The sequence below is a fragment of the Streptomyces sp. E11-3 genome (genome assembly GCF_046540415.1).
Lineage (GTDB): Bacteria > Actinomycetota > Actinomycetes > Streptomycetales > Streptomycetaceae > Streptomyces.
In genome coordinates this window covers 1,890,976-1,946,415 of record NZ_JAZGRL010000001.1, presented here as the reverse complement: position 1 = coordinate 1,946,415, position 55,440 = coordinate 1,890,976, and the positions used below count along the sequence as shown (strand labels likewise).

Sequence of the window (55,440 nt, the reverse complement as noted above, 5' to 3'; positions counted from 1 at the left end):
CTGGGCGGGGTCCGTCGGCCAGGCAGGGGGCGCGGGCTGCGGGTTCTGCGGCTGCGCCGGGGGCATCGCCGGGGCCTGGACGGGCTCCGCGGGCTGCTGCGCGGGCGCGGGCCACTGCGGCGCCGGGGTCGGGGCCTGCGGCTGGGCAGCGGACGCGGGCTGGAAGGCAGGCGGCAGCGGCGGAAGCCCACCACCCTGCAGCCCGCCCTGTGGCGCGGCACCAGGCGCCCAGGGCTGGCCACCGGGCACGGCGTCCTGCACGGAGTTGTCCGGGACCTCGTCCTGCACATCGTCCTGGGCCTCGTCCGGAACCGCGTCCCGCACCTCGTGCGCAACATCCTCCGGAACCGAGCCCTCCGGCACCGAATCCTCCGGAACCGAGTCCTCGGGCACGGATGCCTCGGGCGCGGAGTCCTGGGACACGGAGTCGCTGCCCCCACCGTTCCCGCCCGCCGCTACGTCGGCCACTGAAGCCGCATCGGACCCTGACATGGAGTCGGCGTCGGCGTCGGCGTCGGAGTCGGAATCGGAATCGGAATCGGGGTCGGCCGTCTCCGTGACCCCGGTCGCAACCTCCGAATCCCCAGATGAATCCTCGGACTCGTCCCCCGTGAGAGGAGCCGAAGGAACAGAACCCGACGGCTCGCCGTCGACCCCATCGCCCGTGCCACCGGCGTCCGCAGTCGCAGTCGCAGTCGCAGTCGCAGCCTCGGCCTCGGCTCGCTCCGCGATCTCACGCTTCAGCGCGCCTGCGGAGAACCGCATCGTGGCACCGCTCTCCAAATCACCATTGCCCGAGCCCTCAGAGCCCTCAGCCCCACCCTGCGCAACCGCAGGCGGCGCAGGAGCGACAGGCGGCGCAGGATCCGCCGGCGGCGCAGGCGCCACCGGCGGCGACCAGTTCGGCTCGAATCCACTCCCCGCAGGCAACCCCGGCACCTCCACCGGATTCCCGGCAGGCGGCGGCGGAGGAGGAGTCGCCCCGGCCGCCGAAGCCCCCGAGGTGTCACCCGACCCCGCCGCGTTCTGCGTGTACCAGGCAGGCGGCGTGTAGTCGATGGTGAACTCACCCGTCATCTCGGGCTCCGCGTCGGACTGATCGTCGACGGGCGTACCCCAGCCGCCGCGAATCTCGTCCCGATCGCTGTTCACTAATGCCTCCTGGTGTGGTCCAGCACCCTCAGTGCCGTGGTGGCGGCGGTCATTCACTGCCCGCCCATCGTCCGATCCCGGCTCTCCCCCCGGGACGCGCGCAGCCCGCACGCAGGTTCTGGCGCCGTTCCCGGACCCAGCCTAATCATCAGCACCACCACTACGGCAGGCCCGCCCATCCGTAGCCGACTGTCCCGTACGTCACGCCCCTCCCGGAAGTGACATCCGAAACACTCAACGCGCTGACCAAACCAGTCAATCCGCACCAAAGGCCCACCCGTCGGCGTGACACCGTACGAGGCCCCCACACGCCCCGCGTGGTGAGTGAGTCCCCAGGACCTTCACTCACCACACACCGGACCGTCACCACCTACCGCAGGTCGAACTCCCCGTCCCGCGCCCCCAGGACAAACGCCCGCCACTCCGCCTCGGTGTAGCGCAGTACGGTCCCGGGGTCCATCGACGACCGCATCGCCACCGCCCCACCCGGCAGATACGCGATCTCCACCCGCTCCTCGGCCTCCTCGGTCCCGGGCGGGCTCAGCCACTCCACATCCGAGATGTCCAGGGCGTACAGCTCGTCCTTCTCCTGCTGGGTCCCCATGTCGACGTCCTTTCACGTGCGTTCGCGCTTGTGGCAGCCATCGCCGCCAGAAGCCATGGTGCCCTGAACGAGCCCGCCGCGAAGCCGATACGAGTCCGATGCGACTCCGACGCGACTCCGATCCGAAATCCGATGCGACTCCGATGCGACTCCGATCCGAAATCCGATCCGAGTCCGACGTGAAGCAACGGGGCGCACCCCGCACTCAGTCCATCCGCCGAGCCACACCCAGCAGCCCGGACTCCGCGTCCGTCCCCACCGTCATCACCCACTGCCGCTCCCGCCCGGCGCACCACAGCGTGACCCCGTCCGCCAGCGTGGGCAGCGCCTCGACCTCCGCCCGCGACAGCCCCAGGATCTTGCCGATCTGCTCGGCCTCGCCCGGCGAGACCCGCTGGATTCCCACCAGCGACGAGCTACGCAGCAACCTGGGCGCCACCGGGCTCATATACGGCAGCAGCGTCAGCACGGACTGCCACGGCGACGACACCACCCGCCCACGCGGCGGCCGCATCCCGCAGTCCCGTACCACCAGCACCGGACTGCCGACCGTCGCCCCCGTCGGCGGCACCCGGCCCACGTCGTGCAGCGTGATGCACTCCAGGCCCGCGCCCGCAGCCTGCGCCAGGGTGGTCCACGCCTGCGCGCGACCCGTCTCGACGGCGACCCGCGCCCCCGTCCCCGCCGTACGCAGGGCCACCACCTGGGCCGTCCACAGGCCACCGATCAGCAGCACCTCGTACGGCACCGGACGGTGGAACCCCACTATCTGGGGGCGGCCCTCGGCGTCGTCACCGATCACCACGCCGTCGTCCCCGACGGGCAGTGACAGCGCGCCGAGAGCGTCCGTGGGCACGGTGTGCCCCGCGTGCCGAGGGCCGAGAAGTCCGCGGAACCGGCCGGCAGGTGAGATCGAGGTGCTCATCGCGCACCTCCCAGGGGCAGCGTCGCAAGCACTCCCGGCTGTTGCTCACGGTCAAGTCGTACGAGGCTCACCTTCGCGGAGCGTGCGGCGCTCTCCAGCGCCCGTCGCACGCCGACGAGGTCGTTGTCGGAGCCACCGGTGATGCGTACGTGGCCGCCGACATTGATCGACTCGTGGTGCGAGCCGCGCCGCACGGTGAGGCTGAAGGTGGTGGCGTATGCGGGGATCGAGGTCAGCAGGGACACCAGTTGGGGCAGCGGAGTCGCCGCGCGCCCCAACTCGGGCCAGCGGCCCACCGCGTAGGTGGTGTGCCAACGGTCGTCGCAGCGCCACACGCGCGCGGTCTCCTGGGTCCGGCGCTGCGGCGGGGCGTCCGGCCTGGCCGCACGGGCGGCGCGCATGGGGCTGGCGCAGGCCGACGTCGCCACCGCGGAGTTGAGTTCCTCCTGGTCGAGTACGACGGCCCGGAACCCGGCACCGGAGACGCGGCTCGCCACATGGTCGGCCGCGCGCACCAGGCAGCGCTGCGCCCCCTCGACACCGCCACCGCGCGCCTGGACGGCCTCCGAGCACAGCTCCGGGTTCAGCTTCAGGGCAACCCAGGTCATCCGCAGGGCGGGCGCCCCGGTCCGCTCCTGCAAGGGGGTGTACGAAAGGCGGGCCACGGACTGCTGAGGCAGATGCGGGGCGGGCGCGGACCGCACCTGCTGCACCAACTGCGCGGACTCAAGGGCGATGTCGTCCACTTCGAGAGCGTCCGCCAGGAGACTCAGCGGCAGCGCACGCGCGCCGAACGCGGGCCGCAGCGCCTCACTGCCCGCCTCGACCCGCACCACAGCGGTGAGGAAGCTACCGTCGCCCAGCATGCCGACGGTGCGACGTCGCTTGCGGTCGACAAAGGTGTACGGCTTGAGCCCCGGCGCGCACTCGGCGACCGGCGCCAGGGTCGGGTCGGTGTCCGGCGCTGCGGGTGCGGTGATGCGCTTGCGCGTACGCAGCCTCAGGACGGTCGAGAGCCAGTCCTGGAGGGCGTGACCGCGGCGGCGGATCACCGCGAGGAGCATCAGCACGCCGGCCACGACACAGGCCGGGACGAGCCAGAAGTCGCCGAGAGCGAGTCCGACGGCGACCAGCGCCAGCGCGGACTCCACGAGAACCAACTGCCGCAGCTGCACTGGCCCGATGCGGCTGGTACGTGCGAGGGGGCGCAGCGTCGTCGTCGCGGGGACGCCCTGGGCGGTGCGCGCATCCGGGGCGTTGCTGCGTTGCCGTCGGGAAGTCTCAGGCGCTCGACCGGTGGTCCGCCCGTTTCGCGCACGCGTCGCCGTACTCATCGCCGCGTTGCCCCCTCGTGTCCGCAATAAACCAAATTCTCATGGGCGTTGACCGGGCGATCACCCTACCTGAGCAGTAAGAGGGCAAGCGCCAACAGGCATAGTAGGGGCGGCCCGAAGGCAGGCGGTCCCGACGAGTGTGGGAACCTGGTCGCCCGGCGGGGAGAGGGACAGCGGACAGATGGCATCACGACGGGACGAACTGAACGCCTACACCTTCGCGAAGCGGAGGCTGATTGCGCAGTTCGTACAGCCGAATGCGACGGGTTCGGAGGAGGGCGCGCCGCGCCCGCTGCGCGCGGTGCTTCCCGGGGCCATCGTGGGTGTGGTGATCCTCGCGGTCTTCGGCGCGTGGGGCATGTTCAAGCCGGTCGCTCCCAAGGACTGGAACAAGCCCGGCGAGAACGTGATCATCGCCAGCAAGTCCACGACGCGGTACGTCGTACTGACCACCGGAAAGAAGACGCAGCTGCATCCGGTGCTGAACATGTCGTCGGCCAAGCTCCTGCTCAACCCCGACAAGGGCAAAGTCATCAACGTTGACGAGTCGGTCCTCGACAACGGCAAGATCCCGCACGGCGCCACACTCGGGATCCCGTACGCCCCCGACCGTCTGCCTGACCCGAAGGAGGCCGGCAAGGCCAAGCGGTGGGCGGTGTGCGAACGTCCGGGCGAGGGCGGCCGGGCGATCCAGAAGGCCGCCTTCGTCCTCGCCGAGCGCGAGGCGGAGAAGACCGAGGGAACCAACCGCCTCCGAGGCGGCGAACTCCTCTACGTAGAAGGCCCCGACAAGACCCGCTATGTGGTCGACGCCAAGGGCACGGCGTACCGCGTGGACGTGGAGGACGAAGACAAGGGAGAACTGCTCCTGCGCCAGCTGGTCGGCCAGGACCGTGCGGCCCAACGCGTCTCCGAAGCCTGGCTGGACACCCTTCACCAAGGTGACACCATCTCCTTCCCGACCGTGCCGGGACAGGTCGGCACCGCCGCCGGCGCCCCCGGGCTCCCGGCCGGAGTGAACAAGATCGGCATGGTTCTGTCCGCGACGGACGGCACCAAGAAGCAGCGGTACGTCGTCCTGCGGGGACGGGTCGCCCCGGTCTCGGACTTCACGGCCAAGCTGCTGCTCAACAGCCGCCAGCTCGTCAGCCTCGGCCAGAACGGACAGGAGACCCCCGTCAGCGCGGGCGCCTTCCAGCCCGGCCGGGAATTCGGCCAGTCCAAGAAGTGGCCGACCGCCGAGCCCAAGCCGGTCAACGAGGCAAGCACGGCCAGCGGCAGCAGGAACACCGTGTGCAACGTCCTGCACAAGGTGAACGCCGGCAACGGGAGGACCACACTGAGCACCTGGGCGGGCACCGACTTCCCCGCCACGCTCCCGACCGGCTCCAGCAGCGCCTACGTCACCCCCGGATCCGGCCAGCTCTTCCGGCAGTTCAAGGGCTCCAGGACCGACACCGGCTTCCTCTTCCTCGTCACCGACACCGGTCTGCGCTACGCGATGCAGTCGAACGGCGACAGCGCCACCGACGACTCCGGCATCGGCTCCTCTGGCTCCGCGGAGGAGAAGCGGGCGCGCCAGGCGGAGGCGCAGCAGGCCCAGAACCGGCTCGGCTACAAGAACGTGGACCCGCTGCCCATTCCGGCCCAGTGGTCGACCTTCCTCCCGACAGGCCCCCGGCTCTCCACCGGCGCCGCGAGTCAGCCCCAGGGCTCGTGAGGCCGGTACGACGATGAAGACCTACGGACGCCGACGCCCGCTGATCGTCTCGGCCGCCGCGACGCTCACCATGATCGGTCTGCCACTGTCGCCCGCGGCGGCGGAGGACAGCACGCAGTGCACCTTCCCCAACAAGAAGTACGAGGGCCGCCCCTGGTCCCTGCAGCGCGTCCTGCTCGACGAGTTGTGGCAGCAGTCCACCGGCGAAGGCGTACGCGTCGCGGTCATCGACACCGGCGTCGACGTGAAGAACCCGCAGCTGACGAAGGCCGTGGACACCAAGAGCGGCATCAATCTCATCCCGAAGAACATCAAGGACGACAACGGCGACAAGATCGAGCGCGGCAAGGAGAACGGCACCACGGACACGGTGGGCCACGGCACCAAGGTCGCGGGCATCATCGCGGCCCGCCCGGCCAAGGGCACGGGATTCGTCGGCCTCGCACCCGACGCCACGGTCATCCCCGTCCAGCAGAACGACGCCGAGGGCCACGGCACGGCCGAGACACTCGCCGCGGCGATCAAGCACGCCATCGACGAGCGGGCCGACGTCATCAACATCTCGCAGGACACCGCGAACGCCGTGGAGCCCGCCCCCGTACTGAAGCAGGCCATCGACAATGCGCTGGCGCGAGAGATCGTGGTCGTGGCCTCCGCGGGCAACGACGGCCTCGGCGGCAAGGACAAGAAGACCTACCCGGCGTCCTACGAAGGTGTCCTGGCCGTCGCCGCGTCGGACCGCAACAACGAACGCGCCGCCTTCTCGCAGTCGGGCGACTTCGTCGGTGTGGCCGCCCCAGGCGTCGACATGGTCTCCACCGTGCCGGGCGGCGGCCACTGCGCCGACAACGGCACCAGCTTCTCCGCCCCTTACGTCGCGGGCCTGGCCGCCCTCATCAGGGCCAAGCACGACGACTGGACGCAGCAGCAGATCGTCGCCCAGATCCAGCAGACCGCCGAACGCTCCATCGCCGGCCACGACCGCCTCGTGGGCTGGGGAGTGGTCGACCCGGTCCGGGCCCTCACCGAGGACGACCGGCCCATCGAGAAGCCGGTCGCCCACGAGGGAGTAACCCGCGTGAAAGCACCCACCCCGGCCAAGCTGCACCCGGGCGAGACACCGGAGCAGCGCGACGCCCGCCTGGCGACGTACGCGATGGTCGGCGGGGGAGCGGTGGTCGCGGCGGTGGCCGGCTCGGCGGTGGCACTTCGGGACTCCCGGCGCAGGAGACGGCGGATCGCACGGGAGGCCGCGGGTTGATTGCAGCCGCACAGAAACCAGGCTCGCCGAACCGTAGAAGTCTTGTGAAGTCTCGCGAAGTCTCGTAACGAATAAGGCATTTGGGGCTGTCATAGCTGTTGACTAGAGTGACGTGCGGTGCGATCGGTGCGATCGGTGGTCGGCGAGCCACCACCACGATCGCAATGTGCGGCAGCTGAAGTAAACGGGGAGGAATGGGCATCGTGCTCGAGATAGTCGGTGGCGGGGGCAGCTGTGGCGAGTGACCTCGAGCGTGGCGTAAGCGCGCTGAAGAAGTTCCGGCGGCACGTCGACGCCGTGCTGGCCGACCTGGAGGGCGGCGAGGGGGGAACCTCCAAGGTCGCCATGGAGCGGGTGACGCGTACGTCGTTCGGCGTCGGCATCCCGTTCGGAGAGGCGGAGGGCTTCTACAAGGAGTACAACCGCGTCCACAAGTCACTGGTGTCGCTGTCGAAGTCGCTGGGCGACCAGATCGAACTGCTGACCATCGGGGTCCACGCGGCCGATGTCGGTTACGACAACGTGGACGATGCGGAGCGCCGTCGCTTCCACGCGATCCGGGCACGTTTGGACATGGAGCGGGACGCGTCCGAGGACCCGGACCAGACCCCTGGTCCCGCGCAGCCTCGCCAGGACGCCAAGAGCGGTACGAAGGACCTGGGGTGATGACCGATGAGCGACAAGAAGAAGCCTGAGCCGACGCTGACTCCGCAGGAGCAGGCGCAGCAGAAGGACGAAGCCCAGATCAACGGGCAGTTCGCAGCAACCGACATGCTGGAACGAGCGAACGACCTCTTCGAGGCCATCGGCTTCGGCCCCAGAGGCAGCGTCTTCGGAGCGACCGCGTTCGACGGCCGGAAACTCAACGAGATGCTCGACTTCCTGGAGAGCGCGAACCCGGCCGACCTCGAGCACGCCGGCGAGACGCTCGAGAAGGCGACGACCGCCATCAACAAGGCCGCCAAGGACCTCAACGACTTCGTCAAGCAGACCGACTGGTCGGGCGAGGGCGCCACAGAGTTCCAGCGGTACGGGGCCGATGTCGTCAGCTACGCCTGGCGCATCGGCAAAATGGCCAACGCGGTCGGCGCCCAGATGAAGGTGGCCAGCACAGGCCTCACCTCGGTACGCAACGCCAGGCCGCCGCGCGACGGGCGCTTGATCCAGAAACGCCCCGACGACTTCGAAATCCCGGAGCGGACGGACAGCAACCCCGACTACCAGAAGGCCCTGCAGGTCGAGAAGGACCGCCAGGAGACCATCAACCAGATGAACCGCCTGGCGTCGTTCTACGCGGTCTCGCAGCAGACGCTGGCGTCGCAGGAGGCGCCGCGGCCGCCTAGGGCTTATGGGGCGGCGGTGCCGGAGCCGACAGGGCGGATTGTTAACCCCGTAGGGAATTCCGACTCTGGTGCGTCTCGAGAGGATCTGTCACAGTCCTCCGTCGCGCGCACCGAAGCGGGTGAGACGGGCGTCGGCGAGATGCCACCCCGGACTGGGGCGCTCGGCAAGGCGGAGCCGGTTCCGGCCTCCACCTCCATGGAGATCGACACCGTGACGACGCTTCCGCCCACCACGCCCACTGCCACGCCGCCTTCTCCCACGACGGGAACACCTCCCACGAACCAGGGTCCGGTTCCCCCCATGTCGCAGAACTACGCTCCCCCGGTGTCCAAGGCAACGCCCCGAGTCGGGCGGGCTGGCGATCCCCGAAGGAGTGCTACTTCCGGCACCAGGCCGCCCATGGAACGCTCCGGCAAGGCCGGTGAAGCCGCGACTCGACGGGCCGCCGGAACTCCGGGAAAGAATGGAGCTCCTCCAGGGCGAGCCCCGTCGACGGCCAACGGGCGCCCCGTTACAGGTGGACGTCCTCCCGCCATGGGCACGCCGACCAACAACACGACGCGTCCAGGCGTCGGCGGAGCCAAGGGCCAGCCGCCTGTTGTCGGTCGGCCCACTGGTACGGGACAGCCCACTGGTGGCGCCAAGGGCCAGTCACCTGTTGTCGGTCGGCCTACCGGTACGGGACAGCCTGCCGGAGGGCGCAACGCAGGCCCCACAGGGACTCGTGGCGGTCGGAGCGATGGAATCGTGGGCGGGAGGCCGCAGCGGGTCACCGGCGGGACCACGGGGTCGCGCCTACCGCGGGGAACAGTCATCGGTGGCGAGAGCCCGGGCGCGGGGCGGCCCAGCCCTCGGCAGGTTGGCCGGGGCACCCCCAGCACGAGCGGAGTCGTCGGGACACCGCGTGCGCCTGGCACTCGTGCCGGTACCGGTGCGAGGCCTACTGGAGGCACGGCTCCAGTAGGCGGTCGTGGAAACCAGCGTCAGCGAGGTGACGAGAATCAGGACCGCGAGGGCTCAACTCGCCCGGACTACCTGACGGAAGACGAAGAGACGTGGACCAACCGCCGGCGTGGGCCTGTGCCGCCGGTGATCGAGTAAGCGCTGGGGAAGGTTCAGAGTCAGGATGGCGGCGGGAATGATTGAGGCACGAAGGTCTCGGCGACGATTGATCAGCACTGTGACGGCGGTTGCGGCGCTGGCAGCGGGTTTCTCGGGGACCGCCCCAGCAGTTGCTGCTGACGCGCAGTCACAGCAGTGGTACCTGGATGCCATGAACGCTGAGGAGATCTGGAAGACCTCAACGGGTCAGGGGATCAAGGTCGCTGTCATCGACTCTGGGGTGAACCCAAACACCTCGTCCCTCAAGGGCCAGGTCCTGAAGGGGGCGGATGTCGCAGAAGCCGAGGGTGACGAGACCGACGACTACAGGGGGCACGGGACGACGATGGCCGAACTCATCGTTGGTACCGGGGCAGGCGGCGGACTGAAGGGGCTGGCACCCGCAGCCAAGGTCATTCCGTTTCGGGTCAGCGATACCGAGCTGCAGAACAACGAGAAAGTGAACGCTTTCGACATGCGGGAGGCGATCAAGGCCGCAGCTGACAGCGACGCCCGGATCATCAATATCTCCATGGCGAGCGATTTCTACAGCACCGAGACCCGTAAAGCTGTCAAGTATGCGCAGAGGAAGGGGAAACTCCTTTTCGCAGGCACGGGCAACGACGCTGTGAAGGCTAACAAGCCGCAGTATCCAGCGAGTTATCCCGAGGCGATTGCTGTGGCAGCTTCAGATCGTAGCGGAAAGGTGGCTGACTACTCCCGTCATGGCGACTTCGTAGACATCGCCGCGCCCGGCAGTGACATTCCAGGATGGTGCGACGAGACCTTCAAGGAGTACTGCAAGGGCAGCGGCACGAGTAATGCCACAGCCCTCGCCTCCGCCTCCGCCGCCCTCATCTGGTCCGCCCACCCCGACTGGACCGCGAACCAGGTCCTCCGCGTCATGATCGAGTCGGCCGGCCGCGGCAAGGACTGGAAAAAGGGCACGGTCAGCAACTACCTCGGCCACGGCATCGTCCGGCCCGGCGCCCACATCAACCGCGGCCTGGGCAAGCCCGGCGACCCGAACATCAGCCCGCTCACCAACAAGCGGACCGACGGCAGGTCGTCCGACCCATCCGCATCCGCCCCCGCCTCACCGAAGCCCTCCGCACCAGCTTCGTCACAAGCCCCCGCAGACAAGGCCGGCTCGGACACCGTCGCGGCAGACTCCAGTTCAGGTTCCTCGGACGGCAGTGGCCCGCCCGGATGGATGCTCGCCGCCATCGCCGCCGTCGCGGTGATCGGAGGCGGCGCCTTCGCCGTCGCACGGAAGCGCCGCAGCGCCTGACCGGACCGCCGGGCTCCGGGAGCCCTTTCAAACCACAACCCAGCCCGCCACAACAGTAATTCAGAGGGGAAACGCAACATGGCACAAGGACAGCGGCTTTCAGATCAGCAAGTAGTCAAGCTTGAGAAGGAAATCCTCGCGAAGTTCAACTCGATCAAGGGCCAGCTCACGCAGATCCAGGGCACGATCGACAGCCTCGAGGGCCAGTGGAAGGGCATTGGCGCCGGGGCATTCAACAGCAAGCAGTCCGAAATCAACACCTCGATGGTGCGTCTCGGCAACATCCTCGCAAAGTTCCTCGATGGCATGAACACATCGCGGAAGATCAAGGATGGCACGGAGGACGAGATCCGAGCTGCCGTGCAGAGCATCAACGTCGATCTCGGTGTCGGCACCAACGCCGCCCCGAAGTCGGGCATCAGCAGCCTCTAGAACCACTGGGCGAACCCGATCCCGGCAGGTCCAAGAGCCGGATGAAAATAACACGTGAGAAGAGGAAATCATGAGCACGAACTCAGCAGACGAACTCGTCGTCAAGTACGACGGCCTCGACGTGGCGGCGACGACGCTCGGTAATCAGGCCAAGAAGCTCGAGCAGGACCTGCGTGACATCAGGACGGCCATGATGAGCGTCGCCGCCGGCTGGGAGGGCGAGGCGCACTCCACCTACGTCACGGAACAGCAGAAGTGGGACAAGGAAGCTAACGACATCCACACGGCCCTCAAGCAGATCGGCCAGGTCGTCGCAAACGCAGGCGGCGAGTACATGGGCGGCGACAAGAGGGCAGCCAGTTACTTCCTCTAGGCACTGAACGCCGTACGCAGACACAAGGGGTGGGCACGCGCGAGGGGTGCCCACCCTGTTCTTCGTGAACCGCGCCAGTCGCTAGGCTGCTCGGATGCGTGATCGGGGAAGCGGTGGTGGCGGTGGTGGCGGTGGTGGCGGTGGTGACGGGAGTGCCGAAGGGCGCGGGAGCGGGTCCGCGGACCGTTCCACCGAGCGGGGTGGCTGGTTCCGCCGGCTGAGGAGGCACTGGCTGCTCGTCTCGGGGGTGGCCGTGGTGGTGCTGGCGGCCGGGGTGACGATCCCCCTGGCGGTCGCCGACTCCAGTGATGACGAGCCCTGTTGGCAACTGCCCGCCGAGGCACGAGCCCTCGCCGACGATCCCGCGGCCGCGACCAAGGCCCTCGACCCGGGCGACGACCTCGCCCGCCTCGGGTCCGCGAGGAAGCTGCTGGCGCACGAGAAGGTGTGCGGCGACGGCGCCCGCCTCCTGGGTCGCATCGTGGACGCGGCCACCCGTTCCGCGGGCCCCGGGAAGCCGCACACCTTGGCGCAAGCGCGCAGCGCCTATGCCGTTGCCGCCGCGCTCGACCATGTCGAACTCCCCGCGGGCCTGGCGCCGGGCGTGGCCCGGATGGTGGCCGAGTATGTGGTGGACGCGGCGCGGTACCACCGCTACAACCGCCATGCGTCCGGCCCCGCTGAGCCCTCCGACCAGGCCAGGGCCGACCGGAACGGCTGGGTCTGGCTCGGCCGCTTCCTCGCCCCCCGCGAAGCGCACGCCACTTTTGAGTACGCCGACGGCATCATGGACACGGACGCTGACATCGAGCACCTGGTCGCCGAACTCGCCATGGACCCCGAGGCGTTCGCGATCCTCTACGACGCCGAACGCGCCTACTTCGCCCACTACCTGGAGCGGCTGACCGACCAGGGCGGCGACCCGGCCTTCCGTCCCTCAGGCCGTGACACCACCTCGACCGCGACAACCTGGCCCGACAACGACCTCCAGGACGTGGCAGACCGTGTCGGTGACCTCATGAAGTACCGCGCCCGCTACGCCAGGGATGGCACGATCGCCGATCTCGCCGCCTTCGACGCGACCGTACGGGAACACACGCGCGGCACCTTCCGCCCCGCATCCCAGCAGCTGGACACCCGTCCACCCATGGGCGGCATCGCGGACCGGCCGGTCGCCGGGCCGGTACGCGGCGACCTCATGGACGGACGGCACCAGCTGTTCTCGGTGCTGGACCGCTGGGCGAAGGAGCGGAACGTGCCGGCGCGCCGCGCGGATGCGATGCGGCAACTGCTGGACGACGCGTACGTCCGCGCGCTGTGGCTGAGGACCTGACGCCGACGCCCAAGCCGTGCGGCGTCAGAAGGAGAGTCGCAGGCCGGAGCAGCCCCGCCGACGCGTCTGATCCTGTGCGAACTCCTTGAGCATCCGCCGCTTCATGGTTTCGCCAACTCCCGGAATGTCATCGGAAGCAGCGAGAGCGAAATGGGCCGCCTCGCCGCCGCAGCGGGCGCTGGCTGTCATGGAACGCCTCTCGCCCTTGTCCCTGCCGGCGGTGAGGCGGTTGCTCCAGTCGCCGTACAAGGCGACGAAGTACATGCCCTTCCCTCCCGCCCCGGACTCCTCCTCGCGCCCGACGGACAGGTCGCAGTACCCCATGGGCGCAGCGTCGTTGGTGCCCACCGTGACCCGCCAGTCCCTGCTCTTGGACAGCCCGGCCCTGGTCACCCACCCGCATCCGGTGTCCCTCGCCTTCGACAGCGACACCGGCGCCGGGCGGTCATCGGAGTCCTGGGGGTCGACCGGCACGGGCTCCCCCTTCGGGGCCTTGAGGGGCTTCGCGCCACAACCGAGCGTTTTGGAAGCGGAGTTGGCGAGCGAAACGGCCGTCCGGTACACGGCTCCCGGCACCCCGTAGTTGGCGTCCCGTCCCGTCCGCGTATGCACGAGCAGCTTGCGCTGCCTGCCGTCGGCGTCCTTGCCGAGATCCGGGCACGGCAGCAGTAGCTGGATGGTGCCGAACTTGTCGATGAACCCGGGCAGCCCGTCAGGCACCGGAGCCTGCGGCGAGAATTCCTCATTCGAGACGGCCGTCATGAACTCCCGGTCCTGGTCGTCCCGCCGGGTGAAGGCCTGCATCACCACGAGCCGCTCGTCGTGCACCTCGTCGCCCTCCATGGTGAGGCTGCAGGAGTAGGACCCCAGGCCGTCGATCTGCTGGGACTCCTCAGCCTTCAGATGCGAGTCCTCCGGCGAGAGCTGCTCTACCGCGTCTCGGGGCAGCGCCCCACCACAGGCGTTCCGCGCCAGGACCCAGTCCCGCACAGAGGGCTCGGCGACCTTCCCACCCACGCCCAGGACCACCGCGACCACCAACGACACCTTCACCCAGCGCCGCATCGTTTCCGCCCCCGTAGCACCGACCACCGACAACAACTGAGGGCCCCTTGCCCCACATACGCCCAGGACCCTACTCGTGGCCGTCCAGCTCCTTGCGCGCGGCCATGCACTCCAGCTTCCGCGAGCGCAACGCAGCCGCCGCTCCCGACAGTTCGGATACGAGCAGTTCAGCTACGGGCACGGCGTCACGGAGCCCGCGCTCGCAGAGCGCACCCTTGACTGGGCCTCGTGCCAGCCTGGCGTGGTACGCCCCGCCAGGAAGACTCAGCGACGTCGAGCGGTTGTCGACGGACGGCGGTACGGACGGCGGCGTCGCCTCTGTATCCGCAGCCGTGAACGAGGCGATCGATGCGCTCGAAAGGATCAGCGAGCGGCAGTCCCGGGGCCGCCCCTTGGCCTCACAACTCGCACCACAGGTCGATATCCGGGTGGACTCGCTCACGCAGACAGCTTGAGTGTGAGTAGGCCCATTGCCGCACCTCACCGCCCCGCGCCGGGTCCACCGCACCAAGTCTGAGCTCGGTCGCCCCCTGGTCCTGATCAAGATCGATGATCAGGCAACAGAAGCAACAGGTGGGGTTCGAGCTCAACGATGCACTCCCTGGCGGCCGAGACAACGGCGCTGAACACACCGTCTCGCAGACCATACGTCGAACAGACGCCCCGATAGCAGGACAGCCCCTGGCTGCACCGCGACCGCTACTGATGCACTCTGCGGACCCCCTCTCGTCTACGAATCGCGACCGACCTGCGGAGAGGCGGCCGGGATCTTGGAAGGGAGGTCGCACTCAGCCGTCTTGTGCGCGAAACGCGCCGACCCCACGGCCAGGTCGACCAAACGCTGCTCCACCTTGGCCTTCTCCGATCCTTCGTGACCCCTCAGGTGGACCACAACGCTCAGGCTGTAGCTGCCTCCCACGACACTCCCCGGGGCCGAGCAGGGCACGAGCAGCGCTGCTTTGCCTCCTTCGACGACCCCCATGGCCCCTGCTTCGAAGGAGGTGGCTCGAGAGGCGAGGTCTTCCCCGATAGCCTCCGCCGCCCAGCTCTGAGACGGCTTGGCGACCATCATCTGTGTCCGCGCACTCAGCAGAACGCTGCCTTCGCCCCAGACGAGGCAGTCGGCGGTGAAGCTCGAACCTCCCTGCGCGACCGTCTCGCCGTCGGTCCTGTCGTCGAAGGAATACTCCGTTTTGTCTGGAAGGACGTCTTTCAGGGCTGGGACGGATTCCCCCTTGTCCCCCAGTGATTCGCATACCTCCTTCGAGCTGATATCCCCGCTGCGTTCGAATGGGGGGAACCCGCTGAGGTAAGCAAAGACTGCGGCCGCCCCCGCGATCGTGGTGATCGCGACGAGGAGAGTCAGCTTCTTCGGCACGCCGTTCACAGAGTCACCCTTCCTTGTCCAACGCCTTGGGAACTCCCTGACCGTCGCAGTAGTCCGCGACATTGGTCTTGGCGTTGTTGAAGCCCTGCTCGGCGGCGGTGGCGGCTGAGGAGACGATGTGGGGGGAAGGGTTCTTGGCGCTTTCGCCCGCCTTCTGTGCCGCTGCCTCGACAAGGGTGTACGTCGACTCGCGGGTGTCGTTGATCTCCTTGCCGTTGCGATAGATCACCTCGTCCGAGCTGTCCTTCATCGCACCGTCTGTCAGAGCCCCGATGATCTCGCCAGTGGCCGTGCCGGCGAGGCCACCCGCCACGACCCCGCCCGGACCGGAGAACGGTGCCGTCGCCAGCCCGACGCCGATGCCGACACCACTGCTGACCCAGGTACTCGTCGTCGTGATGGCATCGTTGAACTCCTGGTCCTTGGCGCCGCCTTCGACCTCGTTCGCGTAGGCTCGACCGGCGCCGATCGTCCCCTCGATCTCCCCGGCGACCCTGGAGACGTCCTCGATGGTCTTCTTGAGGTTCTCGTCCTCGCTGTAGTTCTTGTCTGCCAGATACGCGTCGGGATTCGCGAAGTGGTACTCCATCAGGGACGTGGTGTAGCTGTGCTGACCGGTATTGACGGCGGCGTAGCCGTCCGGGTTCTGGCCCACCGTGTACAGGTAGCGCGTGATGTCCTGTTCGCTGAGAGTGGCCGCCGTCCCGGCGACGGGGAAGAGATTCTCCTCGTTCTCCTTGCCCGGGTGCAGCCCTCGGTTGATGTCCGGCATGTACTCGGCAGCGATCTGACCGAGACTGTCGGACATATAGCCGTGATCGGTGAGTCGCTTGGGGTTCTCGGAGACAGACTGGAAGATGCTCTCGACGAGTTCGGCCTGCCCGTCGTTGTGGGCTGGTGTGTCGAGCGTCGGCATCTCTCCGGCCGGGTGCCCGGTTGTCGCCGCCTCCAGGGCCATCGCCAGGTTGTTGCGCCCTGTGATGCTGTCCTCGCCTTTGTTGTCGATCTCCTTCGGCCAGTCGCGTTCCTCGAAGAGGTATTGGAAGTTGCTGAGCCCGACCTTGCCGTTCTTGCCGTTGCCGTCGGTGTCCCGTTCGAAGTCGTGGTCCTCGTCCTTGGTGACGAAGTCGGCGTTGAAGAAGTCGGTGGCCGCGCCGGGACTGTTGGCGAGCGCCTTCATGAAGCCGGTCATCGGGTCGGAGCCCGAGTCGGTCCCGGTGCGATTGAGGTACGGGTCCATGCCCATGTGCTGCCAGGCCATCGGCGTGTGACCGCCGTTGTCGGTCAGCTTCTTCTCGGTCTCAATCAGCTTGCTTCCGTAGTCCGTCAGGAAACGGTCGTCGTAGTCGCCCCAGCGCATCAGGTTGCTCATGACCTGGAAGCCCATAGTCCTGCTGTTCTTGGAGACGGGCTCGTCGCCGATATTGACCATGTCGTACTTCCACCCGGACATCCCGGGCGTGTCCGCCTGACTGGCCGTGGCGAGCGTCAGGCTCAGGTGCTTCTGGAGGTCGTCGTACTGGTCGACGCGCTCGGAGCCGACCTTGTACGCGGCATGGGGATTGTTGATGCCTTCCCAGAAGTTGAGCGTCCCCTTCGCGCCCAGGGTCGTGGCGAAATGCTCTGCGAAGATCTCGTCGCCCGAGTACTTCTCCAGGCCCGACTTCAGGGTGTCGAAGTCCTTCGGCGTCATGTCCTCGGGCTTCTTCTTCGCCACGGCAGCGAGCCGCTCGGCCTCCTTGACGGCGTTGTCTGCCGCGTCACGGTCCTTGTACTTGGCGTCCGAGAAACCGTAGTCCGTGAGGTCCACCAGCGCCTTGAGCGACGTAGACGCGGAACTGTCTATCTCGGTTGCCTTGTCCAGGATCCCCTGGAGCTCGCCGGCCAGGGCGTCGACATCCTTCTGGCCATTGGGAGCCTTCTCGTCAGGGTTCTCACGTACGACGAAGCCACCGTCCTTCGCGGAGACCGTCAAGTTCTTGCCCCGCCCACGGTCGATGGCCTCCTTGAGTAGGCGCTGCTGTGTCTTCAGCTCGTCCCGGGTGTCGCGCATGATGTTGCGAATCGACGTCGCCTGGGTGACGGCATCGCCGAACTCGCCGGCGGTCTTGCCGATGAACTCACGTGACACAGTGGCGTTGTAGCCGGCCCAGTTGGCCTTCTTGGCCTGCCCATGGAGGCCGTCCTTGGCGTCCTGCTTCAGTTCCTTCAGTTTGGTCAGCATGCTCGTCCAGTCGCTGACCGTGTCGTCGAGTAGTTTGAAGTTGGCCGAGTGCAGGGCTTCGAAATCCATCAGGAGTCAGTCCTTGTCCTTCTCGTCCTTCGGCCCGTAGATCTTGTTCTTCTCGCCCGACTTCGCCCAGTCCTCGTCGAATCCCGCGTCGAGTGTGTGGATGCTGCTCACGTGCCGCTGGATGAAGACCTCATTGCCGGCGTGGGCGTTCTTGGTGAAATCCATGTGGTTGGAGATCAGCGCGCACGCGTCCATGACCGAACCCAGCTGCCTGTCCCACCGGTTCGACACATGCTGCAGCGCCTTGCCGAGGGCGAACCCCTGCGAGTCCAGATCGGTCGCCGCAGAGTCCGTGCTCGTGACGCGTGCCTCCTTCCACAGCCGGTTGTACAGCTTGAAGGCGTGGTCCCCGATCTTCGCCAGATCCCGCTGATGCACCTCGAGATCACCTTGCGGACCGCCCGCGTTGGGTCTGTCCTCGGGAGGTAGCCCGTTCAGCTGCATCCGGGCCGACTCCCTCTCGGCCGCCGCGGCTTTCAACTGCTCCCACTCGTCCCAAGCCATCCGCTGGGCTCCTTCCCCCGTGTACCGATGGACGGTTGCATTCCGCATCAACCTATTGACGTGCTACGACTACGGGCAAGGGCTGTCTGTGACGTTGGTGTCGACGTCGTGCACCGAGTTGTTCACAGCATGCGCCGGACTGACCGGACAGCGGCTTCGCCCGCCCCATCAGGCAGGACGGACGACGCAGCCGACGGCTCGTGCGCTTCCGGGTTGTCGAAGTGGCGAGCCCGGAAGCGTCACCACAGCCCGCGCGGCTCGGCGCACAGGCCGACGGCGACAAACGCCACCGCGAATGTCGCCGCGAACACCGCCCCGCCGATCGTCAGGACTCGTCCGTCGGCATGCGGCCCGTCTGCACCAACGGATTGCCCCGCTGCCGTGAAACGAAGATGCCCCGGCCCGCCGGCATAGGCCGCATCCGTACGCCGCCGAGGACATCGCCCTCCTGCGGATCACCGGAGAGCAGTACGCCCTGCGCGCCGAGTTCCATCATTCGCTGCATGAAGGGTTCGTACGAGGTGCGGCTCGCCCCCGCGCTGTGGCGGGCGATGATGAAGCGGACGCCCACGTCACGTGCGAAGGGCAGGTGCTCGGCCAGCGGGGCCAGCGGGTTCCCGCTCGACGTGGAGACCAGGTCGTAGTCGTCGACCACCACATAGACCTGCGGCCCCTGCCACCAGCTCCGGTCGCGCAGCTGCTGGGCCGTGACATCCGCGGACGGCGTCCGGCGCTGCATCAGGTCCGCGAGCGCGTCCACGTGATGCGTCATGTTGTTGGACATGGGGACGTACTCGGTCAGGTGGCTGGCCGGCGTCACATCCAGGAGCGCACGCCGGTTGTCGATCACGAAGAGCTTGGCGGAGTTCCCGTCGTACCGCTCCGTCACCTGCTTGATCAGAAGCCGCAGCAGGTTCGACTTGCCCGACTCGCTCTCACCGAAGACCAGGAAGAACGGATCGCGGTCGAAGTTGACGAAGACCGGTTCCAGGGCGTTCTCGTCGATGGCGAACGCCACGCCGCGCTGGGGTTCCGCGTGGCCGGCCGGAAGGCTGTGGGCCGGCAGCTCGCGCGGGAGCAGCCGTACGGCCGGAGCGGCGGGCGCGGTCCAGTGACGGGAGACTTCCTTCGCCATCGCGGCCGTGGCCTCGGACAGGTCGCTGTCGGCGTTGACCCCGTCGATACGTGGCACAGCCCCCATGAAGTGCAGCTTCTCCGGAACCAGACCGCGGCCGGGCACACCGCTGGGGACGTTGACGGCGACCTTGCGGTCCACCTCCGAGTCCATCGTGTCGCCCAGCCTCAGCTCCAGCCTGTTCATCAGGTGGTCCTTGATGTTGGACCGGACCTCCATGGAGCGCGACGCCGCGAGGATCACATGGATGCCGTAGCCGAGTCCGCGTGCGGCGATGTCCAGCACCGCGGGCTCGAGCCCCTCGTAGTCGTTACGGAAGTTCCCCCAGCCGTCGATCACCAGGAAGACGTCGCCCCACGGCTGGTCCGTGACCGAGATGTCGCCGCGCTGCCGCATCCTGCGGTAGGTGGCGATGGAGTCGATACCGGCGCTGCGGAAGTACTCCTCACGGCGGGTCAGGATGCCGTAGACCTCGGCCACGGTGCGTCGCACCCGCTCGGGGTCGAGACGGGACGCGACACCGCCGACATGCGGCAGGCCGGACACCGACGACAGACTGCCACCGCCGAAGTCGAGCCCGTAGAACTGCACCTCCTGCGGTGTGTGGGTCAACGCGAAGGCGGAGACGATGGTCCGCAGCAGCGTGGACTTGCCCGACTGCGGGCCGCCGATGATCTGCATATGCCCCGCGGCCCCGGAGAAGTCCCGGTAGAGGGTCTCGCGACGTTGCTCGTACGGCTTGTCCACGACGCCGAGCGGGACGACCAGCCGACCGGCACCCTCGTATCCGGACTGTGTCAGGCCGCGGCCCTCGACCCCGGTGAGACCGGGCAGCAGTTCGTCCAGCGACGGCGGGTTGTCGAGCGGCGGCAGCCACACCTGATGCGCCTCGGCGCCGCGCCCTTCCAGCCGCCGTACGATCACATCGAGGACGGTGTCCGCCAGGGCGTCGTCCTCGGCTGTGCGGGGCTCCGGGACGCCAGTTTGCGCGGCCGGCTCGAAGTACCGGACAGGGACAGGCGACGCGGTGAACGTGACCGGCCGGCGGTCCACCGGCAGGGGCCCACCGGGAGTTACGGCCTGCTGACTGGTGCGGTAGACCCCGGACACGTACGCCGCCTTGAAGCGGACCATCTCGTCGGTGCCGAACTTGAGCAGCCCCGACCCGGGGACGTTCGGCAGTGAGTATGCGTCCGGGACACCGAGCGCCGCACGGGACTCGGCCGCGGAGAACGTCCGCAGACCGACCCGATAGGACAGGTACGTCTCCAGACCGCGCAGCCGGCCCTCCTCCAGGCGCTGCGAAGCCAGCAGGAGATGCACACCCAGAGAACGTCCGATCCGGCCGATCTGCACGAACATCTCGATGAAGTCCGGCATCGCGGTGAGGAGTTCGCTGAACTCGTCGATCACGAGAACGAGTGACGGGATCGGCTGCAGCGGTGCGCCCGCTGCCCGGGCCTTCTCGTAGTCGTGGATGTTCGCGTAGTTGCCGGCGTCGCGCAGCATCTCCTGGCGGCGGTTGAGCTCGCCCCGGATGGAGTCGCCCATGCGGTCGACGAGGGTGAGGTCGTCGGCGAGGTTGGTGATCACGGCCGCGACGTGCGGCATCTGGGACATGCCCGCGAAGGTGGCGCCGCCCTTGAAGTCCGCGAGGACGAAGTTCAGCGTCTCGGACGAGTGGGTGACGGCAAGACCGAGTACGAGCGTACGCAGCAGCTCGGACTTGCCGGAACCCGTGGCGCCGACACACAGACCGTGCGGGCCCATGCCCTCCTGCGCCGCTTCCTTCAGGTCCAGCATCACGGGGCTGCCGTCCTCGCCGACACCGATCGGCACCCGCAGCCGCTCGGACTGCGAACGCGGCCGCCAGGTGCGGCTGACGTCGACCGACGCGGCGTCGCCGAGGTTCAGCAGATCGGTGAACTCGAGGTTGGCCAGCAGCGGTTCGTCGTCGTCCGCCCCCGCCCCCACACGCAGCGGGGCGAGTTGCCGGGCGAGTGCCTCCGCGGCCTCGAGACTCAGCTGGTCGGGGGTTCCGTCGTACACCAGGTCGTGGCCGGACTCCAGCTGCAGGGAGTCCGGGTGGACGATGACGGACAGACCGCCGCGGGCCCCCGTGAGCTCGCCGGGGACGACCTCGATGATCGTCACGCCCTGAAGGCCCTCGGGAGTGGCCAGCGCCGATGGCTCGGGCACTGACCGGCCGTCGAGTACGACCACGATGTGCGGCTGGTCCAGGAGGGGGTGGTTGCCGCCCTGGAAGCGCGGACGTCCTTCCAGACGGGTGGCGAGCATGTCCTGCAGGTCGTGTGCGTCGGTGGTGATCAGACGCCGGGTGCCCGCGCCGTCGCCCTCGCCGGGGGCCTGGACGTGCGGCAGCCACTTCGCCCATTCCCACTGCGGCGCGGCAGCGGAGTCGGCCGCCACCGCGATGACCAGGTCCTCGGGGGAGTGGAGTGCGGCGAGCGAGCCCACCAGCGCCCGAGCGGCCGAGCGCACGGAGTCCGGATCCCCGCTGACCGTCAAGTGGTAGAAGGCGCGCAGGGACACGGCCATCGGAAGGCCGTCGAGGGTGCTGTGCGCGTTGAGGAACTGCTGCATCGCGCCCGCGGTGAGCGGTTCGAGGTCGTCGACCGGAGCGGTGTCGGGGGCGATGAGGGGCGTGGCGAGCTGCTGACTGCCCAGACCGATGCGTACCTGGCCGAAGTCGCCGTCGCCGGTGCGGCGCTCCCAGACCCGGCTCCCTTCGGCGACGAGCGCCCACAACTGCTCGGGGGACGGGTGCAGATAGAACTGCGCATCACGCTGGCGGTGCGCCGTCTTCAGCACCGTGCGCCGCGTCTGCGCCAGATACTTGAGGTAGTCACGCCGCAGATCCGCGAGTTGGCCCTGGGTTCCGCGCCGGTAGCGGACGAGCATGGCGACGCCCATGGCGACCGTCGACGCGATCATCACCATGCCCATGATCCGCATGATCGGGTTCGGGGTCATAAAGAAGAAGACGACCGAACCGCCCATGCCGAGCATCGGCAGCAGCTGCATCAGGGCGCCTTCCTGCTGCCCGCGGGGCAGTTCCGGCGGCGGTTGCAGCTGCACCTGCTCGTCGGGCACTTGGGACGGCAGGGCCCGCGGTGGGCGCTTGACGACGATCTGACTCACAGCTCACCAATTCCCTAGCCGGACGGAAATGTTCCGCTCCGCGCGCCCCCGTGGCGACGGGCTCCATCCGCGGGGAGGGATCCTACTTGCGCGACGAGTCGGAGCCGGGCGGTAGGGTGACGCGACGTGTTCGCGTGGCCGTCAAGCGGCCGTGAACTACCGCAAAGAAGCGGTGATTCGGAATGTCAGGCTTGCCAGCCAGGATCACCACGAGGGGAAGCAGCAGGTGAGTATGTCGGCCCCAGCCACGGCCACCGGAGGCGGTCAAACGGCTCCCGCGACTGTGTCCAACGGCAGCACCGGCTTCTGCCGGGTCACGGTCGTGGCACCGGACGGCCGCGTCGACGTCGCCCTGCCCGAGGACATCGCCGTCGCCGACCTGTATCCGGAGATCCTCCGTCTGTCGGGTCAGACGCCGACGCCGGGTGCCCCCGTCGGGTACCACCTCGTGCGGCGCGACGGCACCGTGCTCGACGGCGGCCGGTCCCTCGCCGCCCAGCGCATCCTCGACGGTGAACTGCTCTCGCTGCGGCCCTTCGCCGAGTCTCTGCCGCCCGCGGTCTTCGACGACGTCTCCGACGCCGTGGCCTCCGCCGTCGCCCGCGACCGCACCCTGTGGAGCGACGACCTGATGCGCGGCGCCGGCCTCTTCGGCGGCTCGGCGCTCCTGGTCCTGCTCGCCTTCGTCCTGTGGAGCGCCGCCCCCGGACACGACATGCACGGCCTGCCCGGCATCCTGGCCGCGGTCACCGGCGTACTGCTGCTCGCACTCGCCGGGGTGCGTTCGCGCGTGTACGACGACCGCGGCTCGGCCGTCGCCTTCGGCCTCGGAGCCCTCGCGAACGTCGCCGTGGCCGGGGCCGGCCTGCTCGCGCCCGCCGCGGGACAGGGCAACGGACGGCTGCAGTTCCTGCTCGCCTGCGCCGCCGTCCTGGTGGCCTCGGTGGTCCTGGTGATCGTGACGCCCAGTGGCGACGGTCCCTTCGTCGCCTTCGTCCTCGCGTCGACGATCGGCCTGCTCGTCACCTTCGTCGCGATCCTCACCGGAATCGGTCCCGTCCAGAGCGCCGCCGCGTGCGTGCCGCTCGCCGTGGGTGTCCTGGCCTTCCTGCCCGGTCTCTCGGCGCGCTTCGCCCGGCTGCCCATCGGGTTCGAACCGCCCCGTACGACGGTCGGTGCCTACGGCGACGCGGACGACGCCACCCCGCCCGGCCCGGTCGACGCCGCCCGTATCGCCGCCCAGGCACGCCGCGGCCACGAGCTGCTGGTCGGCCTGGTCGGCGGCTGCGCTCTGGTGACCGCCGCCGCGGCCGCCGTCCTGGGTTTCTCCGACAACGTGTGGGGACAACTGCTCGCACTCGCCACCGGTGTCGCGATGCTGATGCGCGCCCATCTCTTCCGCTACACCGCGCAGGTCGGCGTCGCACTCGCCGCGGGTCTCGGCGCCCTGCTGCTGCTCGGCCTCGGCCTGGCCCTGAACCCGCCCGCGGAGTTGTGGAGCGAGGCCGCGAAGGGGGATGGCGCGGGCCTGGACATCCGCATGATCTGGCTGACCGCCGCGATCGCCGCCATGGCCGCGACCCTCACCGCGATCGGACTCATCGTGCCGCGCAAGGGCGTCACCCCGTTCTGGGGCCGCCTCCTCGAGGTCGGCGAGACCTTCGTCCTGCTGACGCTGCTCCCGCTGTGCCTCGCCGTCTTCGACGTCTACCACTCGATCCGCGCACTGACGTCCTGAGGTAAGCCGTCCTGAGGCGGGCTGGTACTCTGTGTAACACCCGTCTGTGTACGCGCCCCAAATCGTGAGCGACGACCCCCATCGTCACTCATATGGAGCAGCGCCCGACGGTCCCCCGCCTCCGAGTCACGGAAGCTCTCTGAGAAGTAGACCAGGAGCACTCGGCGGCACCACGAGACAAACGAGGAGTTCGCGTGTCGCTCGACACCGCCACGAAGAAGCAGATCATGGCCGAGTTCGCCACCAAGGAAGGTGACACCGGCTCCCCCGAGGTCCAGGTGGCGATGCTCTCGCGTCGTATCTCCGACCTGACCGAGCACCTGAAGACCCACAAGCACGACCACCACTCCCGCCGTGGTCTGCTGATCCTGGTCGGCCAGCGTCGCCGCCTTCTGCAGTACCTGGCCAAGAAGGACATCCAGCGCTTCCGTACGCTGGTCGAGCGCCTCGGCATCCGCCGCGGTGCGGCGGGCGCCAAGTAAGACATGCCGAAGGGAGCGGTTCCCACCTAAAGGGGGCCGCTCCCTTTGCTGTACGTGCACAGTCGCACCGGGGCTTTGTAGTCTGGTCGCACGGCACTGTGTGAGACGTACGACACGTACGACTCGACAACGCAATACCGAACGAGGAGAAGCGTCCCTCGCCGCCGCCGGTCCTCGGTAGTGGCCCCCGGGACACTCACCCCGGGTGCTTCGATCGAAGACCGGCCCGACCACAAGGTGCACGCTTCTCCGCCACCGTCCCCCCGCCACACGGGCAGGAGGACGAAAGACGAGAAGACACGGAGAAAACGCTAGTGGAGAACGAGACCCACTACGCCGAGGCCGTTATCGACAACGGAACCTTCGGCACCCGCACCATCCGCTTCGAGACGGGCCGCCTGGCCAAGCAGGCCGCCGGCTCCGCCGTGGCGTACCTGGACGACGACACCATGGTGCTGTCGGCCACCAGCGCCTCCAAGAGGCCCAAGGACCAGCTCGACTTCTTCCCCCTCACGGTGGACGTCGAGGAGCGGATGTACGCGGCCGGCAAGATCCCCGGCTCCTTCTTCCGCCGGGAAGGCCGCCCCTCCGAGGACGCCGTCCTCACCTGCCGCCTGATCGACCGCCCGCTGCGTCCTTCCTTCAAGAAGGGCCTGCGCAACGAGATCCAGATCGTCGAGACGATCATGGCGCTCAACCCCGACCACCTGTACGACGTGGTCGCGATCAACGCCGCCTCCTGCTCCACGCAGCTGGCCGGCCTGCCCTTCTCCGGCCCGATCGGCGGCACCCGTGTCGCCCTGATCAAGGGCCAGTGGGTCGCCTTCCCGACGCACACCGAGCTCGAGGACGCCGTCTTCGACATGGTCGTCGCGGGTCGCGTCCTGGAGGACGGCGACGTCGCGATCATGATGGTCGAGGCCGAGGCCACCGAGAAGACCATCCAGCTCGTCACGGACGGCGCCACCGCCCCCACCGAGGAGGTCGTCGCCGCCGGTCTCGAGGCCGCGAAGCCCTTCATCAAGGCGCTCTGCAAGGCCCAGTCCGAGCTCGCCGCCAAGGCCGCCAAGCCGGTCGGCGAGTTCCCGGTCTTCCTCGACTACCAGGACGACGTCCTTCAGGCGCTGACCGCGGCCGTGTCCTCCGAGCTCTCGCAGGCGCTCACCATCGCCGGCAAGCAGGAGCGCGAGACCGAGCTGGACCGCGTCAAGGAGATCGCCGCCGAGAAGCTGCTCCCGCAGTTCGAGGGCCGCGAGAAGGAGATCTCCGGTGCCTACCGCGCGCTGACCAAGAAGCTGGTCCGCGAGCGCATCATCAAGGACAAGGTCCGCATCGACGGCCGTGGCGTCACGGACATCCGTACGCTCGCCGCCGAGGTCGAGGCCATCCCGCGGGTGCACGGTTCGGCGCTGTTCGAGCGTGGCGAGACCCAGATCCTGGGCGTCACCACCCTGAACATGCTCCGCATGGAGCAGCAGCTGGACACCCTCTCCCCGGTGACCCGCAAGCGCTACATGCACAACTACAACTTCCCGCCGTACTCCGTCGGTGAGACCGGCCGCGTCGGTTCGCCGAAGCGCCGCGAGATCGGCCACGGTGCGCTCGCCGAGCGCGCCATCGTGCCGGTGCTGCCGACGCGCGAGGAGTTCCCGTACGCCATCCGCCAGGTCTCCGAGGCGCTGGGCTCCAACGGCTCGACGTCCATGGGCTCGGTCTGCGCCTCCACCATGTCGCTGCTGAACGCCGGTGTGCCGCTGAAGGCCGCCGTCGCCGGTATCGCCATGGGTCTGATCTCCCAGGAGATCGACGGCGAGACGCACTACGTCGCCCTCACCGACATCCTCGGTGCGGAGGACGCCTTCGGCGACATGGACTTCAAGGTCGCCGGTACGAAGCAGTTCGTGACCGCGCTGCAGCTCGACACCAAGCTCGACGGCATCCCCGCCTCGGTCCTGGCCGCCGCGCTGAAGCAGGCCCGCGACGCGCGTCTGCACATCCTCGACGTGATGAACGAGGCCATCGACGTCCCGGACGAGATGTCCCCGAACGCCCCGCGGATCATCACCGTCAAGATCCCGGTGGACAAGATCGGTGAGGTCATCGGCCCCAAGGGCAAGATGATCAACCAGATCCAGGAGGACACCGGCGCCGACATCACGATCGAGGACGACGGCACCATCTACATCGGTGCCGCCGACGGCCCGGCCGCCGAGGCCGCCCGCGCCACGATCAACGGCATCGCCAACCCGACCATGCCGGAGGTCGGCGAGCGCTACCTGGGCACGGTCGTCAAGACGACCACCTTCGGTGCGTTCGTGTCGCTCATGCCGGGCAAGGACGGCCTGCTGCACATCTCGCAGATCCGCAAGCTCGCCGGTGGCAAGCGCGTGGAGAACGTCGAGGACGTGCTCGGCGTCGGCGCCAAGGTGCAGGTCGAGATCGCCGAGATCGACTCCCGCGGCAAGCTCTCGCTGATCCCGGTCATCGAGGGCGAAGAGGACGAGAAGAAGGACGACGCCGCCAAGTGACGTCCCGTAGTTCTCAGGCGACGGCCCGTGTCTCCTCGGAGGCACGGGCCGTCGCCCGTACCCAAACCCTGCTCAAGGGCGAGAACGGCATCGGCACGGTCCGTCGTACGACCCTGCCGGGCGGCCTGCGCGTCGTCACCGAGACCCTCCCCTCCGTACGCTCCGCCACCTTCGGCATCTGGGCCCACGTCGGCTCACGGGACGAGACCCCGTCCCTGAACGGCGCCACGCACTACCTGGAGCACCTCCTCTTCAAGGGCACCAAGCGCCGCAGTGCCCTGGACATCTCCGCCGCCATCGACGCGGTCGGCGGCGAGATGAACGCCTTCACGGCGAAGGAGTACACCTGCTACTACGCGCGCGTGCTCGACACCGACCTTCCGCTCGCGATCGACGTGGTGTGCGACATGCTCACCGGCTCGCTGATCGAGCAGGAGGACGTCGACGCCGAGCGCGGGGTCATCCTCGAAGAGATCGCGATGACCGAGGACGACCCGGGCGACTGTGTGCACGACCTGTTCGCGCACACCATGCTCGGCGACACCCCGCTGGGCCGCCCGGTGCTCGGCACGGTCGACACGGTCAACGCGCTGGACGCCGCCCGTATCCGCCGCTTCTACAAGCGGCACTACGACCCGACCCACCTGGTGGTCGCGGCCGCCGGAAACGTCGACCACGCGCGCGTGGTACGCCAGGTCCGCGCCGCGTTCGAGAAGGCGGGCGCCCTCTCGCAGACCCAGGCCACACCTGTCGCCCCGCGCGACGGCCGCCGCAACCTGCGTACGGCGGGACGGGTCGAGGTGGTCAACCGCAGGAGCGAGCAGGCCCATGTCATCCTCGGCATGCCAGGCCTGGCCCGCACCGACGAGCGCCGCTGGGCCCTGAGCGTCCTGAACACCGCGCTCGGCGGCGGCATGTCCTCACGCCTCTTCCAGGAGATCCGCGAGAAGCGGGGCCTGGCCTACAGCGTGTACTCGTACACCTCGGGCTTCGCCGACTGCGGCCTCTTCGGCGTCTACGCGGGCTGCCGCCCCAGCCAGGTCCACGACGTGCTGAAGATCTGCCGCGACGAGCTCGAACAGGTCGCCGAGCACAGCCTGTCCGACGACGAGATCGGCCGCGCCATCGGTCAGCTCGCGGGCTCCACCGTCCTTGGGCTGGAGGACACTGGTGCCCTGATGAACCGCATCGGCAAGAGCGAGCTGTGCTGGGGAGAGCAGATGTCGGTCGACGACATGCTCGCCCGGATATCAGCCGTCACGCCCGACGAGGTGCGCGCGGTGGCCCACGACATCCTGGGCCAGCGCCCCTCGCTGTCGGCCATCGGTCCGATCAAGGACAAGCAGGCAGCCCGCCTTCACGAAGCGGTCTCCTAGCCGTCCAGCCCGTCTAGCCCGTCTAGCCCGTCTAGCCCGTGAGAATCCGCACCCGTAGAAGGACGAAGCAATGAGCAAGCTGCGCGTGGCCGTCATCGGCGCCCAGGGCCGGATCGGCGCCGAGGCGGTACGAGCCGTCGAAGCCGCCGACGACCTGGAACTGGTCGCAACGCTGAGCCGGGGCGACAAGCTGGAGACCCTGGTGGAGTCCGGAGCCCAGGTGGCGGTCGAACTGACCACCCCCGCATCGGTGATGGGCAACCTCGACTTCTGCGTACGCCACGGCATCCACGCAGTTGTCGGCACCACCGGCTGGACCGATGACCGCCTCGCGCAGCTGAACACCTGGCTGGCCGACTCCCCGGACACCGGGGTCCTGATCGCGCCGAACTTCTCCATCGGCGCGGTGCTCAGCATGCAGTTCGCCCGCCAGGCGGCCCGCTTCTTCGAGTCCGCCGAGGTCATCGAGCTGCACCACCCGAACAAGGTGGACGCACCGTCCGGCACCGCGACCCGCACCGCCCAGCTCATCGCCACCGCACGCGAGGAGGCCGGCTGCGCCCCGCAGCCGGACGCCACCACCACGGCCCTGGACGGTGCCCGCGGCGCACAGGTGGACGGGGTGCCGGTGCACGCCGTACGCCTGCGGGGCATGCTCGCCCACCAGGAAGTACTGCTCGGCGGCGAAGGCGAGACCCTCACCATCCGCCACGACTCGCTGCACCACAGCAGCTTCATGCCGGGCATCCTGCTCGGTGTACGTCGCGTCGTGTCCACGCCGGGTCTCACCTTCGGCCTGGAACACTTCCTCGACCTCGGCAACTGAACGGTCGCCCGACATGCGCGCAAAGATCACGTACTTCGCCCTGGCCGCCGTCCTGGTCGTCTACTTCGGCCTGGTCGGCAGCCGCGGTGTACTGCTCATACGGGAGGGCACCGCGCTCACCGTCACCTTCGGTGTCGCGGTGCTGGTGCTGCCGCTGATCGGCATCTGGTTCCTCTGGAAGACCACCCAGTTCGCCCGCCGCGCGAACCAACTGGCCGCCGAACTCGAAGCCGAAGGCGGTCTCCCCGTCGACGAGCTCAAGCGCACTCCGAGCGGCCGCATCGACCGCGACTCCGCCGACGCCGTCTTCGCCCAGCGCCGCGCGGAGACCGAGGACACCCCGGACGACTGGCGCTGCTGGTTCCGCCTCGCGGTCGCCTACCACGACGCCCGCGACACCCCACGCGCGCGCAACGCGATGCAGCGCGCCATCGCCCTGCACGACGCCGCGGAAACGGCGTCGGCTCAGGCGTAGAGCGGTACTGGTCTAGGGGGAGACGCCCCCTAGGCGCTCACGGGAACCTGACGGTATTCGTACGCCCAGGCCTCGACCGTGTCCGCGGCCCTGTCGAAGGCCTCGGACCTGGCCATGAAGTCGGCGTTGTGGTCGGTGAGCAGGGGCGCCGCGACCTTCGTGCCGTCCTGCTGTACGAGGACGAGCGCCTGCCCCTGCACGGTGCGCGGCAGCCCCAGCCAGCGCACCGGCTGCTGGGTGGTGCGCACCTCCTGGACCCGCTCCCAGGGGAGTGTCCGGGTCAGGAAGAAGCCCACCTGCCGCAGCCCCCGCGCGCTGACCCAGGTGCCCATGCGCAGCATGCGCAGCGCGACCGCGATCACGACCGCCGCGCCGCCCGCACAGGTCACCGCGGCCGGCGGCCCGCCAGCCAACGCGATGATCATCGCGGCGAACAGCAGATACGAGGCGAGCAGCAGCAGCACCGCCGCGGCCCCGACCCGCCACGGCCCGGGACGGTAGGGCCGACGCCACAGGTCGCGGTCTTCGTACGGCAGCGCGACATCGGTGTCGGATTCGACTTCACCGAATGCGCGGTCGGCCGTCAGAAAGGGCAGGGGCACGACTGTTCCTCACTCCATGCACGCTTGACAGGGCTGTGCTCGGGTGAGGTTATCGAGGCGTGCCGCCGGCGACCACCACTGGGGGTCCGGACGTGTCAGCGCCCGTCCGATGCCTCGGACTGCTGCGTACTGGCCGGTGACTGCTCGGGCGAGAGAGCGGGCAGCCCGAACAACAGGGAGCCCACCAGGCCGCTGACGACGGTGAGGCCGATCAGCACATGGCCGAGTATCTGGCCGCGGGTGGCGCGCTCGCGCGGCGGGGGAGTGACATTGCTGCGGAACTTGTCGGCCTCGGCGATGAAGGCGAACGGGACGGGCTCTCGCCGACGGAACATGAAGGGCGCTTCTCCTCTGATGTCGTGGACGGTGCCGCGGGGGCCTCGCATTGAATGGCTGCTACTCAGACAGACGTTCAAAACGGCACACGGGTGCCCGGATCCGTGAAATTCACCGAAGAACGTCCCAGAGCGACGCCGAACGGTCGGACTGTCAGTGCTGAGCCGTAGAGTGGGCGCCGCCCGAGCGATGCGAATGGAAGGACCCCCGCCGGTGAGCGAGACCCCCGCCGAAGACCTCAAGCCGAGCTTCCGCAGTGAGGTGACCGTCGAGTTGGTGAAGCACAGCGCCGCCGACTCCGACGTCCTGTGGGCCGCCCGTGTCTCCACGGCAGGTGAGCAGTCCCTCGAGGAGCTCACAAAGGACCCGGAACGTTCCAAGGGGCTGATCAACTACCTCATGCGGGACCGCCACGGCAGCCCCTTCGAGCACAACTCCATGACGTTCTTCATCAGCGCCCCGATCTTCGTGTTCCGCGAGTTCATGCGCCACCGCGTCGGCTGGTCGTACAACGAGGAATCGGGTCGGTACAGGGAGCTGCAGCCGGTCTTCTACGTCCCCGGCGAGTCCCGTAAACTCGTCCAGGAGGGCCGCCCGGGCAAGTACGTCTTCGTGGAGGGCACCCAGGCGCAGCAGGAGCTCACCGGCCGCGTCATGGAGGACTCCTACCGCCAGGCCTACGAGGCGTACCAGGAGATGCTGGCCGCGGGCGTGGCCCGCGAGGTCGCCCGCGCGGTGCTGCCGGTCGGCCTGTTCTCCTCGATGTACGCGACCTGCAATGCCCGCTCCCTGATGCACTTCCTGGGCCTGCGCACCCAGCACGAGCTCGCCAAGGTCCCGTCCTTCCCGCAGCGGGAGATCGAGATGGTCGGCGAGCAGATGGAGCAGCAGTGGGCGCAGCTGATGCCGCTCACGTATGCCGCGTTCAACGCGAACGGACGCGTGGCCCCGTAAGAGCCTGCCTTTGAACCCCCGCCTGCGCAGCGACGCCCGGCACGCACCCTCGCCGCACGGCGCCACAGGACAGGTGGCTCCTTCCCCAAGCTCTCGGCTTCTCCCCCNATAGTGTTTCGGTGGTCATAGCGTGAGGGAAACGCCCGGTTACATTCCGAACCCGGAAGCTAAGCCTTACAGCGCCGATGGTACTGCAGGGGGGACCCTGTGGGAGAGTAGGACGCCGCCGAACTAAATTTGATAGACGCTGGTTCCCGAACTTCGGTTCGGGGACCAGCGTCTTTTTGTTTTCTGTCACTTGGTGTTCACGTTGCGCGGCGAACATCCCAGCCATGGGGACAGTAGCGATGCTCAGAGCCGCAGGCGTCGGACTCGGTGACGAGGTCATCGTGCCCGCGTACGGGAACGTGGAGATGGCCGAGGCCGTTGTGCTGGCGGGGGCGCTGCCCGTCTTCGCCGACGTGGACCCGGCCACGTACTGCCTTGACGCCGGTGCGGTAGCCGCGGCCGTGACATCGCGGACCGCCGCCGTCATCGCCGTACACCGCTTCGGACACCCCGCTGACATGGGGCTGTTGGGCGAAGTGGGGCGGCGGCACGGCCTCCTGGTGTTGGAGCGGGCCGACGGTGTGGAGACCTCCGCCGATGCGGCGTGGCGGCGTACACACGCCGGCTATCTCGACGCGCGGCTCGTGGGCGTGGTCACGCCGGCGCCGGTCGAGGGGCACACGTATCAGCAGTACGTGGTGCGGGTGCCCGGGAACGGGCGGCCGGATCGGGACGCGTTCGCGCGGGCCGTACGGGCCAAGGGAGTTGAGTGCCGGGTGCCCGTGAAGACGCCGGTGCACCGGCTGCCCGAGTACCGTCGGGACGTTCTGCTGCCGGAGACCGAGCGTGCGGCCGACGAGACCCTGGCCCTGCCGGTCGGGGCCGCTCTCTCGCGGCGGGACCTGCAGCGGATCGTTTCGGCCTGTAACGCGCTGGGTGGGCTGCTCCAGCCTGCCTTCTAGGAAGGCCAGTTGGAGGCGATTCGGCGCACCGGGATGTTCGGGGTATGATCTATCCCGTTGCCGAGCGGGAAAACCGCCAGGCAGCAGGCCCCTATAGCTCAGTCGGTAGAGCGTCTCCATGGTAAGGAGAAGGTCAACGGTTCGATTCCGTTTGGGGGCTCAGCGAGAAAAGGCCTTCACCCGATTCGGGTGGAGGCCTTTTTCGTGTGTCCGCTGAGGCTCCGGATGCCCGGTGATGACTGGTGGTCAGTTCGAGTGGGGTTCCGGTACGCGCATCGCGAGGATCGCCATGTCGTCGGACGGGGCGTCGGTGGCGAAGCGTTCGACGGCGCGCATGATGCGGGCGGCGACCGCCCCTGCGGTCAGGCCCGTGCAGGTGGTCAGCACGTCCACCAGGCCGTCGTCGCCAAGCATCCGGGTGCCCTCGCGGCGTTCGGTGACGCCGTCCGTGACGCACAGCAGCACGTCGCCCGGGTCCAGGGTGACCGTCTGCTCGTACAGCTCAAGGTCCTCCATGACGCCGAGCAGCGGCTGCGGGTCCGCGTACGGCTCGACCGTGCCGTCCTGGCGCAGGCGGAGCGGGAGCGGATGGCCGGCGCAGACAATCTTGAGGATGGCGCTGCCGTCCTCCTGCGGCCACAACTCCCCGTACAGGAGCGTCAGGAAGCGACTGCGGGCGCCCTCGTCGAGGATCGCGGCGTTCAGGCGCTCCAGTACCGCGGGGCCGCCGAATCCTTCGCGGGCGAGCAGGCGCAGGGCGTGTCGGGCCAGGCCGGTCACCGCGGCCGCCTCGGGGCCCGTACCGCAGACGTCGCCGATGGCGAAGCCGTAGGCGCCGTCGCGGATCGGGAACAGGTCGTAGAAGTCTCCGCCGACCTCGTTGCCCTCGCCCGCGGCGCGGTAGATGACGTCGACCTCCACGCCGGGGACCCGGGGCAGTCCCGGCGGCAACAGGCTGCGCTGGAGGGACTGGCTGATGGCCATGCGCTCCGAGTAGAGGCGGGCGTTGTCCAGGGCGAGTGCGGCTCGGCGGGAGAGGTCCTCGGCGAGTTCGAGGATCTCCTGGCGGAAGTGTTCGTCCGAGGGCTTGCCGAGGGTCAGCATGCCGATGACGCGGTTGCGGGCGACCAGCGGCAGGACGACCGTCTCGCCGCCGACGGCGGAGGCCGTGGCCAGGGTCGTGCCGATGCCACCGCCGAGCCGGGTCGGTTCGCCGAGGCCGAGACTGCGCATCGAGGAGCGCAGGGCGGCCTGGTGGGCGGCCTCGGACGGGGCGTTCCAGATGCGGGCGCCGGGCGTGGGTACCGGGTCAGGGGGATCGATGCGGGAGAGGAGGGCCTTGAGGCCGTCGATGCGCTCCTCGTCCTCGTGCAGGACGTAGGAGAGGTATGGGTCCGACGACTGGTCGGCGATGGTGTAGACGGCGCACCAGGCGGCGAGGGTCGGCACCGTCATCTGGGCCATCAGGGCCAGGGTCTGGTCGCGGTCCAGGGTTCCGGCGAGCAGGTCGGAGGCCTCGACGAGGAAGGAGAGGGAGCCGCGGCGGAGCCGTTCGAGCTCGCCGAGGCGTGCCGACTCCACGGCCAGCGCGATGCGGTCGGCGGCGAACTGCAGGCGTAGGGCCTCTTCGTTCGCGTACCGGCCGGGGGCTTCGGCGGCCACCCCGAGGGAGCCGGTGAGGCGGCCTTCGACCTTGAGAGGGACGGTGACGACCGAGCGCATGCCGGTGCCGTTCAGCAGCGGTGCGGCGCCGGGGACGGTCGCCAGGTCCTCGTGGACGGCGGGCATCCGGGCCGAGCCGTAGCGTCCCGTACCCGCCTCTACGGGGACGCGGGCGAAGCGCTGACGGACCGACGGCAGGCCGGTGGAGGCGCGTACCTCCAACTCCGTCTCGTCGTCCGTGGCGAGCAGCAGGAAGGCGGCGTCGCCGTCGAGCATGTCGCGGGCCCGCTCGACCGTACGCTGCAGCAGGCCGTCGAGGTCGTCGGGGGCCGGGGTACCGATGAAGGCGTCGAAGGGGTCGGTGCCCTGGGCGTCCTGGTTGCCGGCGGCGTCCGGCGCGGGGCCGCGCTGTGGGCTCTGCAGGATGGCGCGCTCGTGGTCGCGGACCATCAGGCACAGAGTCGAGGGTTCGCCGTCGTTGTCGCGGACGCGAAGGTGCGAGGCGTAGACGGGGATGACGCGGCCGTCGGCGCCGCGGATGCCGTAGCTGCCCTCCCAGCGCGACAGTTGGAGTGCTTCGGCGATGCCGGTACCGGTGCCCGGGGTGTGCGGCCAGGCGGCGAAGTCGGTGAGCTGTTTGCCGGTGACCTGCTCGGTGGGGTATCCGAAGACCGCTTCCGCGTCCTCGTTCCAGGAGGTGACCGCGCCGCTGCGGTCGATCTGTACGACGGCGACGCGGATCCGGCCGTCGGCGACGGGCAGCAGGTCGACGGGGAGGGCCGGGCCCGCGCTGCGGGTGCCGATCGGGCGGTCCGGGAGGTCGAGCTGGAACCAGACCTCTTTGTGGGTGGGGGTGTACTCGACGCCCCAGCGGGTGGCCAGGGCCGCGCACAGCTGGAGTCCGCGGCCGCCCTCGCGGTCGGGGCTGCCCATGCTCCTGGGGGACTGCTGGAGCGGGATCTCGCGCTCCGGATAGCGGTCGGCGACCTCGATGCGTACGGCGTCCTCGGTGCGCAGGCAGCTCACGTCGGCGGTGGTGCCGGCGTGGACGACCGCGTTGGTGACCAGTTCGCTGGTGAGGACGACGGCGTCGTCGATGATGTCCGCGAAGCCCCAGCCCTGCAGGGTGTCGCGGACGAAGCCGCGGGCGGTCGCGACCGAGCGCCCTACGGGATCGAAACTGGCAGCCGCCCGCGCGGTGATCACAGCACTCCTTGTCCGGGTTTCGACACCGAGATCTCCCGTACTCATGGTGCGGCCGCCCCTCCGATGCCCGTAGATCAAGTGCCACCGCCCAGGCCGGGCGGACCGGGGTGGTTGGACAGCCGGGTGCCAGGTTACTTACCTTCGCCGTTCATGCGGATGCCGGTCGCCGGTGTTTCCGCCCGGAGAGTGCACGGACGGTGCGAAGCTGCCGAACTGTTATGGCCTGGTTCGGCCATGGTGAAACACTGGGCAAGCTCATAGAGATGACCGGAACAATCTGAGCGGTCGGTCGACCCTTGCGGGAGGGACACAGTGGAGTCTGGCGCAGCGACGCGTGGCACCAGCACGCGGGCGAAGGGCGGCCCGTCCCGGAACAGTCAGCGCTCCGGGACCACCGAGGTGGATACCGCGGCGCTGAACAGGCTTTTGGCGGCTCTCGTCGCCATGCGGGACGGGAACTTCCGTAAGCGGCTGACTGTCTCCAGTGACGGGGTCATGGCGGAGATCGCCGCCGTGTTCAACGAGGTCGCCGACCGCAATCTGCACCTGACCGGTGAGCTGGCGCGGGTGCGGCGGATGGTCGGGCGTGAGGGAAAACTCACGGAGCGTCTTGAGCACGGAGCCGGTGAGGGCTCCTGGGCGGCGGCGATCGACGCGTCGAACGCCCTGGTGGACGATCTCGTACGACCTGTCTCCGAGGTCGGCCGGGTGCTGTCGGCGGTTGCCGAGGGCGACCTTGAGCAGCGTATGGAGCTACGGGCGCAGGGGGCGGACGGCGCCGGGCATCCGCTGCGCGGGGAGTTCCTGAAGGTCGGGCGTACGGTCAACAACCTGGTCGACCAGCTGTCGCGGTTCACCGACGAGGTGACCCGGGTGGCCAGCGAGGTCGGCACGGAGGGCAAGCTCGGCGGGCAGGCCCGGGTGCGCGGAATGTCGGGTTCGTGGAAGGACCTCACCGATTCCGTGAACACCATGGCGTACCGGCTGACGGCTCAGGTGCGTGATATCGCTCTCGTCACGACCGCGGTCGCCAAGGGCGATCTGTCGCGGAAGGTCACCGTCCATGTGGCCGGCGAGATGCTGGAGCTCAAGAACACCGTCAACACGATGGTGGACCAGCTGTCGTCCTTCTCGTCCGAGGTGACGCGGGTCGCCCGTGAGGTGGGGACCGAGGGCGAGCTCGGCGGTCAGGCGCAGGTGCCGGGTGTGGCCGGGGTGTGGAAGGACCTCACCGACTCGGTGAACCTGATGGCGGGCAATCTGACCGCGCAGGTGCGGGGGATCGCCGAGGTGACGACGGCCGTCGCGAGCGGCGACCTGTCACGGAAGGTCACCGTGAGCGCACGCGGTGAGGTCGCCCAACTCGCCGAAACGATCAACCAGATGACCGAGACGCTGCGGACGTTCGCGGACGAGGTCACCCGGGTGGCGAACGAGGTCGGCGCCGAGGGTCAGCTGGGCGGTCAGGCGAACGTGCCCGGCGCGGCCGGGACCTGGAAGGACCTGACCGACTCGGTGAACACGGTCTTCCGTAACCTCACCACGCAGGTGCGGGACATCGCGCAGGTGACGACGGCCGTGGCCAACGGTGATCTGTCGCAGAAGGTCACCGTGGATGTCGCGGGCGAGATGCTGGAGTTGAAGAACACCGTCAACACGATGGTGGACCAGCTGTCGGCCTTCGGTGCCGAGGTCACCCGGGTGGCACGGGAGATCGGCGTCGAGGGTGAGCTGGGCGGCCAGGCGGAGGTGCAGGGCGCCGCGGGCACCTGGAAGGACCTCACCGACTCGGTGAACACCGCCTTCCGTAACCTCAGCGGGCAGGTGCGCAACATCGCGCAGGTGACGACGGCGGTCGCCAACGGTGATCTGTCGCAGAAGGTCACGGTGGATGTCGCGGGCGAGATGCTGGAGCTGAAGAACACCGTCAACACGATGGTGGACCAGCTGTCGTCGTTCGCCGACCAGGTGACGCGGATGGCGCGTGACGTGGGTACGGAGGGCCGCCTCGGCGGTCAGGCGCGGGTGGACGGCGTCTCCGGCACCTGGAAGGAACTGACCGACTCCGTCAACTTCATGGCGGGCAGCCTGACCTCGCAGGTGCGGCAGATCGCCCAGGTGACGACGGCGGTGGCCCGTGGTGACCTGTCGCAGAAGATCGACGTGGACGCCCGCGGCGAGATCCTCGAACTCAAGAACACCATCAACACCATGGTCGACCAGCTGTCCGCCTTCGCGGACCAGGTGACCCGGGTGGCCAGCGAGGTGGGCACCGAGGGGCGCCTCGGCGGTCAGGCCCAGGTGCCGGGCGTGGCCGGTGTGTGGCGTGACCTGACCGACTCGGTGAACGGCATGGCCGGCAACCTCACCGCCCAGGTGCGCAACATCGCGCAGGTCGCGACGGCGGTGGCCCGTGGCGATCTGTCGCAGAAGATCGACGTGGACGCGCGCGGCGAGATGCTGGAGCTGAAGAACACCCTCAACACGATGGTGGACCAGCTCTCGGCCTTCGCCGACCAGGTGACGCGGGTGGCCCGCGAGGTGGGCACGGACGGCATCCTGGGCGGCCAGGCGGAGGTCCAGGGCGTCTCCGGTACGTGGAAGGACCTCACCCAGTCCGTGAACGGCATGGCGAACAACCTCACCCTGCAGGTGCGGAACATCGCCGAGGTCACCACGGCGGTCGCCATGGGCGACCTCTCCAAGAAGATCACCGTCGACGCGAAGGGCGAGATCCTCGAACTGGTCACGACCGTCAACACGATGGTCGACCAGCTGTCGTCGTTCGCCGAGCAGGTGACGCGGGTGGCGCGCGAGGTGGGCACCGAGGGCCAACTCGGCGGCCAGGCACGGGTGCCGGGTGTCACGGGCATCTGGAAGGACCTCAGCGACAACGTCAACCTGATGGCCAACAACCTGACCAGTCAGGTGCGGAACATCTCCCAGGTCGCCACGGCCGTCGCCAACGGCGACCTCACCAAGAAGGTCACGGTCGAGGCGCGCGGCGAGGTCGCGCAGCTCGCCGACACCGTCAACACCATGGTGAAGACGCTGTCGTCGTTCGCCGACCAGGTGACGCGGGTGGCGCGTGAGGTGGGTACGGACGGCATCCTCGGCGGCCAGGCCCGCGTGCCGGGAGTCTCCGGTACGTGGAAGGACCTGACGGAGTCCGTGAACGGCATGGCCTCCAACCTGACCGGGCAGGTCCGCAACATCGCCATGGTGACCACCGCGATCGCCAAGGGCGACCTCACCAAGAAGATCGACATCGATGCGCGGGGCGAGATCCTGGAGCTCAAGACCACCATCAACACCATGGTCGACCAGCTCTCCAGCTTCGCCGACCAGGTCACCAGGGTCGCCCGAGAGGTGGGCACCGAGGGCCAGTTGGGCGGTCAGGCGCGGGTCAGGGACGTCGACGGTACGTGGCGTGATCTCACCGAGTCCGTGAACGAGATGGCCGGGAACCTCACCCGCCAGGTGCGCGCCATCGCCGCCGTCGCCACCGCGGTGACCCGAGGCGACCTCAACCTCAAGATCGACGTGGACGCGGCGGGCGAGATCCAGGTTCTGCAGGACAACATCAACACGATGATCGCCAACCTGCGGGACACCACGATCGCCAACAAGGAACAGGACTGGCTCAAGGGCAACCTCGCCCGGATCTCCGGCCTGATGCAGGGCCGCCGCGACCTCGACGACGTCGCCGGGCTCATCATGAGCGAGCTGACGCCGGTGGTCTCGGCACAGCACGGAGCGTTCTTCGTGGCGATGCCCACCGAGGACGGCCCCGACGTCGGCGCGGAGGGCGATGACGAGGCGTACGAGCTGCGGATGCTCGGCAGTTACGGCTACTCGATGGGGTCGATGCCGACGTCGTTCAAGCCGGGCGAGACCCTGATCGGCGCGGCCGCGCTGGAGAAGCGCACCATCTTGGTGGAGAACGCGCCGTCCGGCTATCTCAAGATCGCTTCGGGTCTCGGAGAGGCACCGCCCGCGCAGGTGATCGTGTTGCCGGTGCTCTTCGAGGGCAAGGTGCTCGGAGTGATCGAGCTGGCCTCGTTCCAGCCGTTCACGCAGATCCAGCGGGACTTCCTCAACCAGATCGCCGAGATGATCGCGACGAGCGTCAACACCATCAGCGTCAACACCAAGACCGAGCTGCTGCTCAAGCAGTCGCAGGAGCTGACCGAGCAACTTCGGGAGCGCTCGGCCGAGTTGGAGAACCGGCAGAAGGCGTTGCAGGTGTCCAACGCGGAGTTGGAGGAGAAGGCCGAGCTGCTGGCCCGCCAGAACCGCGACATCGAGGTCAAGAACACCGAGATCGAAGAGGCCCGGCAGGTCCTGGAGGAGCGCGCCGAGCAACTCGCGGTGTCGATGCGCTACAAGTCGGAGTTCCTGGCGAACATGTCGCACGAGCTGCGTACGCCGCTGAACTCGCTGCTGATCCTGGCGAAGCTGCTCGCCGACAACGCGGAGGGCAACCTCTCCCCGAAGCAGGTGGAGTTCGCCGAGACGATCCACGGGGCCGGGTCCGACCTGCTCCAGCTCATCAACGACATCCTGGACCTGGCGAAGGTCGAGGCGGGCAAGATGGACGTCAGTCCGACCCGGATCGCGCTCGTCCAGCTCGTCGACTACGTGGAGGCGACCTTCCGGCCGCTCACCGCGGAGAAGGGCCTGGACTTCTCGGTACGGGTCTCGTCCGAGCTGCCGGCGACGCTGCACGTGGACGAGCAGCGGCTGCTGCAGGTGCTGCGCAACCTGCTGTCCAACGCGGTGAAGTTCACCGACAGCGGCGCCGTCGAGCTGGTGATCAGGACCGCCAACACCGATGTGCCGGCGGAGATCCGGGAGCAGTTGCTGGAAGCGGGCTCGCTGCGGGACGCGGACGCGGACCTCATCGCGTACTCCGTCACCGACACCGGTATCGGTATCGCCTCCAGCAAGATGCGGGTGATTTTCGAGGCGTTCAAGCAGGCGGACGGCACCACCAGCCGCAAGTACGGCGGTACCGGCCTCGGGCTCTCCATCAGCCGGGAGATCGCCCGGCTCCTCGGTGGCGAGATCCACGCGGTGAGCGAGCCGGGGCGCGGCTCCACCTTCACGCTCTATCTGCCGCTGCACCCCAGCGAACTGCCGCCGAACGGCTACCCGCAGCTGCCGCCGGCCGCGGCTCGCGCGGTGGACTCCGCGGGCCAGGAGCCGACGGAGCCGGTGTCGGCCGAGGACGCGCCCGCGGCGGACAGCGGCAACGGAGCCGAGGCCGCGTCGGCGACGAACGCCACGGAGCGCCCCGGCCTGCTGTTCCGGCGCCACCGCAGGTCCGCACGGGCGTCGGAGCAGCGGCCCGCGCTGCCGGGCCAGCCGGGAGCGGCGCAACCCGCGCAGGAGCAGTGGGCGCCCGATGACGAACCGGCCCCCCAGCAGCGCCGTTCCTTCCGGTTCCACGGCGAGAAGGTGCTGATCGTCGACGACGACATCCGGAACGTCTTCGCGCTGACCAGCGTGCTGGAGCAGCACGGCCTTTCGGTGCTGTACGCGGAGAACGGCCGGGAGGGCATCGAGGTCCTGGAACAGCACGACGACGCGACGGTCGTCCTGATGGACATCATGATGCCGGAGATGGACGGGTACGCGACGACGACGGCGATCCGCAGGATGCCGCAGTTCGCCGGGCTGCCGATCATCGCGCTGACCGCGAAGGCGATGAAGGGCGACCGGGAGAAGGCCATCGAGTCCGGTGCTTCCGACTATGTGACCAAGCCGGTCGACCCTGATCATCTGCTGTCGGTGATGGAGCGGTGGATGAGCGACGAGTGATGGGTGGGTGAGCGGGGCGCCTACACATCGCGTACGAATCCCGGGGAGTTGCTGACGGAACGTGGTCGACGTCGTGTAAGAGTGCGATATTCGGGGAACCTTCTGGTCTCCTACTGCGTTTCTGCTACGTGCACAGTGACATCACGGTGACAGGGTGTGGCGACAGGTGGGGTGCGGCTACGATGACCGGCACAAGGACGGGCGGCGTAAGGGAGTCGTCCCCTGGGGCGGCGACCGGTGCGATGCCGGGGCGAGGAGGACGGGCCATGGTGCAGAAGGCCAAGATCCTCCTGGTCGATGACCGGCCGGAGAATCTGCTGGCGCTGGAGGCGATCCTCTCTGCGCTCGATCAGAAACTGGTACGGGCATCGTCCGGGGAGGAAGCGCTCAAAGCACTGCTCACGGACGACTATGCGGTCATTCTGCTGGACGTCCAGATGCCGGGAATGGATGGTTTCGAGACGGCGGCGCATATCAAGCGCCGCGAACGGACCCGGGACATCCCGATCATCTTCCTCACCGCGATCAACCACGGTCCACACCACACCTTCCGTGGGTACGCGGCGGGTGCGGTGGACTACATCTCCAAGCCCTTCGACCCGTGGGTGCTGCGGGCCAAGGTCTCGGTGTTCGTCGAGCTCTACATGAAGAACTGCCAACTCCGCGAGCAGGCGGCGCTGCTGCGGCTCCAACTCGAGGGCAGCGACCGGGCGGCGATCGGGGAGAACCAGGAGCCCGCCGGGCTGCTCGCCGAACTCTCCGCGCGGCTCGCGGCTGTTGAGGAGCAGGCCGAGGCGCTGTCCAAGCAGCTCGACGACGACGCGGCCGACGCGGCGGTGGTGGCCACGGCCGCCCACCTTGAGCGCAAACTGACCGGACTGCGCAGGGCGCTGGATGCCCTGGAGCCGGGCGCCGGCGCGGCCTCGCTGCCCTCGCAGAACTGACGCCGGCCGCTCTCGGTGAACTGACGCGGCTGCTCTCGCAGATCTGACGCGGGCGGCTCCCGGTGAACTGACGCGGGCTGCCCGCCCGGACGCGGGGCGGGTGAGGCCGCGTCAGTTTCGTGCCAGGGACGGGGCGACACGAAAGGGTGAAGCGGCGGCACACGTGTCGACCGTCGCCTCCACCGGTACCCTCACCCCCATGGCCTCACGTCAGTCCGCAGCCAAGAAGGCTCCCGCGAAGAAGGCGGCCGCCCCGAAGAAGGCTCCGGCGAAGGCCGCTGCGAAGGCACCCGCCAAGAAGGCCCCTGCCAAGAAGGCAGCGGCCAAGAAGCCGGCGCCGCCGCCCAGCCCCAATCCCACCAGCGGCCTCTACAAGATCGTGCGTGCCTGCTGGCTCGGCCTGGCGCACGCCGTCGGAGCGACGTTCCGCGGCATAGGGCGCGGCGCCAAGGGCCTTGACCCCGCACACCGCAAGGACGGGCTCGCGCTGCTGCTGCTCGGCCTGGCCCTGATCGTCGCCGCCGGCACCTGGTCCCAACTGCGCGGCCCCGTCGGCGATCTGGTGGAGATGCTGGTGACCGGCGCCTTCGGCCGGCTCGACCTGCTGGCGCCGCTGCTGCTCGGGGCGATCGCCGTACGCCTGATCAGGCACCCCGAGAAGACCGAGGCCAACGGCCGTATCGTGATCGGCCTCTCCGCGCTCGTCTTGGGCGTGCTCGGCCTGGTCCACATCGCCTGTGGCGGTCCCGGGCGCGGCGAGGGCATCGAGGACATAAGAGATGCCGGTGGGCTCATCGGCTGGGCCTCCTCCCGGCCGCTGATCTACACCATGGGCGAGGTGCTCGCCGTACCGCTGCTGGTGCTGCTCACGGTGTTCGGACTCCTGGTGGTCACCGCGACCCCCGTCAACGCCATCCCGCAGCGGCTGCGGTTGCTCGGCCAGAAGCTCGGCCTGATCGAGGCCGACCCGGCGGAGCACTCAGGCGCGTACTCACCGGACGACGAGCGCTACGACGACCAGTGGCGGGAGGCCCTGCCGGCCAAGCCGCGCCGCCGCAGCGCCCCCGCGCCCGACTCGTACGACCCGGACCACGCCGAGGAAGAGGCCCTCACCAAGCGCCGCAGGCCGCGCCGCACCAGCGGCAAGGCGGAACTCGACCGGCCGATGGACGCGGTCGATGTGGCCGCTGCCGCCGCGGCGGCACTCGACGGTGCCGTCATGCACGGCATGCCGCCCTCGCCGCTGGTCGCCGACCTGACCCAGGGCGTCTCCGTGGAGCGGCCCGAGCCCACGCCGAAGCCGCGTCCTGCCGCTCAGGGCGCGCCCGCGAAGCGTGGGGCCGCCGACTCCGGCGTACCCGATCTGACCAAGGCCGCCCCCGAGGCACCACGGGACCTGCCGCCGCGCGCCGAGCAGCTCCAGCTCTCCGGCGACATCACCTACTCGCTGCCCTCGCTCGACCTCCTGGAGCGCGGCGGCCCCGGCAAGGCGCGCAGCGCCGCCAACGACGCGATCGTCGCCTCGCTCACCACCGTCTTCATGGAGTTCAAGGTCGACGCGGCCGTCACCGGCTTCACCCGCGGCCCGACGGTCACGCGCTACGAGGTCGAGCTCGGCCCCGCCGTGAAGGTCGAGCGGATCACCGCGCTGACCAAGAACATCGCCTACGCCGTCGCCAGCCCCGACGTCCGGATCATCAGCCCCATCCCCGGTAAGTCCGCGGTCGGCATCGAGATCCCGAACACCGACCGGGAGATGGTCAACCTCGGCGATGTGCTGCGCCTGGCCGACGCCGCCGAAGACGACCACCCGATGCTGGTCGCGCTCGGCAAAGACGTCGAGGGCGGCTATGTGATGGCGAACATGGCGAAGATGCCGCACATCCTGGTCGCCGGTGCCACCGGCTCCGGAAAGTCGTCCTGCATCAACTGCCTGATCACCTCGATCATGGTGCGGGCGACCCCCGAGGACGTACGGATGGTGCTGGTCGACCCCAAGCGCGTGGAGCTCACCGCGTACGAGGGCATTCCGCACCTGATCACGCCGATCATCACCAACCCCAAGCGGGCCGCCGAGGCCCTGCAGTGGGTCGTACGCGAGATGGACCTGCGCTACGACGACCTCGCGGCGTACGGCTTCCGCCATATCGACGACTTCAACCAGGCTGTGCGCAGCGGCAAGGTCACCTCGCCCGAGGGCAGCGAGCGGGAGCTGCAGCCCTACCCGTACCTGCTGGTGATCGTCGACGAGCTCGCGGACCTGATGATGGTCGCGCCGCGCGACGTCGAGGACTCGATCGTGCGGATTACGCAGCTGGCCCGGGCCGCCGGTATCCACCTGGTGCTCGCGACACAGCGGCCCAGCGTCGACGTGGTGACCGGTCTGATCAAGGCGAACGTGCCATCCCGGCTCGCCTTCGCGACCTCCTCGCTCGCCGACAGCCGGGTCATCCTCGACCAGCCGGGCGCCGAGAAGCTGATCGGCAAGGGCGACGGGCTCTTCCTGCCGATGGGCGCGAACAAGCCGATCCGGATGCAGGGCGCGTTCGTGACCGAAGACGAGGTCGCGGCCGTCGTGCGGCACTGCAAGGATCAGATGACCCCGGTCTTCCGGGAGGACGTCGTGGTCGGCACCAAGCAGAAGAAGGAGATCGACGAGGACATCGGCGACGACCTCGACCTGCTGTGCCAGGCCGCTGAGCTGGTGGTCTCCACGCAGTTCGGGTCGACATCGATGCTGCAGCGGAAGCTGCGCGTCGGCTTCGCCAAGGCGGGCCGGCTGATGGACCTCATGGAGTCACGGAACATCGTGGGGCCGAGCGAAGGATCCAAGGCGCGCGATGTCCTGGTGAAGCCGGACGATCTGGATGGTGTGCTCGCCGTGATTCGCGGGGAGGCTCACCCTTAGAGCCTGTCTTTGAACCCCCGCCTGCGCCCCGACGCCCGGCACGCACTCTCGNTCGTGGGGCCGAGCGAAGGATCCAAGGCGCGCGATGTCCTGGTGAAGCCGGACGATCTGGATGGTGTGCTCGCCGTGATTCGCGGGGAGGCTCACCCTTAGAGCCTGTCTTTGAACCCCCGCCTGCGCCCCGACGCCCGGCACGCACTCTCGCCGCACGCCGAGAGCACGCACCGAACACCGCTGCGCCCGCGCTCCGCGCGGACGACGGGGGTTCAAAGACAGGCTCTTAAGCGGAGGGGGCTCATCCGAAAGGGGAGGAGGCTCACCCGTAAGGGGACGTCGAGCAACCGTTTCCCTTCGTGCGACGTCAAGTTGGACAGCGGGGCGGGAGAATGTCCCACCATCGGGATGTCCGGCCATTCCGATGGCGTACAAAGTGCACCGCCCGGTTGCCCCACCCTTTCGTACCCCCTCTAGACTGAACGTCCAGCAGGTGGCTACACGCTCGAAAGGCGCCCCCGTGTCCATCGGCAACTCCCCTGAAGAGGACCGTCCTTCGGTCGAGCCTTCGGCTGAAGCCGAACCCTTGGTCGAAGCTGAACCCCTGGTCGAAGCCGAACCCATGGTCGAAGAAGAACGCCCCTCGGTGGGGCGCGCGCTTCAGCGCGCGCGTATCGACGCCGGGCTGACCGTCGACGAAGTCAGCTCGTCCACCCGGGTGCGCTCCCCGATCGTGCATGCGATCGAACAGGACGACTTCTCGCGCTGCGGTGGCGATGTCTACGCCCGCGGGCACATCAGGACGCTGGCGCGCGCCGTCGGCCTCGATCCCGCCCCGCTGGTGGCCCAGTACGACGGGGAGCACGGCGGGCGCCCCGCTCCCACCCCCGCGGCGCCGCTGTTCGAGGCCGAGCGGATCAGGCCGGAACGGCGCCGTCCCAACTGGACCGCGGCCATGGTCGCGGCCATCGTCGCCGTGATCGGTTTTGTTGGCTTCACGCTCTTCAGCGGTGAGGACGGCGGCACGGGGACGAAGGACCCGGTGGCCGGCAGCTCGCCGTCGCCGAAGGCCGAGCCGTCACCCACCAAGACCAAGCCGGCCGACCCCAAGCCGGACCCGGCCGACAGCGCGATCGCGGGCGCCCCCAAGAACAAGGTCACCGTGATGGTGAGCGCCGCGGACGGCCGCAGCTGGATCTCGGCGAAGGACCACAACGGCCGGCTGATGTTCGACGGCCTCCTCGAAAAGGGCGAGTCCAAGTCCTTCACGGACAAGAAGCAGATCAACCTCGTCCTGGGCGACGCGGGCGCGATCAAGCTCTTCGTGAACGGCAAGGAGATCAAGGACGAGTTCAAGCCGGGCACGGTCGAGCGGCTGTCCTACACCAAGGACGACCCGGAGAGCGACACCGGCGTCGGCTGAGCGTGAACGGCCGGTGACGGGGCCGACCGACGGTCGCGGGCGGGGCGGGGCGGGGCAACCGCCGCGGACGGGCCGCCCGGAGCGGCCTCGTTCTCCGGCTCCCGAGTGGGCTGTCAGGAGGGTTGTGACGTACGCCCCTGAACGGCTCGTCACCCTCGCGGCGGGGACCGGGGCGATAAGCACGTACGCTTGACCTCATGCCCGAACGCCGTACCGTCGCTCTCGTCACTCTTGGCTGCGCCCGTAACGAGGTGGACTCGGAGGAGCTCGCAGGCCGCTTGGAGGCGGACGGCTGGCAGCTCGTCGAGGACGCCGCGGCCGCCGATGTCGCCGTCGTCAACACCTGCGGGTTCGTCGAGGCGGCCAAGAAGGACTCCGTCGACGCCCTTCTCGAAGCCAATGACCTCAAGGACCACGGCCAGACCCAGGCCGTGGTCGCCGTCGGCTGTATGGCCGAGCGGTACGGCAAGGAGCTCGCCGAGGCGCTGCCCGAGGCCGACGGCGTGCTCGGCTTCGACGACTACGCCGACATCTCCGACCGCCTGCAGACCATCCTGAGCGGTGGCGTCCACGCCGCCCACACCCCCCGCGACCGGCGCAAACTGCTGCCGATCAGCCCGGCGGAGCGGCAGGACGCCTCCGACGTGGCGCTGCCGGGCCACGCCCAGGAGCCCGAGAACCAGCCCGACGACCTGCCGGACGGACTCGCTCCGGCCTCCGGGCCGCGGGCGCCGCTGCGCCGCCGTATCGGGACGGCGCCGGTCGCCTCCGTGAAGCTGGCCTCCGGCTGCGACCGTCGCTGCTCCTTCTGCGCCATCCCCTCCTTCCGCGGGTCCTTCATCTCGCGGCGGCCGAGCGATGTACTCAACGAAGCGCGCTGGCTGGCCGAGCAGGGGGTCTCGGAGATCATGCTGGTCTCCGAGAACAACACCTCGTACGGCAAGGATCTCGGCGACATCAGGCTGCTGGAGACGCTGCTGCCCGAGCTGGCCGAGATCGACGGGATCGAGCGGGTGCGGGTCAGCTACCTGCAGCCTGCCGAGATGCGGCCCGGACTCATCGACGCGCTGACCTCCACGCCGAACGTCGCCCCGTACTTCGACCTGTCCTTCCAGCACTCCGCGCCCGGTGTGCTGCGCGCGATGCGCCGCTTCGGCGACACCGACCGGTTCCTGGACCTGCTCGACCAGATCCGCGCCAAGGCCCCGCAGGCCGGCGTGCGGTCGAACTTCATCGTGGGCTTCCCCGGCGAGAGCGAGGACGACGTCGCCGAGCTGGAGCGTTTCCTCACCGGGGCGCGGCTGGACGCCATCGGCGTCTTCGGCTACTCGGACGAGGACGGCACGGAAGCGGCGACGTACGAGAACAAGCTGGACGAGGACGTGGTCGCCGAGCGGCTGGCCCGCGTCTCGCGGCTCGCGGAGGAGCTGACCGCCCAGCGGGCCGACGAGCGGGTCGGCGAGACCGTGCGGGTGCTGGTCGAGTCCGTCGACGGCGAGGACGGCGCGATCGGCCGCGCCGCCCACCAGGCGCCGGAGACCGACGGACAGGTGGTGTTCACCACGAGCCAGGGCTTGACTGTCGGTCGTATGGTCGAGGCAAAGGTGGTCGGTACGGAAGGTGTCGACCTGGTGGCCGAACCCCTGGAAGGCGCTGAGGAGGCGGGCAGATGACCGGAGTCCCCGCGTCCGCGGCGGGCGGAACCGGCCGTAAGCCGGTGGCCGGCGGTGGCAAGCTGGGCGCTGCGGCCGTCAACCAGGCCAGCCTGTGGAACATCGCCAACATCCTCACCATGGTGCGGCTGCTGCTCGTGCCGGGCTTCGTGATGCTGATGCTGGCGGCGGGCGGTCATGACCCCGCATGGCGCTCCTTCGCGTGGGCGGCCTTCTCGGTGGCCATGATCACCGACCTCTTCGACGGCCATCTGGCCCGTACGTACAACCTGGTCACCGACTTCGGGAAGATCGCGGACCCGATCGCCGACAAGGCGATCATGGGTGCCGCGCTGATCTGTCTGTCCTGGCTCGACGATCTGCCCTGGTGGGTCACCGGAGTGATCCTCGGGCGGGAGCTCGGGATCACGCTGATGCGGTTCTGGGTCATCCGGTACGGCGTCATCCCGGCCAGCCGGGGCGGGAAGCTGAAGACCCTGCTGCAGGGCATCGCGGTCGGGATGTACATCCTGGCGCTGACCGGGCCGCTGGCCACGCTGCGGTTCTGGGTGATGGCGGTGGCCGTGCTGCTCACCGTGGGCACCGCGCTCGACTATGTGCGCCAGGCCGTGGTGCTGCGGCGGCGCGGGCGGGCCGCGGAGCAGTCGGCGTGACGTCTGGGGCTTCTGAGGTCTCCGAGGGCGCTGGGGCATCGGCCGCGCGTGCTGCTGAGGTGCTGGAGCTGCTGGTCGGGCGGGGCGAGACGCTCGCTGTGGCGGAGTCGCTGACCGGTGGTCTGGTCGCGGCGGAGCTGACCGGGGTCGCCGGTGCGTCGAAGTGCTTTCGGGGGTCGGTTACGGCGTACGCGACCGAGCTCAAGGAGCGGCTGCTCGGGGTGGACGGCACCCTTCTGGTCGAACGTGGCGCGGTGGATGCCGAGGTCGCCCGGCAGATGGCCCAGGGCGTACGCAGGGTGCTCGGCGCGGACTGGGGGATCGCGACCACCGGGGTGGCCGGGCCCGAACCGCAGGACGGGCAGCCGGTCGGGACGGTCTATGTCGCCGTGGCCGGGCCCGGGGGCGCCCAGGTGGAGGCGGCTGAGGTCGCCGCGGGGGCGGACCCGGCAGCCGGCCCGGCGGGCGGAATGGCCGGGACGATATCCGGAGTGGCTGATTCCGGTGGTCTGCTGGACGGGAAAGTCGCCCAGCTGCGGTTGAACGGCAGCCGTGCGGAAATCCGTAGAGAGAGTGTACGGAGCGTGCTGGCGCTGCTCGCGGGCGAACTGACCAAGCCGTCGAGCGAACTGATCACGAATGTGCGGGCACAGGATACGGAACAACACGGGGGGATTTGATGTTTGCAGCCCTGAGTGAACACGACATCGCTCCCCGCACGGCCGCGTCGCGAGGCGGTACGGTGGTGCATGAAGGATGCGGTTACACGGTCCGAGGAGGGAGCCACCGATGATTTTGCTCCGTCGCCTGCTGGGTGACGTGCTGCGTCGGCAGCGCCAGCGCCAGGGCCGTACTCTGCGCGAAGTCTCCTCGTCCGCCCGAGTCTCACTCGGCTATCTCTCCGAGGTGGAGCGGGGGCAGAAGGAGGCTTCCTCCGAGCTGCTTTCCGCGATCTGCGACGCGCTTGACGTACGGATGTCCGAGCTCATGCGCGAAGTGAGCGACGAGCTTTCGCTTGCTGAACTGGCCGAGTCGGCCGCGGCCGAGCCGGTGCGCGAGCCCGTTCCGGCCGGGGTGCGACCGATGCTCAACGCGGTGTCCGTGACGGGTGTCCCACCAGAACGCGTGACGATCAAGGCGCCCGCCGAAGCGGTAGACGTCGTCGCAGCCTGACGACCGCTTGTGTGCGAACCCCGGCCGGGGTGATCTCGGCCGGGGTTTTCGCGTGTCCGGGGGTTGTTTTTCGAAGTGACCGGTAAGGGGCGCTATGTCATGGTTGGTGGGTACTCGGGGAAGCGTGCACGGCTGGAGGAACCCGTATGTACGTCGTGAAGAGCCCGCTCCCCGACGCGGATCTGAAGACGGTCTCCGAGGCGCTGCAGGGCGCGCTGGTCGACCTGGTGGACCTCTCCCTGGTGGCGAAGCAGATCCACTGGAACGTGGTCGGGCCGCGTTTCCGCTCCGTACATCTGCAGCTGGACGAGGTCGTGGACACGGCGCGGCTGCACTCCGACACGGTCGCGGAGCGGGCTTCCACGCTCGGGGTGTCACCCGACGGGCGCGCGGCGACGGTGGCGGGGAGCAGCGGGATCGGCGCGGTGCCCGGGGGCTGGGTGAAGGACGTGGACGCGGTGCGGGCCCTGGTCGACGCGCTGGGTGCGGTGATCACACGGATGCGGGAGCGGGTGGGGGCGACCGGTGACGCGGACCCGGTGAGTCAGGACATCTTCATCGGGATCACGGCGGACCTGGAGAAGCACCACTGGATGTTCCAGGCCGAGAACGGCTAAATGTGCCACACATGTGCCGTGCACGCGCTTTGTGTGCTTCTGGTGCTTCCTGTGCGCCCTCCCGCTGGGTGATCGCGCGGGTTTAGCGTCGGTCGGAGGAGGCTGCGCATGGCGGGGCGTGGAGGGTGGCGGTGGTCCATACCGAGGGTGCTCGCGGTGGCGGCGGCCCTGGGGTTCGGTGTGGTGTGGTGGTGGGCCGTGCTGCGGCTGGCGGTGGCGCCCGANAGGTCCGAGCGCGTCAGCACGCTGCCCGCGAGCGCGCTGTGCAGGCGCCGCGCAGCCTGGTGGACGGTGTCTCCTTCGGGCATGAGGTCAGGGTGACATGTGGGGCGGTGTGGCGGTCGGGTGTGTCATGCGGGGTGGGGTGGGAGTGGCGGTGGGCGTGTCATGCGGGCGGTGTCGGGGTGCCGCGCGGGTCGGGTCGGGGCGTGTCATGCGCGGAGCCGGAGACCGCGGGGTGTGGCGTGGAAGCCCGCCGCTTCCAGGAGGCGGCCGAGTGGGGACGTCAGGGATGCGGTGCCGTTGATGCGCTCCACGGTGACCGTGCCGAGGGTGCCCGCACGGGCCGCGGCGGCCAGGGCCTCGGTGGCGGTGTGCAGCCGGGGGTCGTCTGCGGCGGTCTGGTCCTCGGGGTCGGTGGGCCAGACGAGCAGGGTCTTGCCGCCGCGCTCCATGTACAGCGCCAGGACGCCGTCGACCAGGACGACCAGTGAACCGGCCTTGCGGCCCGGCTTGTGGCCGGCCTGCGCGGGCGGCTCCGGCCAGGGGAGGGCCGCGCCGTAGGCGTTCGCCGGGTCGGCCGCCGCGAGGACCGTCGCACGCGTGCCCTCGTGGCTGTCGCCGCGGTCGCGGGCACTGGCCGCCGCGCGCAGCCGGTCCACCGCGCCGTCCATCGCGAACTGGGCCGCGCCGAGCCCTTCGACGACATAGCCGCGCCGGGCCTGGCCGCTGTCCTCGAAGGCGGACAGGACGCGGTACGTCGCCGCGAAGCCGCCCTCGACGCCTTCCGCGGCGACCGCGCCCCGGGTGACGACGCCGTGCCGGTCGAGGAGCGTACGCGCGCGGGCATGGGCGCGCAGTGTGGGGTCGGGTTCGCGGTCCGGGAGCAACGACCAGCGGCCCGCGACGGTGGGCGGGCCGGTGCGCGATGCCGGGCGTGCGGCGGCCGTGAGGGAGCCGTACCGGCCGCGCGGGACGGGGCGCTTGGCGCGGTGGGCGGTGGAGCCCGCGGTGCGGCCCGAGCCGAGCAGCGCGCGCATGGGTGCGAGGGTGTCGTTGGTGAGCCGTCCGGACCAGGCCAGCTCCCAGAGGGCGTCGGCCAGTTGGGGGTCGGTGGCATCGGGGTGGGTGGTGGCGCGTACCTGGTCGGTGATCTGGCGGAAGAACAGGCCGTACCCGCCCGAGAGCGCGTCCAGGATGGACTGGTGGAGCGCGGTGAGCTCCAGCGGATGGGGCTCGGGCAGCAGCAGGGGCGCGGAGTCGGCCAGATAAAGCGACAGCCAGCCGTCCTTGCCGGGCAGCGCTCCGGCCCCTGCCCACAGCACCTCGCCGGTGGTGGTGAGTTCGTCGAGCAGCGCGGGCGTATAGCCCTGCACGCGGGACGGCAGGACGAGCTTCTCCAGCGCGGACGCGGGGACCGTGGCGCCCTGCAACTGCTCGATGGCGCGCACCAGTCCGTCGATGCCCCGCAGTCCGTGCCCGCCCAGATGCTGCCACTGGGGCAGGAACCCGGCGAGCGCGGCGGGCGGCACTGGTTCCAGTTCCTGGCGCAGGGCGGCCAGGGAGCGGCGGCGGAGCCGTCTGAGCACGGTGGCGTCGCACCACTCCTGACCGATTCCGGCCGGGTGGAACTCGCCTTGCACGACACGGCCGCCGGCGGCCAGACGCTGTAGGGCGCCTTCGGTGACGGCCGTGCCGAGGCCGAAGCGGGCGGCCGCGGCGACCGAGGTGAACGGGCCGTGGCTGCGTGCGTAACGGGCGAGCAGGTCGCCGAGCGGGTCCTTGACCGGCTCGGTGAACGCCTCCGGCACCCCGACGGGAAGGGCCGTGCCGAGTGCGTCGCGCAGGCGTCCCGCGTCCTCGACCGCCGCCCAGTGGTCGGCCCCCGCGATACGGACCCGGATGGCGCGGCGGGTCCTGGCGAGCTGCTCTGCCCAGTCCGGCTCGGCGCCGCGCTCGGCCAACTCCTCCTCGGTGAGCGGGCCGAGCAGCCGCAGCAGGTCGGCGACGCCCTCCGCGTCCTTGACGCGCCGGTCGTCCGTGCGCCATTGGAGCTCGCGTTCCAGCTCGGTGAGCACCTCGGCGTCCAGGAGCTCCCGCAGCTCGGCCTGGCCGAGGAGCTCGGCCAGTAGGCGCGAGTCAAGCGAGAGTGCCGCGGCGCGCCGCTCGGCGAGTGGTGAGTCGCCCTCGTAGAGGAACTGCGCGACATAGCCGAAGAGCAGCGAGCGGGCGAACGGCGACGGTTCGGGTGTGGTCACCTCGACCAGGCGGACGCGGCGGGCCTCGATATCGCCCATGAGCTCCGTCAGCCCGGGCACGTCGAAGACGTCCTGGAGGCATTCGCGCACCGCCTCCAGGACGATCGGGAACGACCCGAAGTCGCTCGCCACCTGCAGGAGCTGCGAGGCGCGCTGGCGCTGCTGCCACAGCGGGGTGCGCTTGCCCGGGTTGCGGCGCGGCAGCAGCAGAGCACGGGCGGCGCACTCGCGGAAACGGGAGGCGAACAGGGCCGAGCCGCCCACCTGGTCGGTAACGAGCTGCTGGACCTCGCCCTGGTCGAAGGCGACGTCGGCGGCACCGACCGGAGCCTGCTCGGAGTCGTACTCCAGGCCGGGCTTCGACGGCTCCTGGTCGAGCAGGTCCAGGCCCAGCAGATCGGCGTCGGGCAGCCGCAACACCAGCCCGTCGTCGGCGTGCATCACCTGCGCGTCCATGCCGTACCGCTCGGTGAGTCTGGCGCCCAGGGCCAGCGCCCAAGGGGCGTGCACCTGGGCGCCGAAGGGGGAGTGCACGACCACGCGCCAGTCGCCGAGCTCGTCGCGGAAGCGCTCGACCACGATGGTCCGGTCGTCCGGCACATGGCCGCAGGCCGTGCGCTGCTCGGCGAGATACGCGAGGACGTTGTCCGCGGCCCAGGTGTCCAGGCCCGCGTCGGCCAGCCGCTGGCGGGCGTCCTCAGGGGCCAGGCCGCCGATCTCGCGCAGGAACGCGCCCAGAGCGCGGCCCAATTCGAGCGGGCGGCCCAGTTGGTCGCCCTTCCAGAACGGCAGCCGTCCGGGGACGCCTGGCGCGGGGGAGACCAGGACGCGGTCGCGGGTGATGTCCTCGATGCGCCAGGAGCTGGTGCCGAGGGTGAAGACATCGCCGACCCGGGACTCGTAGACCATCTCCTCGTCCAGCTCGCCGACCCGGCCGCCGCCCTTCTTCGGATCGGCTCCCGCGAGGAACACCCCGAACAGCCCGCGGTCCGGGATCGTGCCGCCCGAGGTGACGGCGAGCCGCTGCGCGCCGGGGCGCCCGGTGACCGTACCGGCGACGCGGTCCCACACCACGCGCGGGCGCAACTCGGCGAAGGCGTCGGACGGATAGCGGCCCGCGAGCATGTCCAGAACGGCGTGGAACGCGGACTCCGGGAGCGCGGCGAACGGCGCCGCCCTACGGGCCACGGCGAGCAGATCGTCCACCTGCCAGGTGTCCAGCGCGACCATCGCGACGAGCTGCTGGGCCAGGACGTCCAAGGGGTTGGCGGGAACCCGGAGGGACTCGATGCCACCGGAGCGCATCCGCTCGGTGACCACGGCGGCCTGCACCAGATCGCCCCGGTACTTGGGGAAGACCACGCCCGTGGAGACCGCGCCCACCTGGTGCCCGGCCCGGCCGACGCGCTGGAGCCCGGAGGCCACCGACGGAGGCGACTCGACCTGCACCACCAGGTCCACCGCCCCCATGTCGATGCCCAGCTCCAGGCTGGAGGTCGCCACGACGGCCGGGAGGCGTCCGGCCTTGAGGTCCTCCTCGACCAGGGCGCGCTGCTCCTTGGAGACCGAGCCGTGGTGCGCGCGGGCCAGCACCGGCGGGGCGCCCTTGGCGGCGCCCGACTCGGCCATCAGCTCGGCGGGGGAGTGGGCCTCGGGGAGAGGCTCTCCGGTGGCTCGCTCGTAGGCGATCTCGTTGAGGCGGTTGCACAGCCGCTCCGCCAGGCGCCGGGAGTTGGCGAAGACGATCGTGGAGCGGTGCGCCTGCACCAGGTCGGCGATCTTCTCCTCGACATGCGGCCAGATGGACGGCCGTTCGCCCTGGTCCTGGCCGGAGTCGGTGGCCGGTGAACCGCCCAGCTCCCCGAGGTCCTCCACGGGGACGACCACCGAGAGGTCGAACTCCTTGCCCGAGGGCGGTTGGACGACCTCCACCCGGCGCTGTGGCGACAGATAGCGCGCCACCTCGTCCACCGGACGGACCGTCGCCGACAGGCCGATCCGGCGTGCGGGACGCGGCAGCAGCTCGTCCAGGCGCTCCAGGGAGAGCGCCAGGTGCGCCCCCCGCTTGGTGCCCGCCACGGCGTGCACCTCGTCCAGGATCACCGTCTCGATGCCGGTCAGGGCCTCGCGCGTGGCCGATGTCA

At 69.3% G+C, this 55,440-nt stretch carries 38 protein-coding genes, 1 tRNA gene, 1 rRNA gene and 3 pseudogenes (1 of these 43 only partly in view); 27 read left to right on the top strand and 16 right to left on the bottom strand.

The annotated features are described in order from the left end of the window. The 5 genes and pseudogenes from U9R90_RS08680 to eccE form a co-directional block, all read right to left on the bottom strand. Positions 1-492, bottom strand: a pseudogene (locus U9R90_RS08680) (hypothetical protein); the annotation flags it as partial. Between the two features lie 537 nt (positions 493-1,029). Beyond that, a pseudogene (locus tag U9R90_RS08675) lies at positions 1,030-1,152 on the bottom strand (SCO5717 family growth-regulating ATPase); the annotation flags it as partial. Positions 1,153-1,522: 370 nt separating this feature from the next. Then, positions 1,523-1,756, bottom strand: a complete 234-nt coding sequence (locus U9R90_RS08670) for a DUF397 domain-containing protein (protein WP_411055814.1) — start codon at positions 1,754-1,756, stop codon at positions 1,523-1,525. 205 nt (positions 1,757-1,961) lie between these two features. After that, complete coding sequence (locus U9R90_RS08665; protein ID WP_411055813.1) at positions 1,962-2,681, bottom strand: hypothetical protein; 720 nt, start codon at positions 2,679-2,681, stop codon at positions 1,962-1,964. Then, positions 2,678-4,015 carry a type VII secretion protein EccE gene (gene eccE, locus U9R90_RS08660; RefSeq protein WP_411055812.1) on the bottom strand — a complete coding sequence of 446 codons (1,338 nt, stop codon included), beginning with the start codon at positions 4,013-4,015 and terminating at the stop codon, positions 2,678-2,680. Before eccE ends, U9R90_RS08665 begins: the two co-directional genes overlap by 4 nt. Positions 4,016-4,196: 181 nt before the next feature. Here eccE and eccB point away from each other — a divergent pair, with 181 nt between their 5' ends. The 8 genes from eccB to U9R90_RS08620 all read left to right on the top strand — a co-directional run bounded on the left by eccB (position 4,197) and on the right by U9R90_RS08620 (position 12,870). Next, positions 4,197-5,735, top strand: a complete 1,539-nt coding sequence (gene eccB, locus U9R90_RS08655; protein ID WP_411055811.1) for a type VII secretion protein EccB — start codon at positions 4,197-4,199, stop codon at positions 5,733-5,735. A 13-nt stretch (positions 5,736-5,748) separates the two neighbouring features. After that, positions 5,749-6,996 (top strand): type VII secretion-associated serine protease mycosin, encoded by a 1,248-nt coding sequence (mycP, locus tag U9R90_RS08650; protein ID WP_411055810.1) that lies wholly within the window; start codon positions 5,749-5,751, stop codon positions 6,994-6,996. A gap of 234 nt (positions 6,997-7,230) precedes the next feature. Further along, a complete protein-coding gene (locus U9R90_RS08645) occupies positions 7,231-7,662 on the top strand; it encodes a hypothetical protein (protein WP_411055809.1) in 432 nt (143 codons plus the stop codon). 6 nt (positions 7,663-7,668) lie between these two features. After that, the gene (locus tag U9R90_RS08640; RefSeq protein WP_411055808.1) at positions 7,669-9,441 is read left to right on the top strand and encodes a hypothetical protein; all 1,773 of its coding nucleotides are present in this window, start codon (positions 7,669-7,671) and stop codon (positions 9,439-9,441) included. A gap of 25 nt (positions 9,442-9,466) precedes the next feature. After that, a complete protein-coding gene (locus U9R90_RS08635) occupies positions 9,467-10,732 on the top strand; it encodes a S8 family serine peptidase (protein ID WP_411055807.1) in 1,266 nt (421 codons plus the stop codon). A 78-nt stretch (positions 10,733-10,810) separates the two neighbouring features. Next, entirely contained in the window at positions 10,811-11,164 is a 354-nt protein-coding gene (locus tag U9R90_RS08630) for a WXG100 family type VII secretion target (protein WP_411055806.1), read from the top strand. 70 nt (positions 11,165-11,234) lie between these two features. After that, positions 11,235-11,537 carry a WXG100 family type VII secretion target gene (locus tag U9R90_RS08625; protein WP_411055805.1) on the top strand — a complete coding sequence of 101 codons (303 nt, stop codon included), beginning with the start codon at positions 11,235-11,237 and terminating at the stop codon, positions 11,535-11,537. Positions 11,538-11,631: 94 nt separating this feature from the next. After that, complete coding sequence (locus U9R90_RS08620; RefSeq protein ID WP_411055804.1) at positions 11,632-12,870, top strand: hypothetical protein; 1,239 nt, start codon at positions 11,632-11,634, stop codon at positions 12,868-12,870. Between the two features lie 24 nt (positions 12,871-12,894). On the opposite strand, the gene U9R90_RS08615 is transcribed toward U9R90_RS08620, so the two are convergent. From U9R90_RS08615 to eccCa, 6 genes are all read right to left on the bottom strand, one after another. Further along, positions 12,895-13,935, bottom strand: a complete 1,041-nt coding sequence (locus tag U9R90_RS08615) for a hypothetical protein (protein WP_411055803.1) — start codon at positions 13,933-13,935, stop codon at positions 12,895-12,897. A 70-nt stretch (positions 13,936-14,005) separates the two neighbouring features. After that, positions 14,006-14,377: a hypothetical protein gene (locus U9R90_RS08610; RefSeq protein ID WP_411055802.1), complete on the bottom strand. Its 372-nt coding sequence runs from the start codon at positions 14,375-14,377 to the stop codon at positions 14,006-14,008. 288 nt (positions 14,378-14,665) lie between these two features. After that, positions 14,666-15,322: a hypothetical protein gene (locus U9R90_RS08605; protein WP_411055801.1), complete on the bottom strand. Its 657-nt coding sequence runs from the start codon at positions 15,320-15,322 to the stop codon at positions 14,666-14,668. Between the two features lie 4 nt (positions 15,323-15,326). Continuing rightward, on the bottom strand, positions 15,327-17,615 hold the full coding sequence (locus tag U9R90_RS08600; protein WP_411055800.1) for a hypothetical protein: 2,289 nt from the start codon (positions 17,613-17,615) through the stop codon (positions 15,327-15,329). A 6-nt stretch (positions 17,616-17,621) separates the two neighbouring features. Then, on the bottom strand, positions 17,622-18,119 hold the full coding sequence (locus U9R90_RS08595; RefSeq protein WP_411055799.1) for a hypothetical protein: 498 nt from the start codon (positions 18,117-18,119) through the stop codon (positions 17,622-17,624). Between the two features lie 325 nt (positions 18,120-18,444). Continuing rightward, positions 18,445-22,416: a type VII secretion protein EccCa gene (eccCa, locus tag U9R90_RS08590; protein WP_411055798.1), complete on the bottom strand. Its 3,972-nt coding sequence runs from the start codon at positions 22,414-22,416 to the stop codon at positions 18,445-18,447. Between the two features lie 232 nt (positions 22,417-22,648). Between eccCa and eccD the strand changes: the two genes are divergently transcribed. The 6 genes from eccD (at position 22,649) to U9R90_RS08560 (ending at position 29,841) form a co-directional block, all read left to right on the top strand. Then, complete coding sequence (gene eccD, locus U9R90_RS08585; protein ID WP_411055797.1) at positions 22,649-24,154, top strand: type VII secretion integral membrane protein EccD; 1,506 nt, start codon at positions 22,649-22,651, stop codon at positions 24,152-24,154. Positions 24,155-24,348: 194 nt separating this feature from the next. After that, complete coding sequence (gene rpsO / locus U9R90_RS08580) at positions 24,349-24,636, top strand: 30S ribosomal protein S15 (protein ID WP_411055796.1); 288 nt, start codon at positions 24,349-24,351, stop codon at positions 24,634-24,636. Positions 24,637-24,950: 314 nt separating this feature from the next. Further along, positions 24,951-27,164 (top strand): polyribonucleotide nucleotidyltransferase, encoded by a 2,214-nt coding sequence (locus tag U9R90_RS08575; protein WP_411055795.1) that lies wholly within the window; start codon positions 24,951-24,953, stop codon positions 27,162-27,164. Continuing rightward, positions 27,161-28,540, top strand: coding sequence for a M16 family metallopeptidase (locus U9R90_RS08570; protein ID WP_411055794.1), 1,380 nt, complete (start codon positions 27,161-27,163; stop codon positions 28,538-28,540). The genes U9R90_RS08575 and U9R90_RS08570 overlap by 4 nt, the downstream gene beginning before the upstream one ends. A 70-nt stretch (positions 28,541-28,610) precedes the next feature. Beyond that, positions 28,611-29,366: a 4-hydroxy-tetrahydrodipicolinate reductase gene (gene dapB / locus U9R90_RS08565; RefSeq protein WP_411055793.1), complete on the top strand. Its 756-nt coding sequence runs from the start codon at positions 28,611-28,613 to the stop codon at positions 29,364-29,366. Positions 29,367-29,379: 13 nt separating this feature from the next. After that, positions 29,380-29,841, top strand: a complete 462-nt coding sequence (locus tag U9R90_RS08560; protein WP_411055792.1) for a hypothetical protein — start codon at positions 29,380-29,382, stop codon at positions 29,839-29,841. A 29-nt stretch (positions 29,842-29,870) separates the two neighbouring features. Here the strand turns inward: U9R90_RS08560 and U9R90_RS08555 are convergent, their stop codons facing one another. Together U9R90_RS08555 and U9R90_RS08550 are read right to left on the bottom strand one after the other, a co-directional pair. Beyond that, positions 29,871-30,443 (bottom strand): PH domain-containing protein, encoded by a 573-nt coding sequence (locus tag U9R90_RS08555; RefSeq protein ID WP_411055791.1) that lies wholly within the window; start codon positions 30,441-30,443, stop codon positions 29,871-29,873. Between the two features lie 95 nt (positions 30,444-30,538). After that, the gene (locus U9R90_RS08550; RefSeq protein ID WP_411055790.1) at positions 30,539-30,778 is read right to left on the bottom strand and encodes a hypothetical protein; all 240 of its coding nucleotides are present in this window, start codon (positions 30,776-30,778) and stop codon (positions 30,539-30,541) included. Between the two features lie 214 nt (positions 30,779-30,992). On the opposite strand from U9R90_RS08550, the gene thyX reads away from it, so the two are divergent. From thyX to U9R90_RS08530, 4 genes are all read left to right on the top strand, one after another. Then, positions 30,993-31,733 carry an FAD-dependent thymidylate synthase gene (gene thyX / locus U9R90_RS08545; RefSeq protein WP_411055789.1) on the top strand — a complete coding sequence of 247 codons (741 nt, stop codon included), beginning with the start codon at positions 30,993-30,995 and terminating at the stop codon, positions 31,731-31,733. A gap of 115 nt (positions 31,734-31,848) precedes the next feature. Beyond that, positions 31,849-31,965, top strand: a 5S ribosomal RNA gene (gene rrf / locus U9R90_RS08540). 115 nt (positions 31,966-32,080) lie between these two features. Then, positions 32,081-32,743 carry a DegT/DnrJ/EryC1/StrS family aminotransferase gene (locus U9R90_RS08535; RefSeq protein WP_411057681.1) on the top strand — a complete coding sequence of 221 codons (663 nt, stop codon included), beginning with the start codon at positions 32,081-32,083 and terminating at the stop codon, positions 32,741-32,743. Between the two features lie 87 nt (positions 32,744-32,830). Next, positions 32,831-32,903 (top strand) — tRNA-Thr (locus U9R90_RS08530). A gap of 86 nt (positions 32,904-32,989) precedes the next feature. Here the strand turns inward: U9R90_RS08530 and U9R90_RS08525 are convergent. Continuing rightward, complete coding sequence (locus tag U9R90_RS08525; RefSeq protein ID WP_411055788.1) at positions 32,990-35,656, bottom strand: SpoIIE family protein phosphatase; 2,667 nt, start codon at positions 35,654-35,656, stop codon at positions 32,990-32,992. A gap of 267 nt (positions 35,657-35,923) precedes the next feature. Between U9R90_RS08525 and U9R90_RS08520 the strand changes: the two genes are divergently transcribed. The 9 genes from U9R90_RS08520 to U9R90_RS08480 all read left to right on the top strand — a co-directional run bounded on the left by U9R90_RS08520 (position 35,924) and on the right by U9R90_RS08480 (position 50,819). Then, positions 35,924-41,434, top strand: a complete 5,511-nt coding sequence (locus U9R90_RS08520; RefSeq protein WP_411055787.1) for a HAMP domain-containing protein — start codon at positions 35,924-35,926, stop codon at positions 41,432-41,434. 266 nt (positions 41,435-41,700) lie between these two features. Further along, a complete protein-coding gene (locus tag U9R90_RS08515) occupies positions 41,701-42,378 on the top strand; it encodes a two-component system response regulator (protein WP_411055786.1) in 678 nt (225 codons plus the stop codon). A 199-nt stretch (positions 42,379-42,577) separates the two neighbouring features. Next, entirely contained in the window at positions 42,578-45,286 is a 2,709-nt protein-coding gene (locus U9R90_RS08510) for a DNA translocase FtsK (RefSeq protein WP_411055785.1), read from the top strand. A 616-nt stretch (positions 45,287-45,902) separates the two neighbouring features. Beyond that, positions 45,903-46,703, top strand: coding sequence for a helix-turn-helix domain-containing protein (locus U9R90_RS08505; RefSeq protein ID WP_411057680.1), 801 nt, complete (start codon positions 45,903-45,905; stop codon positions 46,701-46,703). A 197-nt stretch (positions 46,704-46,900) separates the two neighbouring features. Then, entirely contained in the window at positions 46,901-48,376 is a 1,476-nt protein-coding gene (gene rimO, locus U9R90_RS08500; RefSeq protein ID WP_411055784.1) for a 30S ribosomal protein S12 methylthiotransferase RimO, read from the top strand. Continuing rightward, complete coding sequence (gene pgsA / locus U9R90_RS08495) at positions 48,373-49,029, top strand: CDP-diacylglycerol--glycerol-3-phosphate 3-phosphatidyltransferase (protein WP_411055783.1); 657 nt, start codon at positions 48,373-48,375, stop codon at positions 49,027-49,029. Before rimO ends, pgsA begins: the two co-directional genes overlap by 4 nt. After that, positions 49,026-49,709: a CinA family protein gene (locus tag U9R90_RS08490; protein WP_411055782.1), complete on the top strand. Its 684-nt coding sequence runs from the start codon at positions 49,026-49,028 to the stop codon at positions 49,707-49,709. Before pgsA ends, U9R90_RS08490 begins: the two co-directional genes overlap by 4 nt. Before the next feature lie 109 nt (positions 49,710-49,818). Continuing rightward, on the top strand, positions 49,819-50,202 hold the full coding sequence (locus U9R90_RS08485) for a helix-turn-helix domain-containing protein (protein ID WP_411055781.1): 384 nt from the start codon (positions 49,819-49,821) through the stop codon (positions 50,200-50,202). Between the two features lie 146 nt (positions 50,203-50,348). Then, entirely contained in the window at positions 50,349-50,819 is a 471-nt protein-coding gene (locus U9R90_RS08480; RefSeq protein ID WP_411055780.1) for a Dps family protein, read from the top strand. A 227-nt stretch (positions 50,820-51,046) separates the two neighbouring features. On the opposite strand, the pseudogene U9R90_RS08475 reads toward U9R90_RS08480, so the two are convergent. Both U9R90_RS08475 and U9R90_RS08470 read right to left on the bottom strand, forming a co-directional pair. Next, positions 51,047-51,127 (bottom strand): annotated as a pseudogene (locus tag U9R90_RS08475) (DNA glycosylase); the annotation flags it as partial. Between the two features lie 123 nt (positions 51,128-51,250). Beyond that, positions 51,251-55,440, bottom strand: partial view of an ATP-dependent helicase gene (locus tag U9R90_RS08470; RefSeq protein ID WP_411055779.1) — the 3' portion only. 454 nt of this gene lie beyond the right edge of the window; only the last 4,190 of its 4,644 coding nucleotides appear in the window; its start codon lies beyond the right edge, outside the window — the gene reads right to left on this strand; the stop codon is at positions 51,251-51,253.

Excerpts from the sequence above, each read along its gene's own strand:
- eccE (WP_411055812.1), bottom strand. The coding sequence starts at position 4,015 with ATGAGTACGGCGACGCGTGCGCGAAACGGGCGGACCACCGGTCGAGCG.
- U9R90_RS08640 (WP_411055808.1), top strand. The coding sequence starts at position 7,669 with ATGAGCGACAAGAAGAAGCCTGAGCCGACGCTGACTCCGCAGGAGCAG.
- U9R90_RS08615 (WP_411055803.1), bottom strand. The coding sequence starts at position 13,935 with ATGCGGCGCTGGGTGAAGGTGTCGTTGGTGGTCGCGGTGGTCCTGGGC.
- pgsA (WP_411055783.1), top strand. The coding sequence starts at position 48,373 with ATGACCGGAGTCCCCGCGTCCGCGGCGGGCGGAACCGGCCGTAAGCCG.
- U9R90_RS08515 (WP_411055786.1), top strand. The coding sequence starts at position 41,701 with ATGGTGCAGAAGGCCAAGATCCTCCTGGTCGATGACCGGCCGGAGAAT.
- U9R90_RS08550 (WP_411055790.1), bottom strand. The coding sequence starts at position 30,778 with ATGTTCCGTCGGCGAGAGCCCGTCCCGTTCGCCTTCATCGCCGAGGCC.
- U9R90_RS08595 (WP_411055799.1), bottom strand. The coding sequence starts at position 18,119 with ATGGCTTGGGACGAGTGGGAGCAGTTGAAAGCCGCGGCGGCCGAGAGG.
- U9R90_RS08525 (WP_411055788.1), bottom strand. The coding sequence starts at position 35,656 with ATGAGTACGGGAGATCTCGGTGTCGAAACCCGGACAAGGAGTGCTGTG.
- U9R90_RS08625 (WP_411055805.1), top strand. The coding sequence starts at position 11,235 with ATGAGCACGAACTCAGCAGACGAACTCGTCGTCAAGTACGACGGCCTC.
- U9R90_RS08480 (WP_411055780.1), top strand. The coding sequence starts at position 50,349 with ATGTACGTCGTGAAGAGCCCGCTCCCCGACGCGGATCTGAAGACGGTC.
- U9R90_RS08535 (WP_411057681.1), top strand. The coding sequence starts at position 32,081 with ATGCTCAGAGCCGCAGGCGTCGGACTCGGTGACGAGGTCATCGTGCCC.
- eccD (WP_411055797.1), top strand. The coding sequence starts at position 22,649 with ATGTCGGCCCCAGCCACGGCCACCGGAGGCGGTCAAACGGCTCCCGCG.
- rimO (WP_411055784.1), top strand. The coding sequence starts at position 46,901 with ATGCCCGAACGCCGTACCGTCGCTCTCGTCACTCTTGGCTGCGCCCGT.
- U9R90_RS08630 (WP_411055806.1), top strand. The coding sequence starts at position 10,811 with ATGGCACAAGGACAGCGGCTTTCAGATCAGCAAGTAGTCAAGCTTGAG.
- dapB (WP_411055793.1), top strand. The coding sequence starts at position 28,611 with ATGAGCAAGCTGCGCGTGGCCGTCATCGGCGCCCAGGGCCGGATCGGC.
- U9R90_RS08635 (WP_411055807.1), top strand. The coding sequence starts at position 9,467 with ATGGCGGCGGGAATGATTGAGGCACGAAGGTCTCGGCGACGATTGATC.
- eccB (WP_411055811.1), top strand. The coding sequence starts at position 4,197 with ATGGCATCACGACGGGACGAACTGAACGCCTACACCTTCGCGAAGCGG.
- U9R90_RS08620 (WP_411055804.1), top strand. The coding sequence starts at position 11,632 with ATGCGTGATCGGGGAAGCGGTGGTGGCGGTGGTGGCGGTGGTGGCGGT.
- U9R90_RS08670 (WP_411055814.1), bottom strand. The coding sequence starts at position 1,756 with ATGGGGACCCAGCAGGAGAAGGACGAGCTGTACGCCCTGGACATCTCG.
- U9R90_RS08600 (WP_411055800.1), bottom strand. The coding sequence starts at position 17,615 with ATGGATTTCGAAGCCCTGCACTCGGCCAACTTCAAACTACTCGACGAC.
- U9R90_RS08665 (WP_411055813.1), bottom strand. The coding sequence starts at position 2,681 with ATGAGCACCTCGATCTCACCTGCCGGCCGGTTCCGCGGACTTCTCGGC.
- mycP (WP_411055810.1), top strand. The coding sequence starts at position 5,749 with ATGAAGACCTACGGACGCCGACGCCCGCTGATCGTCTCGGCCGCCGCG.
- U9R90_RS08510 (WP_411055785.1), top strand. The coding sequence starts at position 42,578 with ATGGCCTCACGTCAGTCCGCAGCCAAGAAGGCTCCCGCGAAGAAGGCG.
- U9R90_RS08505 (WP_411057680.1), top strand. The coding sequence starts at position 45,903 with ATGGTCGAAGAAGAACGCCCCTCGGTGGGGCGCGCGCTTCAGCGCGCG.
- U9R90_RS08485 (WP_411055781.1), top strand. The coding sequence starts at position 49,819 with ATGATTTTGCTCCGTCGCCTGCTGGGTGACGTGCTGCGTCGGCAGCGC.
- U9R90_RS08560 (WP_411055792.1), top strand. The coding sequence starts at position 29,380 with ATGCGCGCAAAGATCACGTACTTCGCCCTGGCCGCCGTCCTGGTCGTC.